The sequence below is a fragment of the Propionibacterium australiense genome (genome assembly GCF_003666605.1).
GTDB classification, from domain to species: domain Bacteria; phylum Actinomycetota; class Actinomycetes; order Propionibacteriales; family Propionibacteriaceae; genus Propionibacterium; species Propionibacterium australiense.
Genome location: NZ_RCIV01000007.1, coordinates 1 through 57,138, shown reverse-complemented (window position 1 = coordinate 57,138; position 57,138 = coordinate 1). Strand labels below are relative to the sequence as shown.

The following is a 57,138-nucleotide window of genomic DNA, read 5'->3' as shown; positions in this document are numbered from 1 at the left end:
TTTGCTGGCCGCCGCCCTGTGCCCCCTGCCCCTGGCCGCTCGACGGCCTGACGAGCATCGGCTGGGCCATGAAGTCGATGTCGCTCTGGCTCGTGTACAGGTCCTCACCGAAGGAGCTGCCCACGGCGCTGCCCACGGCGAAGGCGAGACCGTCCCCGGCACCTGGCAGGTGACCCTCGGAGAACTGCAGATTTCGGCGCGCCAGGTCATCGGCTGCCATGGCCGAGACGGTGACACTGCCGGTCCTGTTGCCGACCCTGGCCATCATGGGTACGTCGTAGACGGGCGTGACATGGGTGACGCCGTCCCTGGCGGACAGATCGTTGATCGTCTCGGCGTCGAGCTTGTACTTCTTCGTCGATCCCTGGTTGGGGAGCACGCTCACACGGGTGTAACTGGAGTTCTCACCAGCGGATTCCAGCACCGACCGCGACATGCCCAGGCCGAGCGAGACCATGACGACGACGGACATCGTGCCGATGACCACGCCGAGCGCGGTCAGTGCCGTGCGGAACCTGCGCTGGCGCAGGCTCGCCAGGCTCATCTCGATCAGATCTCGCCAGCGCATGGTTCACTCCTGGTCCTCGGGCATGAGCGGCGGTTCGGCGTCGAGGGCGGCCAGGGACTCCTGGGCCGCCGCGGCCCGCTTGCGGCGCCTGCGCACGATCACGATGATGACGACCAGGGCCGCCACGAGAAGAAGCGGCAGGCCGAGCGTCAAGGGGGTTATCGCCATGCCAACGGACTCCGCCTGGTTCTCCGGCGTGGGTTGGGGCGATGCCGATGGGGCATCGATGTTCAACTCGACCTGGCGCTCGAAGCTCGTGACGGCACCGCCCGCGTCCTCGTAGCTGATCACGAGGGTCACTGGCGCGTTCGACGCGGCCTCGGCATGCAGCACCATGTCCACCGCTCCGGCGGCACCGGCCTCGATGGTGCCGATGAACTGCTCGGGAGCCGTGACGGCCTGGTCCGGTTTGACCGCGACCGAGGTGTTGTAGAGCTTGTTCTTGCCCTTGTTCAGGACGCTGAAGGTGAGGCTGGTGTCCTGCCCGGCGGTGAGATTGGACGGTTGCAACTCCAGCTCCGAGGTCTCGACTCGGGCGTGCTGCCGGACGTTCACGGTCATCGTCTCATCGGAGGCCAGCGCGGTGCCGCCGGCTGCCTCCTCGTAGTCGACGTGCAGGGCGAGCTGGTGGGGGCCCTCATCGGCGGTGGGCAGGGGCCGGAAGCGGAGCTCGTAGCCGACGGCCGCTCCCGCGCCGATCCACCGGGTGTACACCGAGGCGGTACCGCCGACCGGCAGTAGGGAGTTGTCGGGGGCGCTGATGGTCGTCTTGAGGTTCTGCACGCCGGTGGTGGACGACGCGTTCTTCAACGTGAACTTGATGGTGAACTCCTCGCCGGCAGCCGGGGTTTCAGGAATCGTCGAGAAGGCCGACAGGAGCACCCGGGGCGCCATCCCCTCGGCGAGCGCGGGCCTGGCCAGGTTCGGCGCGAGAAACGCAAGGATTACTGCGAGAACGCCGACGAGACCGATGCGTCGCGTCTGCCGTATCAGATGTCTCATGGGTCTCATGCCCCTTCCTGCCCGGTGGCGGGCCCGGTGCGGTCGATGTCGGTGATGCATCCGTCGCCGATCCGGATGATCATGTCGGCGAAGGAGGCGAGGTGCTGGTCGTGGGTGACCATTACCCAGGTCTGGTGGTAGCGCTCGATGAAGCGCCTGAAGAGTTCGAGGGTCCGCTCGGCGGTGTGGGAGTCGAGGTTGCCGGTGGGCTCGTCGGCGAAGACGATGCGGGGGTTCACGACGAGGGCTCGGGCGATGCCGACGCGCTGCTGCTGCCCCCCGGACATCTGAGTGGGCCTGTGATCGAGGTGCTTGCCGAGGCCGACGGTGCGCAGCGAGGCGGCGGCCCGGGCGAGCCGTTCGGCCTTGGCCACACCTTGGAAGGCGAGTGGCCAGGCGACGTTCTCGACGGCCGTCATCGTCGGGATGAGGTTGAACGACTGGAAGACGAAGCCGACCTGTTCGCGACGGAAGGAGACCAGTTCCTCCTCGTTGAACTCGTGCAACGGGTGACCCGCCACCCAGACCTCGCCGGCAGTGGGTTTCTCGAGCCCGCCGATCATGTTGAGCAGTGTGGACTTGCCCGAGCCCGAGGTGCCGACGACGGCGGCGAAGGTGCCCTCGGGGATGGACAGGTCGACGCGGTTGAGGGCCACGACCGGCTGGCTGCCCACCTGGTACACCTTGCTGAGCTCCCGGGTCTCGACCAGTGCCCGCGCCGGCTCGTCCATGCCCGTGTCCACCTCTCGTTCACGGCTTCAGAAATCAACGGCACCGAGAATACGAGGGGCTCATGTCAGCAGACATCATCCACCTGGTCGATACTGCCCCCGAGGGATACCCTGAGTTGGATTCAGGGTATGAGCTACCACGGTCGGAGGAACCGCGCCTCACGGCAACGGCAGGAACGGCAGGAGAGAGCGGCCGAACCACCAGGAGGCGCCCGCCAGGACGAGGGCGAAGGCGAGGTTCCAGACCGCCGCCGGCACGTGCGTCCGGGCGGCCAGGACGCCGGGGTCCTGGGTCCGGTCGCCATGGCGGGCGACGTTGACGAGCTGGCGCCAGGCCCCGGCGACGAGGAAGACCCCCAGGCCGAGGACCGTGGCGGAGGCCGGCGTGGAGTCGGCGTACCACCACAGGGCGATGTCGGCGGCGAGGGTACCGAGCAGGGCCGCGACGGTGTGCACCGAACGGGCCCTGGGCAGGACGAGCAGCAGGACGACGGCGATCCCGGTCAGCACCGCCCGCGCGTAGCCGCCCAGCGCGGCCTGCCCGATGAGGACGCCGACGACGGCGGGCATCGGGTAGCCGGCCAGTGTCGTGAGGACGAGGCCCGGGCCGCTGGTGGCGCCGCTCGTCGTGGTGGCGCCCGACATGTCGGGGTTGACGGTGAAGCCGGCGAGCCGGCGCCCGGCGGCCAGGCCGACGAGGGCGTGCCCGAGTTCGTGGACGAGTGTCACGACGACCCGCAGGATCCGCCAAGCCGGGCCGAGCAGGACGGCCGCCAGGGCCGCTACGACGGCGACGAGCACGGCTGCCTCGGCGGGCGCCGGGCCCGGGTGCAGGCTCGCACCGAGCCGCTCCCAGATCTGTGCCAGGACGCCGTTCACGCACCGATTATGCCCGCGCGAGGAAAGCACGGCTGTTCCTGGCGCCGGCCGGCGGCTTGCCCGCGCATGCGCCGCATCCTGGGCTGATCCGCCCCACGACACCACGGACGACTCCGTGGCCGAACCGGCCAGGCCACTCCATCAGTCCTCGGTGTAGACGAGGCGCCCGTCCTGGAAGCTCACCGTCCCGGAGCGGTCGACGGGGTTGGCTCCTGCGCTCTCGCTCGCCACCCATGTGACGTGCACCGAGTCCCCGGTGACCTCCAGCGAACGCACGTCGCCGTGGGCCGTGTCCGTGTAGTCGGACAGTGCGACGGACCCGAGGAGTTCACCCCCGGAGCCGGTCAGCATCAGGTAGTTCGGGATGAAGTTGGCTCCGCCACAGGCGAACACCGCCAGCGCCTGCCGGTAGCCCAGGCCGGCCATGTCCAGGTAGACCGGCGACCACGGGTGACCCGGCTCGTACTCGACGTGGTCGATGGTCGTCAGGGGGACCGTCCCGTCGATCATCCTCGTGCTCGGCCGGCAGGCATCGGGGGACACCGCCGTGAGCAGGTCATCGACCGTGACGTCGGCGGCGTCCTGCCTGGTGGGATCCGTCTGCTGGGACGGCTCCGTCGTTGTCACCGAGGGGGTCGGCCATGCCGTCGACTGGGGCGTGTCGGTCGTCCCGCCGGTGGACTGCTCGGGCGAACCGGTCTGATCGGGTTGTCCGCCCTGCGCCCCGCACCCGCCGACCAGGAGTGCGGCCAGCACTGCTCCGGCGACCACCGTGATGCTCTTGCCCATGACCGTATTCTTCACCCTCCTTGCCCACCCCTCCACTCGGAGTCCTCGGATGGCCGGCCCCAGGCGGGGCCGGCAGGGGCTCGCCGGGAAGGGCACGCCCGACCACTGCGAGGGGCGCCGGGGCCGAGGCGGCCAGGCCACTGCATCAGTCCTCGGTGTCGACGAGGCCCCGTCCTGGAAGCCCGCCGTCCCGGAATGCTCGACCGGAACCGTGACATCGGCGATGTCGGCCCCGCCGTTCTCGACTGCCGGGACGGCCCCGTCGTGGTGGCCGTGGACTGCTGCGTGCCGGCCGTCCCGCCGGTGGGCCGCTCGGGCGAACCGGTCCGTCTGTCCTGCATCCCGCGCCCGCGGACCAGCAGGGCGGCCGTCACCAGCCCGGCAATCACCGTGGTGTTCTTGGTCATACGGCATTGTCACCCGCCCCAGCAGCCCGTCCGCCCTTAGCCTTGGGGCGTGGATCTGCTCAACTTCGTCGGTGTCTTCGCCTTCGCCGTCTCAGGCGGGCTCGTCGGGGTCCGCCGTCGCTTCGACATATTCGGCATCCTCGTCCTGGCGCTCGTCACGGCTCTTGGGGGTGGCGTGGTCCGCGATCTGCTGCTCGGCATCACTCCCCCGTCGAACCTCACGAACATTCCGTTCCTCGCCACGGCCGTCCTGGCGGGCCTCATCACGTTCCGGTTCTCGGGCAGCCTCGACCGGGTCCGCAAGCTCATCCTGCTGGCCGACGCCGCGGGGCTGGGCGCCTTCGCCGTGGCCGCCACACTGGTGTCCATCAGGACCGGGCACCCAGGGGTCGAGGCGATCCTCGTCGGCACGATCACCGCCATCGGCGGCGGCATCATCCGCGACATGCTCGCCGGCACGGTGCCGAGCGTCCTGACCCAGGAGATCTACGCCGCACCGGCCATCCTCGGCTCCCTCGGCACCGACCTGTGTGTGCGGTTCGGCGTCTTCAACACGCTCACGCAGTGGCTGCTCGTGGCCTTCGTCTTCGGCATGCGCGTGCTCGCCCTCCGATTCCACTGGCAGGCACCGAAACCACGACGTCTCACCCGGGACGAGCCCGGCCAGCCCGACCCCGGGAAGCCATGATGAGCGCACTTCCGGCTGTCCTCGCCCGCGCATCGACCGCATTGTCTCGGTCTGCCCACGCATCGCGGGCGTGAGATCGGTGACGTCCGTGGCCGGGGCCTCGTGAACACCGCCGCGCTCATGGCGCGGGTTGATCCCGGTGCCCCGCTCATCTGCAACTCCCGTCTCGGGGACAGGCTGGCAACCGGATCACCCGGCGAGGTCCCACACACCTGCGACTCTCGTGCCGGATCGAGGCACGCCCGTCACAGGGCTGAGTGTTCACCTCACGTACAGCCCCTGGTGCAGCGCGCACCTCGGGTTGAACGGGTGCCCGCAGCCGACGCAGGCGCCCGCGGCCGAGTAGTCGGCGTACGAGCTGAGCCGTCCGCACACCCCGCACAGCACGGTGCCGGGGGCATCCGGGTCGACCCGTCCGAACCGGTGATCGGCCAGCGCCGCGTGGCACTCGTGGCAGGCCCAGAACTGCCCGCAGGCCCCGCACAGATTCGCCACGACGTCGCGCTCTGTGTGCCAGTGGGCGCACCGGCCCTGCTCGTCCACGTCGATGCCCCGGATCACCGTCACGGGCCGCATTCTGCCACCACCGGGCTGCCGCTACGGTCGGCGCCGCGGCCCGTGGTGTGCGCATGCGTCCCGCTGCGAGCCCCGTGAATCCGCGGCTCAAGGCTGGTACCGGCCGACCACCGGCAGTTTCTCCAGGATCTGCCGGCCGTGTCCCGATCCGACGAAGGCCTCGGTGGCGTCGGTGCCGGCGCTCACCCCGTGATGGCTGCCGCCCTGCCACGCCGAGGTCGTAGACGACCCCGTTGACGGCGATCCAGCACTGGGCCCCGTCGACACAGGTGGCCTCGGCGAGTTCGTCCGAGGTGATGGTCACGGTGTCGATCGTCTGCTGCTCGGCGCTCGAGAACTCCCGGTCCAATTTGGTGCGGTCCCCGGCGTTCGAATTGTGCAGCAGCGCCCAGGTGACCGCGAGGGCAATGAGCACGAGGACGACGATGATGATCCAGCGCACGAGACGACTCCTCTCCCCTTTTGATACATGATGTCTCATGATGGTGAAGATACACTATGTCTCATGGCTGTCAATCCTCCGCCCCGCCGCCGGATCAGCGAGCAGGAGACGCGCAGGCGCGTCCTCGACCAGGCCGGCGACCGCCTCGTCGAGCAGGGGCTGTCCGTCGGGCTGGACGCGATCCGCATGGAGCAGGTCATCGCGGATGCGGGCGTCTCACGGGCGAGCGCTTATCGCTGCTGGCCGCACCGCACCGACTTCCTCGCCGACGTCCTCGTCCATGCCATCAGCCGTACCAGTCTCATCCCCGAGGACGACGAAACCATCGCGCGCCTGCTGGGTGCCCTCGAGGCGCGCCGTGAGGTGCTGGACACCGAGCAGGGCCGCCGCGACGTGGTCGTCGAGGCGCTGCGGGTCTCGCTGGACGCCGACATCCGCCGCATGCTGGCCTCGCCGAAGTGGCGGCTGTTCATGGCCCTGTCCGTCACGCACCAGACGCTGCCCGACGAGGGGCTCCGCGCCACCGTGGCCGGCTCCCTGGACGAGATGGAACACGCCCTGGCGCAGCGGCGCGCCGGCGTCTACGAGGCGATGGCGGCCATGATCGGCTACCGCCAGCGCCCGCCCTGGATCGGCGCGGAGGGCTTCATGGCGCTGTCGCAGTTGTCCGGGCTGGCCATGCGCGGGGTGCTCTCACGCGCACTGGGCGACCCGAGCTGGCTCGATGAACGCACCGAACTGACCCTCTTCGGCGCCAGCGAGCCGGCCCCGTGGTCGCAGCCGGAGATCGCCATGACGACGGTGCTGCTCGGCCACCTCGAACCAGATCCGTCGATCGACTGGACCCCGGAACGCATCGCGGCGTCCGAGGAGCGGTTCGCCGAGATCGCCGCCTCGCTCGGCGGGGCCACGACCGAGGACGATGACGGCGCCCCGCCGGCGAAGGGCCCCGACGATCCGGGCGGCCGACACCTCGGCCACGACCGCGGGGAGCCGCCAGATCGCCGACCGAGTTCGGCCCGCGAAAATGATTGACCGGGGCGAGGATCGAGATCACATTGATCCCATGAGCACCCACGTGGAGCCGCCCCGGGCCGAGCACGTGGTGCGGTGTGCAGGCACGCCGGTGCACGCCTGGACGACGGGGCCGGCCGATGGCCGGGTGGTCGTCCTCGGCCATGGCGCGTCGATGGATCATCGCATGTTCGACGACCAGGTCGGACCACTCGCCGAGGCCGGCTACCGGACGCTCACCTGGGACACTCGCGGGCACGGCCTGTCCCGGCCGATCGGCCGGGTTCCGATCAGTGTCGCCGACATGGCCGACGACCTGCTCGCCATCCTGGACCACCTCGGCATTCGTGAGCCGGTCTGTGTCGGCGGGCAGTCGCTGGGCGGACTCGTCGCACAGGAACTGGCCTATCGCGCGCCCGAGCGGGTGGCGGCCCTGGTGATCATCGGGTCGACGTGCATCACGATGCCGATCGCCAGGTGGGAGCGGTGGGCGCTGCGATCCTCGCTGTGCTGGTTCACGTTCTGGCCCTGGGGGCACCTGAAGCGCGTGGTCGCCGTGACGACGGCCCGCCGACCGCAGGTCCGCGCCTATGCCGAGGAAGCGATCGGGATGATGACCAAGGCCGACTTCCTCCACATCTGGCGTGGCGTGACCCGCTCGATGCGGCCCGAGGCGGGCTACCGGATCGAGGCGCCGTTGCTGCTGACCCATGGCGAGCTGGACCGTACGGGCAACATCGCGCGCACCGCCCCCGCCTGGGCGGCGCGGGACCCGCACTGCCGGTGTGCGGTGATCCCGCGGGCCGGCCACAACGCGAACCAGGACAATCCGGGGTTCTTCAACCGGGTGCTGCTGGACTTCCTGTCCGAGCACTACCCCGCCATCACCCGAGGCCAGCAGCCCCGGGCCCGCCGTTGGCGCGAGCCGATCCCCGCACGGCCGGTACGCGGCGCCTGCCCGGCAGATCTCAGAGCACCTCCTGGCCGCCCGCTCCAGCAGACCTGACCGATTCCTGCCACTGTCCTTCGCCGGGTGGGAGCCCGACCGCTTCCAGGAGCCCCGGAAAGAGCGTCTCGATCACGGCGTCCCGGCGAGTGATGCGACGATGCCTGCCGAGCGCCTCGGTGTGCATGAGCCCTGATTCCCTGAGCACCTTGAAGTGGTACGACATGGTCGACCTGGCGACGTCGTAGTCGAGATCGCCACAGAACTGCGGGCCGTCCGAGGCGATCCGGCCGAGGATGTCGCGCCGGATCGGATCGGACAAGGCGCCGAGCACACGATCGAGGTCGATGTCGCCCGGGCCGGGATGGTGCAACCGCTCTCTACCCAACTGTCCACCCTTCCGCCGGTCAGGCCTCATGCTATCGCCCGGGCGACGATCACCACTCCAACCGATCGACTTGACAAGCGAGTTCGACAGATTATTCTTATTTCGTCAAACTTCTAAATGAAGACCAGATCTGTCCCTTCCCCACACGCTGACCCGTCGCGGCCGAGGGGACCGGAAGGACGCCCCATGACCTCACCCTCGGACACCTCACTCAGGTCGGCCTCCGAACCGACGATGCGGCTGATCTCCTTCGCCACGCTCTTCGTGATCGGCACCGACACATTCCTCACCGCGCCACTGCTGCCGCTCCTGCAGCGCGAGCTGGATGTGAGCGTGTCGCGCTCCGGCTGGCTCGTCTCGGCCTATGCGCTCGGTTACGCGGTGTTCGCCCTCATCGCAGGCCCCCTCTCGGATCGCTTCGACCGGCGGACCGTTCTCCTGTCGGGGCTGGCCGGGTTCGCCGTGTTCACCGCTGCCTGCGGCGGCACCTGGGACTTCTGGTCCCTCTTCAGCACGCGGTTGCTCGCCGGCGTGGCCGCCGCGTTCGTGACACCCCAGATCTGGGCGGCGATCCCGGTGACGGTGCCCGCATCGTCGGTCGTCCGGACGATGGGCTACGCGACAGCGGGGCTCGCCATCGCCCAAGTCGCGGGGATCCCGATCGGCTCGTTCCTGTCATCCGTGAGCTGGCGCGTCCCATTCCTGGCGATCGCAGCGGCCAGTGTGCTGCTGTGGATCCTCCTGTATGCGCGGTTCCCGAACGTGCGCCCTGTCGGCGTGGCGTCGCGGAGTCGGCTCCTCACCCCCTATGCGCACGTGGTGAGGTCTCGCCCCCTGGTGCTGTCGTTGACGGCCTATCTGGTGTTCCAGACCGGGAACTTCGCCGCACTGTCCTTCATCGGGTCGTGGTTCGCCCAGGACTTCGGGGCCTCCCAGACCACCATCGGCTCGGCGATGATCGCCATCGGACTCGGCAACGCCATCGGGTCGTTGACCGGCTCGCGGCTGGTCGCCCGGATCGGACCGCAGCGCTCGCTCCTGTTCGGGATTCTCGCCCTTGGCGCGATCTATCTCGTGACGGCCTTCATCGGCACGTTGTGGCTCGCCGTGCCGGTGCTCGCTCTGGCGATGCTGGTCGCCGGATTCCTCTTCCCCGTCCTCATGAGCGAGCTGCAGAGCCACACCGATCTCGCCCGCGGCACGGTGTCCTCGCTGTCGAACGCGGCCATGTACGCCGGGACGACGATCAGCGGGGCCGTCGGCGGGCACCTGCTGACCCGTTTCACCGGGTACAGCGGCATCGCGGTCTTCACCGTCATCGCCTACCTCGCCGCCCTCGGCACGTACACTTTGGGCGGCGCCTTCACGCGGCGCACCGGATCACCGTCCTGATGCCAGGATGGTGGTGATCTCGTGGACCCGACGGATCTACGAGACGGTCTCCTGCGCCACCGGCGTATTGCACGGAAGGCGCGAGAGGGCGGCTCTACCGACGAGAAGAAGGAGCATGGCCCCCGCCGTCATCGCGGCGGTGAAACCCGCCCGCTGCACGCCGAGCCCGGCGAGCAGGGGGTCCGAGCGCGAGTCCTGTCGCGTAGGCGAGGTTGTAGAGCGCGTACGAGCCGCCGAGCGTCGGCGGGTCGGCCCGGAATCCCTGCTCGGCGATGAGGGTGGTCGCCGGGGCGAGCAGCAGCGCCGACGAGACGCCGAGCAGCGCCATGGCCACGCAGGTCTGCCACAGCCGGTCAGCCAAGCCGATGAGGGCCAGCGATGCCGAGGCCGTGGCCACGCCCGCGCCGATGAGCAGTCGCGGTGAGGCCGTCGCGACGCGGCGGCCCACCACGGGGTTGGCGACGATCGCGGCGAGCGAGGCCAGGGCGAACAGCAGGCCGATGGTGAGCGAGCCGGCCCCCAGGTGCGCCGGGAGCACCGGTTCGACACCGGAGAGCACGCCCGCGCCGATCGCGATGGCGGTCACGATGGCGGCCGAGCCGGGGACCCGCAGCACCGTGAGTGGACCCGCGACGTCGTCGGTGACTCGTGGCGAATCCTTGACGAGGAGGATGCGCAGCATCCCGTCGGCGAGGGCGACGGCGGCGGCGAGCAGGAATGGGGCGGCCGTACCGAGGCGTTCGACCATGAACCCGGACAGCGGCGGGCCGATGAGCACGCCGAGGGTGATGGTGGACATGGCGATCCCCATCGCCTGGCCGCGCCGTTCGAGTCTCGTCGTCGCGGCGATCAGCGAGAGGGCCGCAACCCAGGACATGCCGCCGGCGAGCCCTTGGGCGAGCCGGGCGACGAGGAGCAGCCAGTAGGGGCCGCCGGTGGCGAACAGCAGCGTGGCCGCGGCCAGGCCCACCAGGCCGATGAGCAGCGGCATCCGCGGCCCGCGGCGGTCGACGACACGGCCGGCGAACAGCGTCGAGACGATCATCGCTGCCGCGTACGCCGAGAACAGGACGCCCGTGGCGGCCGGGCCACGGGCGACCACTGACGGGAGTAGCGGGAGCACGGGGACAGCCAGGCCGTGCACGAGCATGTCGGTGAACAGTGCCACCGAGCCGACGACGAGGGCATGGCTTGGAGTGGTGGCGAGGGTGGTGTCGGGTGTCGCCATGAGGTGACGACTCCTTTCTGGCTATGTCGGGCGCAGCCCCCTTGCCAGCGCCGAGATCGTGGCGCTCAGCTCGTCGGGCCGGGGAAGATCGTCGGGGCGCATCACGGCTGTCACGGTGAGCCCCTGCATGAGCACCAGCGTCAGGTTCGCGACCGCCCCTGGGGCGGCCTCGGCCGTGGCGGGGAGGCCGGCGGCGATGCGGTCGCGCCAGGCGTCGAGAGCGGTGTTCTTCTCCGTGGCGTCGCCGAGCGCCTGCGGGGCGACGAGCACCGTGCAGGCCGCCAGGGCGCGGAACCGGGCGTCCTCGCGTAGGAGGTGCACGAACTCGGGCAGCAGAGCCGCCAGGTCCGCGGGTTCGGCATCGAAAAGCCGGGCCTCGTACTCGGCCCAGCCCCATGCGAGCGCGTCCTCGAGCAGCACGACCTTGGAACTGAAGTGATGGTGCAACGCGCCGCGCGTGACACCTGCGCGAGCGGCGACGACCTCGAAGGTCGCCCCGCGCCAGCCCTTCTCCTCGAAGGTCAACAGCGCCGCCTCCAGCAGCGCGCGCCGCGTCTGTTCCGCCGCCTCAGCCGTCCGCCTCATACATACAATCTAACATGTATATGTCACAGGACATGGGCATTCCGCGAGACGAGTAGTCACAGGCCTTTCCTGACGCACCGATGGAAGGAGCGCTACAAGACCCGCACCGGAACGAGAACCATCCGAACGCAGAACGAAACGATCTCAGCCCGAAGCATCACCCGACCGACCACCATCCCAAGGTTGTATCACTGACGCTTCCACGATTACATCCGTGCTGGGTACACGATTTGACGTGAGGACGACATTAAGCCTGGATCCTGAGATCAAGGCAGCCGCTGAGCGACTACACCAAACCCACACAGCGGTCTTGGCAAAGCAGTCAATGAACTCGCCCGCGCGGGGACTATGCGTGAGTCTCGTCAGTACCCGGGTTCGGGTCAGTCGCGTGATAGCATTAAATCCGCAGCCTGTCACTTGATTATTTTCACACATAACCATCTCAAGGCGGACCCCCTTTCGCCTTCAGCAACACACCCCATACAGGATTACTCAAAGCAACCGAACAAGCCCTAGAGATAGGCGTCAAGCAAGAATGGTAATTATGAATTTGACTAGTTGGACAAAAGAAATCTTGACTGGCGGCAAACTCACTTTGATGTTATGGATATGGTGCGGAGGTATTATCGCCCCCTTCTTTTGGGCTGGATTCTTTACGAAGACCACCGGACTGCACAATTTTATAGAAGTATCTAGTTTTCTAGGCCTACCTGACGGGTTTATGACAGGAGTAGGCACCGTAGAGAACTGGATAATTAGTCATTCCATCCTAGTGCATCCTGTTTGCATAGGAGCAGCCGCGTTTGCTCTTGCAATGCTCTTTTGTGGTTCGCAACCACGATATACCCAACCAAGTGGCCCTGCTGCCGCTACCTTCTATATCGCACTGACTGGCGGCCAGATTGCCGGCGGAATATCCGCCTTGCAAATTATCCCCTCCGCGGTCTGCCTTGGAGCTTTATGGTGGTTACTTAGAGGCAGGTACACCGAAAATGAGAGTTTTTGGGAACGTATTCTCTTAGTACTCATTGAGCTTTTTGCACAGGCTGTCTATATTCCGTGGAGAATTGTTTCAGCTGCATTTTTCTCCAGTGTTAACGAAGGTCCAATTCAGCTGGAATCGAATTGATTTGAAATCTTTAGCATGGGATCTGAATAACAATTCATATGGCTCTCAGGATAGCCACCAGAATCGGCAACCTTTAGGCTCAAGTAACTGAGGGCACGTAGCTGACATTACTTCGTGACGCTCGATCTTAACTGTGACACGTACGCTTCAATTTCCGAAATAGATGAGAAATCGGTCTTTAATTCAGACCACCAACGACTTGCTTTCGCTTCAAATAGCCCGTAGCTACCACTGTTCATTTGCACTCTCGTCACAACAAGGCCATGACGAGCACGGGAAAGCATCACTAACAGAACTCGACGTTCTTCAGAGAGCGCTTCGCCTTGACTGTTACGCCTACCCGGCAGATGCCCTTCTTCTAAGCCAATAACGAAAACCCAGTCAAATTGCTGACCTTTACCCGTATGCGCGTTGAGTAGGTGCACCCCCGGACCGATGCTACGTTTGGGATCTGATACCCTGACGGATCTTATCGCTGCCCTCGCAGTAGTGGCGCCGCTCTGCTCCAATGCATCAAAAGCATCATCTATGTTCTCCCGCGCTTCTACATCTGCGGGATCCACTTTGTTGAGCACTGCGAGTCGAGCATCCTCGATGCCAACACCATGGGGCAACGTGGCAATAGTAGACTGAATCAGTGTAACAATCTTTGGGTCGTCGATAGCAAGATCCCAGCGACGCACCGGGAAGCCACTTTCAACAGCGAACGCACGATCAAGATCCTCTCTCCGCCACCCCGCTCGGCAGATGATTCCAATCGATGCATCTGGATCGCTACCGATTATCTGAGTTGCCAAGCGAGACAAGGTTTTCGCTTCTTGTACTCGGTCTTTCAAGACGAGTGTAGCCGAGCAACCTCCCCCCAGCCAGCGCACTGGCTGCGCGGAAATCAACCCTGATTCCGGATCAACTTGCTCACCAATGGAGTTGACGGTTTCCAAGACTTTGGGAGATGACCGGTATGACTCGCGCAGCCGTATCATCTTGTCACAGTCCTTAAGAATCTCCGCTTTAACCTTAGCGGGGGCCGCTCCAGCCCACGAGTAAATACCTTGGATAGGATCACCAGCAAAGGTTTGTTGAGATGTGCAGCTCAGCCGCGCGAGATCGAGTTGTTGCAACGAAAGGTCGTGAAATTCATCAACCAAAACTGCCCCGAAGTGAGTTTGATATAGCCGCGCTACTGCTGGGATGTGCAGCAGACACTGTGCATGCCGGAGAAGGTCATCATAATGAAGTTGGTTAGCCCTCTGGCGAGCACGCTCAACCGTCTCAGCTAATCGACGCACTACCCCTGAAGGTTGCCGTCGAAGCGCATCAAGCACTTCTTCATCTGAAAATGGGTGACGTTTAATCTCGCTCAGCATACGCTCAGCTTCATAAATCTCAGTTCCATTGCCGCCAGCCTCAACCAGCGCTCTGCGTACGGTGCTTGTCTTCGGCTGCTGAAGACTATCCATCTCTAAGCCGATAGTTCTCCCATGTGCAAGAACAACATGAGCAGCAAACCCATGAAAGTTGCGCACTACGACATGTCGTTGAGTTCGCACCTGCCCCAACACCGTTAGCAAACGTTCTTCTAAGTTTGACCGCGCCCTGTTAGTGAAAGTCAGCACGAGTACGCGCTGGTTCTTTTCTAGCGAGTCAATGAGATGGGCGGCACGATGCGCCAAGACCTCTGTTTTACCACATCCCGGTGGTGCGATGATCATCAGATGGCTTGCGTCCGAGGTTACAGCTTCTAACTGTTCTTGACTGAGGACATATTCACTCATTGAATGCTCAATTCTTCGAGTGAACGCAATAGTCTTGACACGCTGCCGATCCTCCCTGCCGTCTCTCGAGAAAGCGAGTCCGCAATGCATGTTGCAGCGTCAACTTTACCTTTGTCTCGGCAAAATTTCGCCACTGCCTCAGGCGTCACATCATGAAGGTTTACGAAACTGGTGGACTGTAAGAGCCCTTCCTCACGGCAGAACCCACCCTTGATGAGGGCCTGTGCCGCCCCCGCTCCACCAAGCGCACGGGTGTACTCATCTTCAAGATCCGCCTTAGAAATGAATACTTTTTTGTCTACGACAGTCCTCGGTTTTCCACCAAAGGAGTTGACCCAAGAGCCGCTCTCATTTTCATCTACGAGCCCAAGGATCGTTGGACCAAAGCCATCTGGACCGAGAAGGGGGAACACGTTTCGGAACTTGTCAGCACCATCAAGTTCGACCACTACAGCACCGAGGCGGTCGAGATCAACTTCTAGAGTCTTAGCTACCGCTTCTACGATCACACGATCCGCGTCGCCTTCTACCAGGATGACGAATCTCGCTGTCAGCGCCTCAAGAAGCCGCGGTGACCACCAATGCGCTCGAGCCTTCTCGACCTTTGATAATTTTTCATCCCCAACTTGGTGGCACTTCCCGTGACGATCAACAGCAATAACTTCGGAAGGCTCAAAGCGGTGAAGTACATATGGAGAATGGGTAACGATGATCTTCTGATTACCTCCCTCGCTAAGTAGATCGGCAGCCGTCCGTTGGCTAGTAGGATGCAAATGGAGTTCTGGCTCATCAATCGCGAGAACATTGGCCGCACCCTCCGCAAGGTCGAAGAGTGTCATAGACATCAGCTGGCGAGCGCCATCTGACTGCTCCAATAGAGAGACTTGTTCGTCACCGTGATTTAAGAAGATCGATACATCTTGGAGCACATCACTAGATGGATCAGTCACGCTCCGTACTGAGATATCTTTACGGCTGACACTTCGAGGCATCGCACGGCTCAAATGCTGAGCTACACGTTCGAGGAGCTGATCCATCGACTCATTCCCTGACAATTCCTCATTGAACTGGTTCAGAAGACTCTTCAAACTTTCCTCGTTCGCGCCGAGGTCAGCTGCTGCCAGAAGCGTCCGTATCGGGCTGTGTGCGCCTTCCATCATGGAGGCTCCCCGTGTCGCGCGAAGGTAGCGCCAACCGAACTCCTCCAATTGCTCGCGATTAGGCCCACGTCCATGGTCGCTTTCCGGAAACCAGCGACGAATGGCGACTGTTTCTTCGTCTTCAGAGTGAGCCTCGACAACCATCTGTAACCAGAGGTACTCGGTCTCTCGGTCTTCAGCGATTGTAATCTCCGAAGGAAAAGGGCGACGGTTCTCGTCAGTGAAATCAGTCCACCAGATATTAACGATGAGAGGTTCATCTTGGTCGCGGAGGTCGGACGGCTTTAACGTTTGATAAAGACCTGCGGTACTCACTCCCAACGCGAGGTTCAGCATGCGCAGGATTGATGACTTTCCCACGTCATTCGCTCCAACAATGACAGCGTTCCTTCGAATCTGGACGTCAAGATCCTGTACTCGGCTATGATTGGTGATCGCCACCCTCGATATACGCATCGCCGATCCGCTCCTTCACTCTACCCTTGAACCCTTATGGGTAGATCTTCTTACACAATATGATTTAACCTAGCCACCGCTCATCGTGAAATATAATTTAGGTATTTGATATCTGCCTGAAAAATTCAAACCACGACATCATTGAACTTAATTCATTTCAAACCCCGAATGAGAGTCAAACTTCAGCACCCGCGCATTCTCGCTGATGGTGCGCACCTCGGACTCGGTGAATCCTTCTTTCTTGATGGCCTGGATGTCGATGGTGATTTCCAGCTGGGCGCCGGAGCCGGCCAGCCGGTCGATGACCTCGCGGGTGATGTTGCCGATGTCGCGGTTGTAGCGGTCGGAGTTGATCCTGACCGATCCGAAGAAACGACCGAGCACGGCCTCCAGCTCTGATTCGGCACCGGGCTGTTCGCTCCCCGTTGCCGCGGGTATGCCGCCGGCCCACACGTAGTCGGCTGAACCAGCCGCAGCCGTCTGACCGGCATCCGTTGCCACACTGGTTCCGGCGGCCGGGGCGGCATCGGCCTGTTCCGCATCGGCCTGCTGCTGGGCGCGTTCGATTGCGACGAGCAGCGTGCCGTCGGTGACCTGAAGCGTGGCGTTGGGGTCGGGCGGGATGAGCAGGCCGCGGTAGCGGCCCGTTTCCTCGTCCTTGCCGGTGGCGATCGCGAAGCGTTCGTTCTCGACGAGCACGGCGGTCAGTGACTGCTTGATGGCGTTGTCGAGCACGTCCCGGCTGGCCAGCCGCGGCATGTAGGTGTACCGGGTGAAGTAGCCCCACAGTTCCTCGGCCGTGATCTCGCCCCTGTCCTGCCACAGCGCACCAAGTTCCCGGTGCAGCGCGTCCCCCAGGCTGGCCGCGCCCAGCTGGGTGATCAGTTGTTCCTCGCGTACGAGTTTCGTGCTCACCCGTTCGGCGAGGGAGCGTGTGCCGGAGTCGAGGATTCTGCTCGACACCACGTCGAAGGGTTTGGTCGGGTCGAATTGCTCGGGGTACAGCGCCCACACGAAGGTGTCGCGGATCCGGTCGGTGACGGTCTGGTCCAGACGACTCACCCACTCGTCGGCCTGTTTGTGCTGCTGGGCCGTGAGGTTCAGGGTCTCGCTGGTAGCCTGCACCTGCTTCCAGCCCAGGTAGGTGCGCGTCGCGGATTCCAGGCTCTCCAGCTGGCCCGAATCGGCCAGCAGGAAGATGAGTGTGTTGCGGTGGATGCGCTGCCCGGTCCCCTTCGTCTCGATCGCCTCGTGCACCCACTGGAAGGCCTCCGAGTCGGGTCCGTCCTGCCTGCGGACGCTGTGCCTGGGGTGCGCGATCACCAGCCGGGTGTCCTCCAGGTCGGGGACATCGGCGCTGGATTCGGGGGCCACGTGCACCCGGTCGAACTCGGCGCGGCTGCGTTCCTCGCCGCGGAGCCGCCTGGTGATCTCGTTCCACACCGTCTCGACGTCCTCGCGCAGCCTCTCGGCGTAGTCGCTGGCGGTCTTGGTGACGGACGGTTGGGTGTCGAACCAGTAGTGGCCCTGCTCCTCGTAGAAGTACGTGGAGCGCTGGGCCAGCTGCTCGATGGCGCTACCAAAGTTGCCCAGCACGTCGCCGGGCACGGCGGTGCCGAGCCACACGTACTGCTTGTCCAGCCCCTTGCGGGCACTCCGGCTGCGGGGCGCCGCCCCCATGAAGATGGTGCGGGCGATGCGCTGCGTCACGAACCGCTGCCCCAGGCTGGGACGGTCCAGGTCGATCCGCTGGGCCGTCGAGCTGGCGCCGTCGATGTCGGAGTCGATGATCGGCTTCCACTGGTCCTCCAGGTACTGGGTCAGGTCGGTGTTCACCGTCGTAGCGTCCAGCGGCACATTACCGGGCAGGATCAGCGGGGACGTGTCGTTCGACGCCCACAGCTCGTGGACGATGGACGACACCAGTTTCAGCACCCCGCGGGTGCGCTGGAACCGTTCCAGCGCGGACCAGTCCTCGTACAGCCGGTCCAGCAGTTCGGGATGCAGGGGGTACGAGGCGCGGATGCGTTTCTCGTAGTCGTCGTTCGGGGTCGCCGCATCGCGGGGGAACAGCGCCGAGTTGTTCCGGTACATGGTGGCGAAGCTGCGCGCCACCGCCGAGATGTAGGTGAGCCCCGCGGCGTCGGGGGCCTGGAACAGGCGGCGGCGGACGATCTCGAAGGACTCGTCCCTGCTGGAGGGCCGCCACTGGTCGGCCACCCTGCGGATGACGTTCTGGAGACGGTCGAGGGCCAGCTGCCCGTTGACCCCGCCGATCTCGATGTCACTTCCCCGGTCGCCGCTGTCGGAGGCGGGGATGGAGACCACGAGCATGGCCCCGGGAACCGAACGCACCACCTCGGTCAGGGACTGGGCGAAGGTGAACTGGGTGTCGAACGAGCCTGCGGGGAGTTCCTTGTCGGTGACCAGCTGGCGCGCGTAGGCCACCCATTCGTCGATGAGGATGAGCGCCGGGGCGTAGCTCTGGATCAGTTTCCGCAGCGCCTCGCCGGGACTGGTGCCCGCCCGGTCGTCGTCGGCGACGATGTCATAGGCCTCGCGCCCGCCGAGCTGCCAGGCCAGCTCCCCCCACAGGGTGTGCACCTGGGTGCCGTCCGGTTTGATCTGCGGCGATCCCGCCTTCAGGTAGGTGCCGACCAGGGCGACCCGCCTGACGTTCAGCGCCGCCAGGCCGGGGTTGCCGACCTCGGCGACGAGTTCCTGCACGTCCTGTGGGAGGCGCTGCGCCGGGGTGCCGGAGAACAGGTGGTAGAGGGCGAGCATGGAGTGGGTCTTGCCGCCACCGAAGTTGGTCTGAAGGTTCACCACCGGGCTGGCGTTACCGTCGCCATCCAGGCGGCGCAGGGCCCGGGACAGCAGATCGCGCAGACCCTCGGTGAGGTAGGTGCGGGAGAAGAACTCCACCGGGTCGCCGTACTCCGGGCTGGTGGCCTGCCCGGTGTGCACCAAGTGCAGGTCGGCGGCGAACTCGGAGGCGGTGAACTCGCCCCTGGCCACGTCGTCGTGGGGCCTTATCACCTCGCGCCAGGGTTTCAGCCCGGCCCCAGGTTCGAGGGACACCGTGGTGGCCTTCTTGGCCTGCTTGCGGGTCTGTTCCTCGTAGACGGTGCGTTGTAGGTCGGTGCGCAGTTTGCGCACGTCGGCGGCCGAGTCGGTGGATCCCGCTGCTTCGAGGAGCCGTTCGATGGTGTCGAGGGCGCGGACGGTGTCGTCGGAGCTGAACGGCTCGTTGTGCGCCCACTTGTTGCGGGTCTCGCGCAGTTCGGAGGCGAAGCTCTGCTGAGCCCGGGACAGCACGTCCTTGAACTCGTAGCCGCGTTCGGTGATGGCGCGAAGCTGCACTTGGACGTCCTGCTTGGTCATGGTCCTCACGGGGCCACCCCGACGCCGGGCATCCTCCTCGGCCCACGCGTCAGGCCACTGCGATGAGTTGTAGGTCTTGGTCATCACCTCGTCCACCAGGTCGTGGAGACCCTCGGAGAGCAGGTCGAAGGCCCTGCCCACTCGATCTCGGTTGTTCATCGCCATCGTTGTCTCCTAGAACGTGATGCTTCAGTCCCGGTGACGACGTCCCGGGTGATGCTTGTATAGGGCCAGCAAACCGACCTCAAGGAGGTTCATCCCCCGAGCAGCCGAACGATGACGCGCCGCACCTCGGCGGTGTCGAGGCCGCGGGCCTCCACCCTGGTGATCCGCTCCAGCGAGAACGTCGTGGGTTGTTCCGCGATGGCGTACGACCCCTCGCCGACGGCGACGCGCGTGGGGATCGGACTGTTGCGCGTCGTGAGCGGCACCCCGATCACCAGCTGTCGCGCCCGGTGGAGCCGGGCATCGGAGAGCACGAGATAGGGGCGGTGGCCCCGCTGCTCCCGCCCGATGGTCGGGGACATGTCGAGCCACGCCACGTCGCCCGGATGGGGCAGAGGCGTCACCGCTCCTCATCCTCCAACAGGCGCGCCGCATCCGCCAACGAGGCCGCTTCGCCACGACGGAACTCCTCCCGCTCCTCGTCGGTGTACGGGGGCGCGGCCTCGAGGGCCTCCCAGAAGGCGGCCTCCTCGCGCGCGTCGAGCATCTGCTCGATGAGCGCAGCCTGGGAGATGCCCGCGGCGCGGGAGGCCTCGCGCAGCCGGTCCCGGGTGCCCGTGGACACCTTGATGGTGGTCAACGAAGTCATACCTTGAGTGTATCCCTGTCGGTTTACCGATCCCCACCCCACCCGGGCCGACGCGGTTTACTGGCCCTATAGCATTGCCGACGTGAGCCCCGGACGAGGCCGCTCCAGCGGTCGCCGCGCCGGGGCAATCGTTGTATGTGGGGTTACTCATCGCTGGCCTCCGGCGCCGTGAGCTGCCGCCGGGCGATCCGCTCCTGGGCCTCCCGGTAGATCTGGGCGATCCGGGCCTGGAGCTCGGCCTTGGGCGGCAGCGTCGTCCAGTACTCGGCGACGACAATCCCGTCCTTGTGCAACTCAAGCAACTCGATCTGGTCCCGGCTCGCCTCGGTGCACAGGATCAGGCCAATGGGCGGGTTCTCGTCAGCCTGCCGTTCGTACCTGTCGAGCCACTTCAGATAGAAGTTCATCTGCCCTTGATAACTGGGCTTGAATTTTCCGACCTTCAGCTCAACCGCAATCAACCGATGCAGTGGCCTTGAGTAGAACAGCAGGTCGAGGAAGTAGTCATCGCCGTCGAAGGTCATGCGCTTCTGCCGTTCAACGAACGCCCACCCGCGGCCGGCTTCCAGCAGGAACGCCTCCATGTCATGACGCAGGGCGGCTTCGAGGTCGCGCTCCAAGAAGGTGTCGTCCAGTCCCAGCATGTCCAGCAACATCGGGTCACGGAAGGCATCGAGCGGAACCGCCGAGCCCTCAGGGATCTGGGAGTCAGCGATCTCGCGGCGCTCGAACGCCTTGCGTTCGATGGCGTACCGCAGCTCACGAACGCTGAGACTGCGGTCGATGATCTCCTTCACGTAGAACGCTCGGGCCTCAGCGCTGGGCACCGGAAGCAGCGCCTTGAAGTGTGTCCAGCTAACTTGTTGCCCCAGTGAGGCGACAAGTTCGACATCAGGGAACGTCTGGGAGAATTGCACCATGCGGTAGAGGTTCGCCCTCTCGAAACCTCGTCCGTACCGGGCGGTCAGTTGTCGCCCCAGTGAGGCGACAAGTTCCTGATCGTGCCCCGCGCGGCCCTCTCGAAGCACGGCCACATCGATCAGGCGCCCGATGTACCAGTTCCGCAGGGTCAAGGTCGCGTTCGCCTGCGCTGCAGCGAACGCCTGCGCCTGGTCGATCAGAGCCGAAACCTGCTCCACAAGTTCGCCACCCCCAGCGCTGACCGACTCCGCTATGGCCCGGAACGGAGTCAGGTCCGCGCCAGCAGGGCAGGCACCTGCGCTGCTGCCCCGGGCGTGATCTCGGCTACCCGGCATGACCTAATCTTCTTCCTCGTTGAAGTCGAACGCCGCCTGTGCCGCTCGGGCGCTCGGGTCGATACGGCGGGCCTGCTCCGCCACGTCGCCCCAGGCGCTGACAAGGCCGTTGAACAGCAGCGCGTCCTTGGCCTGGTTCTTCTTCTCGGCCTCGTGGAACAGCAGGAAGCCCAGTTCCTTGACGGCGTCGAGGTTCACGTGGTCCCGCGCCTCGGCCAGTAGTTGAGCCACCGCGTCAGCCCCCTGGGCGTCCATGACCGCGGCCAGGCGCACCGTGGCCTCCCAGACGCTCAGGCGCTCGTCCGACGCGGGGTTCCAGGCGTCTTGCAGCTCGGCCGGCGGCAGCAGCCGGGCCTTGCCGCCCTTGGCCTCGAAGATTCCGCCGCGTTCCAGCGCCCCGACGGAGGTGTCCGAGGCGCGGGCGAGCTGGTCGGCCATGCCCGAGCTCTCGGTGGCCCAGCCGTAGCTGCGGTACCACCTGACGGCGAAACGGGTGTCGGGATCGAAGTCGGACTCCTGCTCCCCCAGCACCTCGTCGAGGGTTGCGTTGATCAGCAGCAGCGCGTCCTTCACACTCATGTCGGAGCCGTCCGCCTCGCGCACCCGCGCATACCGGGAGAACACCGAGATACCGGGGCCGATGGCCGCCTGCGCCAAGTCCACCGGCGCGATGGCGCCCTGCATGAGCGTGCGCAGCGCCCCCGGCAGCTCAGACTTGAGGCGAGCCACGAACGCCCGGCGGGTGGTGGACTCCGCATCGACGGGGCGGGGACGGCAGGCCAGAACAATCGAGGACGCAAGAGCATTACTTCCAATATCACGCACCCGCCCAGCTCTTTCACTACGAACAGGCCATGTGGCGGTGATCTCCCAGCCGGCCTTGATGAGCCCGTCAAGAAGGGTGTGCCAGCCGGTGGACGAGGAACCATCGGCCTCCGCGTCCTGCTGTTTGTAGGCGTAGTACACCGTCATGGGCACCGCTTGATTGTCGCCTTGGCGGACGCGAGCAAAGACGGAGTTGAAACCGTCAATGAAGAACCGTTCCGCACCTTTCTTGCCGTCATGACGGTACGGATTGGCCACGAGCTCGTCGGCCTTGGGCGTGAGCATCGTGCCGACAATTTGTGGGTTAATATCCTTGAGCGAACGACGCAGCCACACATAAAAATAGTCAGACAAATCTGAGTAACCAATATTGTCATAATACGGCGGATCGGTCGATACGACGAAGCCCTTATAATTCCGCGAAGATGCATCTACCTGAATTGTATTTCCAATCGCAGAACCAGGGGTTAACTCGATCACCCTAGCCACCCATTCAACTTGGCCTAGGAAGTTACCAGAGGAGCCAGAAAATGGGTTTGCTTCAGCAAAATCCCATATCATGGAAATAGCTTGACGAGTGAAGACTTGTGCAATTTTGTCGCCAACGCTTTGCCAAGTATTAAGAGAAGAAAGTCGGTTGGCTTGCCGACTTACCGAAAGAGCAAGATAGACCGCCACCGCGTCGGCGTAAGCTTGGGCGCCAGCACCACCAGCCTCAAGACGGTCTCCTGCTGGCAACCCCTTAGCCAAGGCATCATCCACTACTCGCTCCCGCGCCTCAGTGATGAGGTCACTGAGGGCCGTCATGGCCACTAGCTGCCGGTTCGTGAAAAGGTCAGCCCATCGCTTGAGTCCATAATTCTGGACACGGAATCCCAAAGCCTGCTCTGGTAGCTCAGCTTCAGAAAGCCCCGCAGGCCGAATGACATCGGCAGTTTCTACATGCTCTGCAGTAGGTGAGATGTACAGCCTGCCGCTAGGACCTTCCGCAACAATAGCAATGAGAGTAGCACCCATACGCCCATTGCGAGCCTCAGCCCGAATGTGATCAAAACTGATCGGGGTTCCATCAGTTACGGAAACTGCACCTTTTCGGTTGATGGTCCCATCATTCTTTGGACCGGTGCTGTCATGCATTACCTCGTAGTGCACCTGTCCGCCCCGCACCGTGGCGCGCACCCAGGCTTCCTTGCCCTTCTTCTTGCTGAGCCACCACGAGTTCACCAGGGGCACCTCGATGGGGTTGGCGGGGTTGGGGCTGCGCACGGTGCGCGCCCACTTCCATGCGATGACGGTGTGCTCGGTGCTGTCGGGGGCCGTCACCTTCGGGTAGAGGTGGCCGATGCGGCGCTCTGCCTCGTCGCGCATCCACTGCCCGTAGTAGCGCACGTCCTCGGCCAGTCCCTCCGCACGCTGGTAGAGGCTCTGGTCGCGGGCATCCGGGTTGACCGGCGCCATCCCTGCGAACTTGGGCGGGATCTCGATGAGTGCCTTGTTGATGAGCACGGCGAGCGGGTTGAGATCGCTGGCGTGGGCCTCCAGGCCAAGGCGCTGTGCCTCCAGCGGAATGGAACCGCCACCGGCGAATGGGTCGAGCACCGGTGGGAGCCGGCCGTCATTGCTCTTGCGGATCTCCTCGCGGGCCTGCCGCAGCAGGTTCTCGTCCCAGCTGTTCTCCCAGACCACCAGCTTCTCCATGAGCGCGTGCAGGCGCGCCCGCTCGGCGTCCTGTTCTGCGGTGGTGGGGAATTCCTCTGGCCGGGAGGCAGGATCGTCGACGAGCTGGGCGAACAGCACCGCGCGGGCGGTGGCCAGGGGTTTGCGTGACCAGTACAGGTGCAGGGTGGACGGGTGCCCGTGGCGAATCGACTTCTCGCGGGCTGAAGCGGCGTTGATGGCCTCCAGCGGCAGGGAGGTCTCGATGAGTTTCTTCTTGGTCACGGGACTGCTTTCGTCGATGGTGAGGTTGGTTGCGGTGCTGGATCATCGGGGCGGGTCGCCCCTGGTCCAGTAGCCGCGCCACTCCTCGTTGTAGGAGCGGGTGGTGGCGGAGGGTTCGATGTGTGAGAAGGCCTGCGTCACGTAGCGGAGCCGGTCATGGCCGGGGCCGTCAGGTGAGACCTCGACCAGCGCCAGCCGGTGGCGGTCGCCCTGGGTCTGGGCGAAGGTGACCTCGTTGGTGGTGATCGTGAAGGTCTCGGCGCCGTGGATGCGGCCCTTCACCTCGATGTAGTGGGTGCGCCCGGCCTGGTCGATGGAGCGGATGTCGTAGCCGGGATTGTTGCGGGGCATCTCCACCGGCGTACGCCCCAGGGCGAGTTCCGCGGCGAGCACCGCCTCGACGGCCCGGCGCTCCACCTGCTCGGTCTCGTGGGCGAACACGCCGGGGCTGGGTGCGAGCATGCGGGAGGGGACGATGAGTGCCGTGCCGCGGATCACCGAGGGCACGGCGACGAGGTTCGTCACCTGGTCGAGTTCGTGAAGGCGCCGGTCGAGCCGGTCGTCGAGCTGGCGGGCCCTCGCCAGCGCGGTCTCGGCCCGCAGCCGGCCGATGACCCCGGAGCGCTCCAGCGCGTCGAGGCGGTTGTACTCGGCGTCCCAGTGGTTGACCTCGGCCAGTAGCCGGTCCTTGACCTGCACCCGGGTGCGGGCCGCCTCGGCCTCCAGCCGGGCCCTGACCTCTTCCATCCTGGGCAGGAGCCCCTCGCGGTAGGCGTGTGCCCGCACCGCCTTGTCATGGCTCTGACGCACCCACTCGCCGCGAATCACCGCTGCGATGGCCTCACGTTCGCCCGCGCGCGGGGACTCGTAGTCGAGGTAGGGCGGGGCCGGTGAGACGGTGACCGTGCCATCGCGGGCCAGGAGCGGGTAGTCGAAGTGGTGTGAGACGGTGTCGGCCTTCGATGTGGCGTTGTGGATGCGCTGCTCGACGGTGTACATGAGCATGGGCGTCTCGGCCTGGGTGCTGCTGCGGTCCACCAGGACGGTGCCGGCGGCCAGGGCTTCGCCGAGGTCGGCGATGGTGGCCTCGATGACGGCGCCCAGCAGCGGATGCCCGGGGGCGATGAGGGAGGCGGTGGCGCGCCCGTCGACCCTGACCCGCTCGAGTTCGAAGGTGACGCGTTCGTAGGAGTCCGCGACGGGCGCCCACCGGTTGGCGCGCCGCGCGATGCCCACGAGGCGCTCGGGGACGCGGGTGATCTGGTAGCGGCCGCTCTCGCGCCGCCGGATGCGGCCGCCGAGCCGCTCGAAGGCGGGCAGGAAGAAGGCGGCGATGTAGCCGGGTTGCAGGCGCCGTTCCCTGGCCAGCTCCATGCGGGCCCGGACCTCGTCCAGGTCGAGGGCGCTGAACATCTGAGGGTGCAGGGCCCGTTCGCGCATCATCTCGCCCAGGCCGGCCGAGACCCCGGCGTCGATGATCTTGTTCAGCCTGGCCTTGACCTCCGGCTGGTCGCCGTAGCGGATGGCCTCGATGAGCAGGTCGCGCAGTGAACGTTCCTGGAAGGCGTCGCGCTCCCCCAGCACGTTGAACAGATTGCCGTTGTAGGCCTTGCCCATCTGGTCGATCTTGCTGAGCAGGCGGTTGAACACGTCACCCTCGCGGGTGTCGGAGGCCACCAGGTTCCACAGGTGACAGACCTCGCGCTGGCCGATGCGGTGGATGCGTCCGAAACGCTGCTCGATGCGGTTGGGGTTCCACGGCAGGTCGTAGTTCACCATGAGGTGGGCGCGTTGCAGGTTGAGGCCCTCGCCTGCGGCGTCGGTGGCCAGCAGCACCACGGTCTCGGGATTGTGGGTGAACTGCTCCTGGGCGGCCTTGCGGTCCTCGCGGCTGGTGCCGCCGTGGATGGTGATGACGGCGTCGGCGCGGCCGAGCTGGGCGGTGATCCTGCCGTGCAGGTAGTCGAGGGTGTCGCGGTGCTCGGTGAAGATGATGATCTTGCGGGCCGGGCCCGATCCGTCGTGGGCCAGCAGCTGCTTGTCGAGGATGGTGCGCAGCTGCGCCCACTTCTTGTCGACGTCCTGGAGCCGGACGCGGCGGGCCACCCGGATGAGGTCCTCCAGGATGGTGATCTCGGCGCGGAGTTCGTCGATGGTCTGGGCCGCGGTCGCGCGGTCGACGACCTCGTTCATGCCGGCCTCGAACTCTGCACGCTCCTCCCAGGTGGTCTCCTCGTCGACGTCATCGAAGTCCTCGACCGACAGGACGGGCAGGGACGCGTCGAGCACGTCGTCGACGGCGCGTCTGGTCTCGCGGAGCCGGGCCTCCAGCCTTGCCTGGCGGCGTTCCAGTGAACGCAGGATGGCCTCGGGGCTGGACGCCAGGCGGCGTTGCAGCACGGTGAGGGCGAAACCGACGTTGTTGCCGCGTTTGCGGTCGCCCGCCTGCGCGATCCGTTCGGCGCGGCCCATCTCGGTGCGGACGTAGTCGGTGACCTGCTCGTAGAGGTCTCGTTCGGCCGGGCTCAGCTCGAAGGCGACGGTGTAGGCGCGGCGCTCGGGGAACAGGGGTTTGCCGTCGAAGGTCAGCAGGTCCTCCTTGACCATGCGGCGCATCAGACCCTGGGTGTCGGTGCGGTGGATGCCCTCACGGAACTTGCCCTCGAAACGGTCCCGGTCGAGCAGGGACATGAACAGCTGGAAGTCCTCCTCCTTGCCGGCGTGCGGGGTGGCGGTCATGAGCAGGTAGTTGTTGGCGGTCTCCGACAGGAGCCGGCCCAGCTTAAAACGCTTCGTCTCGTCCAGCTCGCCGGCCCATGACGAGTAGTGGGCGCTCATCCGGTGCGCCTCGTCCACCACGGCGACGTCCCATGCGACGTCGGTGAGCTGCTCCATGAGTTCGGGGCTGCGTGAGATCTGGTCCATCCGCACGATGAGCAGATCGTGTTCGACGAAGACGTTGTGGCCCTGGGCGTCGTCGACCATGTGGTGGTTGAACACCTCGAACCGCAGGTCAAACTTCGTGGCGAGTTCTTCCCGCCACTGCTCCACCAGGCCGCCGGGGGCGACGACGATGGCCCGCTCGCAGTCCGAGCGCAGGATCAGTTCCTTGATGTACAGGCCGGCCATGATGGTCTTGCCCGCGCCCGGGTCGTCGGCCAGCAGGAAGCGGAGCGGGACACGCGGCAGCAGTTCCTCGTAGACGGCCCTGATCTGGTGCGGGAGCGGATCGACGTTCGAGCTGTTGACAGCGGCCATCGGATCGTAGAGCGCGGCGTACTTGATGCGCTGGGCCTCGGCGGCCAGACGGAACTCGTCGGGGTCGGCGTCGAAGGCCGGGGCCGAGTCCTCGGTGAGGGCAGCGGCGTCGGCGCTCGTCACCATGTGGGCGCCGCTCTGGCCGCTCTCGTCGCGGTAGAAGACCTCCACCAGCCCATCGTCGATGGGGTCGACCGCGACCACGGTGACGACCTGGCCCGGCACCAGACCACGAAGCCGCTGGCCGGCGTGCAGCGCCGCCAGACCCAGGATCGCGTCTGTCATGGGGGCACCTCCTTCCGGGCTCAAGTCGATAGATCATGATATGACCGGGCACTGACATTCGGTTCAGTGTCTGTGCCGCCCATACTGGTTGGCATGAGGACGATGGTGCGGCTGGGCCCCGAGGTCGCTGCGGCAACCGCGCGGCTGAGGCGGGAACGCCACATCAGTCTTGGCGAGGCTGTCAATGAGTTCGCCCGTGCGGGCATGGCCCGTGGGGCGAGGGCGACCAAGCGATTCCAGCAGCGGACGGTGCGTGTCGGGCTGAAGCTTGATGCCACGAACGTCGCTGACGCCCTTGAGCTACTCGATACCGACCAGGCGTAGGCGGCTGCAGTCATCTGGACTGCCCTGGTTTCCGTGAACCGCCGCCGGTAGCAGCACCGACCTTGCGCGTGAGAGTCGGTTCAAGCAAGACCCATGCGCTTGCGCTGTCACCGGCACGACGCCGGGACCTGCTCACCAAACACCGCTGAGCACCTATTCCCGACCGGCTCCAACGCCGGTAGCGTTGAGGCATGGCTCTTCCCGACATCGACCTCGTACGCATCCGTCGCTGGTGCGATGCCCGCGTGCCCGAACAGCTGTGGGAGCAAGTCAAGATCGAAGCCGACGTCGAAGCCCGCCACGTCACGATCGTCGAAGTCCGCCCACCCTGGGACGGCCAAGGCGACCACACTCGATTCCCCATCGCCAGGCTCCGATACACCCAGACCACCGGCCTGTGGAGCCTGTACTGGCGCGACCGGAACCTCAAATTCCACGCCTACGACATCCCGCCAACGCCCACCGTCCAAGTGCTCCTCGACTACATCGACGACAGCGGCGACCCCATCTTCTTCGGCTGAACGCAGCTACGTGGTAACCCCCACCGCTCCGGGGCAAACGCAGACAGCCAGCCTGATCATCAACTTCGAGGACCACGAGCCACCACAAGCGACGAGCGGTGGACTCGAGCTCGAACAATCCTCAAGCCTTGCCACCGTCGAATTGAAGTGCTTCGGGCCCAGCCACAGGGCTATCGACGCTGCACTTCAGGAGATTCTTCCGTTCGTTCAGAGCGAGACGTGTCCTCCCGACGCTCACTACGACCTCGACGGGAACATGGTCGTGTGGCTGACCGTCAACCACACGAAACTTGCCCAGATCATGGCAGCCTCGGAGCTGGCCGATCCGCAGACCGGGCTTCCTGCCGTAGAGCCTCCGCCGTTGACACATCTGCACTACGTCTCGCGCACTGGCCTGACTGAGGCCATCATCAAGGGGCTACCGCAACGAGGGATGTGTGGACTGTGGTTCGTCCCCACCCAAGATGAGGGGTGCAATCTTCCCGTGTGCCCGGACTGCGAGCGCCAACTGCCAACAGCACAACGAGTCGCCGACCTCATCCGGCGGCACCTGTCAGTCCAGTGAGGCCAGCTCTGCCAGATCCTCATCGGTGAGTACGGCAGCCTCGTCCATTGCTTCAGAGATCGCGGCTTCACGGTTGGCAAGCACGGAACTGATGTGGGCGTTGGCACGCTCGTGACGGGTGATGTAGTCGACCAGGTCAGCCATCGCGACACGACGGTGACTACCCACCATGCGGAACGCGAGGATGCCACGATCCATCAACTTGACCGCGTAGGGACGGGAGACCTTCAAGATGTCGGCCACCTCGTTGGGCGTGAGTTCCTTGTCAGCATCAAGCAGCGCAACGTCAACGCCACGCTCAACAGCACTCACCAGCTGCGTCAACACAGCAGACAGGGCGGTGTCGCCAAGCCGATCAGCCAGCGAGCGCACCATCTCGACATCACCGCGATCGACCGCTGTTGCGTGCAGCACCGTGGGCATCCTCAACCCCTCCACCCATCTGAAACAACTGAATCAGGTGCAATAACTGTACAGGCTGAAGAGGGGTGATCTCAACCCGTTTCGCCTCCTCGGACCTAAGCTCCTGGTCTTGTTCGGAGTTGCTATTTTTCCTTGTCAAAGCATGTATGGACACATGAGTGACGCACCCGCACCCACCGTTACCAGAACCGCATGGCCGGTCACGGTGGTGTGTGGGGTCTGTGGACGCATCTACTTGCCCCAGAGTGATCGCTTGTCGTGCCACTCATGATTGGGAGTGCTATCGGAGGCGGAGAGAACCTGCTCTTCGGGTCCTTCGTTGTCAAGGCTGGCAAGACGATCCTGGTCTTCACACCAGCCACATGACCGAAGCCCGATTCATCCGACATCCTCGAAATTGGACCCTTGGACGAGACCGATCCCTGATCACGAGCGCACCACCCAACAGCGTGATGCGCACGCCAGCACATGATCACCCCACAGCGAGGGTAACTCTCGCGCGCAACAAACCGATCTGACTAGGTGTTTTGCACCAAAATCAAGACCTCTCACGCGCAGAACTCAAATGGCACACGCACACGAGAAATTCCTGCTGCCGCGTCAATATATCAACACCAGCAGGTACTCAGTGGAGCTAGGGGGATTCGAACCCCCGACCTTCTCATTGCGAACGAGACGCGCTACCAACTGCGCTATAGCCCCTCGCACCGGACTCCCTGCGGAGCGCCGGAGCACGTCAGAGCCTAGCACCAGCAGGGGCCCTGACCCAAGGTGAGGACCCCATCGGCCGGTCTCGGTCGCGCGGAGGCTCGCGCCAGAAAAACGCCCGCGGCTGCCGTTCACGCCGCCGGAACGGCACCGCCGGGACGTCTCAACCGCGACGGCCCGCGGCTGACAGGCGCTCAGAGGGGAACTTCGCCAAACCCGGCGGCTCACTCGCCGACGGCGCGCGGGCGATCGCCCTGCTCCTCGTCCCCGCGCCCCTCGACCTGCGGGGCTTCGGCGACGACGGGCATCTGCGGGGCGGCGACCGGCGGCACGGGGGCCGACAGGTCGATGGTGCGCACCGAGCGAGGCACGAGCGGCTTCGACACGTAGGTGGGCGGGGTGATCGCGATCGGCTCCCACAGCGAGCCGATGGACGAGGCCACCGGCAGTTCCAGCGAGATCGAGATCTCGGTGTCCTCGTTGTGCACATCGGTCAGGTCGACCGTGTTCACCGCGACCGTGTCCTCGGACCAGTCCTGGTCCTGGTACACCGAGTCGAGCTTCTCGTCGATCATGGCGTCGACGGTGCGCACGCTGATGCGGCTGACCACGACGAAGACACCCAGCAGGGCGACGCCGACGAGGGAGAGCCACCACGGCGCCGAGGTCGCCGCCGCGATGACGACGGAGGCGACCATGAGGACGAGCGAGCCGGCGAACCCGAGGCGCCGCCGCCGCGCCGCGATCTGCGCCGCGCGCCGCACCTCGAACATGACGGCATTGCGCTGGAGCGGCGTCGAGATCTGCAGCGCGGGATCGTTGAGCTCGCTGAAGTCGGGCTTGGCCGGACCCTTGCCGTGCCGCACGATGCGCATCGACTCGGTGAAGTCGCTCATCCTGGTGTCCCGCACCGTCAGGCGCGGGTCCTTGTGCAGCACGAATCGTGGAACAAGGTACGCCAGCCAGCCGGCGACGATCGCCAGCCAGATCAATCCCGTTATGCCCACGAGGAACAAACTATGGGCTCGGTTCGGCGGGCCCGGGGCTTACACGCCGCCGGCCGGTTCATCGTGTCCCTGTGAAAACCCCCACAGGTTCACCCTAGGGTCCGATTGACACTCCTAGTCAGAGCAGTGGCCGGGCACGGGCTTGCGGGACAGCAGCCGGTGCAGCTCCCCCAGCGGGGGGCGTTCTTCGGCGGTCCTGACGTAGACGTCGTGGTCCCGCCAGTCCCCGTTGATGTGCAGATAGCGCTGCCGCTGCCCCTCGTAGCGCCAGCCGAGCTTGGCGACGACGCGGTGGCTCGGCCCGTTCTCGGGGCGGATGCAGATCTCGAGGCGGTGCAGGCCGACGACGTCGAAACAGAAGTCGGCGGCCATGGCCACGCCCCGCGGCGTGTAGCCGCGCCCGGCGTGGCCCTTGTCGATCCAGTAGCCGATCGAGGCCAGCTGGGCGGCGCCGTAGGTGACGCCGGCGACGGTGACCTGCCCGATGATGGGGGCGTTCATGAGGACGCGCGCACTGGTGCCGCCGCTCTCGTCAAGGGCCAGGGCCCAGCCGAAGGCCGAACCCTCGCGCCCCATGCGCCGGTAGCTGCGGACGAGCCGGCCGAAGTCGAGCGGCGCCTCGTGCGAGCCGGCCGGCAGGGTCGAGTCCCAGGGCCCGGTCCAGGCGCGGTTGACCGCACGAAGCCTGGCCCACTGGCCGGCGTCGCGGGCGCGCAGCGGACGCAGCACGAGGCCGTCGTGGTGCAGCACGACCGGCCAGGCGGGCCCGGCGGCCATGGCGGCACCCGCCCGGGCGGCGCCGGAGGAACCGCTCATCTGCCACCGAGCGCCACGTAGTCGACCAGGTCGCCGGCCTGCGCCGACAGGCTGCCCTCGCCGAGCACCAGGAAGCCGTCGCATCGGGCGATCTGCCCGAGGCTGCCGGGCCGGTCCGTCAGCGGCAGCGCGTGCACCCCGTCCGGGGTGCTCATGACCTGTGCCGGGACGTACTCGCAGACGCTGCGGTCCCCGTCGACCGGCGCGTCGAGTCGCACCTGCGTGGTCGCCCGCTCGGGTTCGGCGCCCATGAGCGAGGCGATGGCGGGGCGCCCGAACACCTCGTAGCCGGTGTAGGCGCTCGCCGGGTCGGAGCTGAGCATGAGCACCGGCACCCGGTCGGCTCCGACGAGACCGAAACCCTGGACGGGGCCGGGGCGCAGGGCGATCGTCGAGAAGTCGATCGGGCCGAGCCCCGTGAGGGCCTCGGCGAGCAGGCCGTCGGCGCCCCGTTCGATGCCGCCGACGGTGATGAGCAGGTCGGCTCGGATGAGCTGGTCGGTGACGACCTCGGCGACCGCGGCCGCGTCCTGCGCGGCGGACTCCTCGCGCCACACCTGGGCGCCGGCGTCGCGGGCCGCGGAGGCCACCATGAACGAGGCCGCGTCACGGTGCTGCCGCGCGGTCACCTCGAATGCCTGGCTCAGCTGGCCCTTCTCGCGCAGCGCCAGGACGACGACCCGCGGACGGGGCCGGCACAGCACCTTGTCGAAGCCGGCACCGCCGATGAGGCCGAGCAGCCGAGCGTCGAGCTTCGTCCCGGCCTTGGCGATGACCGTTCCGTCGGCGGCATCGGAGCCGACCTGGCGGACATTGGCGCCCGCCTCGACCGAGCACCTGACGAGCAGGTTCTCGCCGTCGATGACGTCGGCGGCGTCGAGCGGCACGACGGCGTCGGCGCCGGGCGGCATCGGGTGGCCGACGAGCACCGGCACGGCCGAGGCCTCCGCGTGCACATCGGAGGTGATCGTCAGGACGGCACCGGTCCGCGGATCGACGTCGCGCACGTCGACCGAGATGACCGCGTAGCCGTCGCAGGCGGCCTCGGGCAGGGCCGGCAGGTCGCCGTCGGCGAGCAGGTCCTCGCACAGGTTCAGGCCGGAGGCGTCGATGAGGTTCATGCCGAAGGGCATGAGCGGCTCGATCATCGAGCAGATCCAGTCGCGCTGGTCCTCGACCGTGCGGGCCCCGTGCGGGCCGGGAGCGGGTGCGGGAGCCAGCTGCTTCGCCTCGGGTTCTGCCGGCTTCACCGCAACTGGCTTCTTGCTACGACCGAAAAGTGCCATGGTCCATACGATATGTGCATGCCTCAGCTCAGCCCGGACGGACGCACCGCGCGGCGGCTTCCCCTCGACGAAGGCACGGCGCCCGGGAACGATCCGGCCGGACGGAAGAGGGCGATCCGCGAAGCAACCCGGCGGGCGCGCAGCACCGTCACCGATGCGCAGCGCCGGGCCGACGACCGGTCCCGCGCCCGGCTGGCCCTCGAACTCGTCGCCCATGACCTCGCCCCCGGCTCCGTGATCGCCTGCTATCTGTCGGTGCCGGGCGAGCCGGACACCCTGGAACTGGTCGAGGCCCTGCGCGCCGCGGGCCATCGGGTGCTCGTGCCCGTGCTCGGCAGGCTGCCCGACGGCACCCCCCGCCACGACGTCGCCTGGGCCTGGTACGAGGGCCCGCAGGCGCTCGGACCCGGACTGTGGTCGATCCCCGAGCCGACCGGCGAGGCGCTGCCGGCGGACGCGCTCGCCCTGGCCGACCTGGTGTTCGTCTCGGCGCTCGGGGTGGGACTGGACGGCAGCCGGCTCGGCACCGGCGGCGGCTGGTACGACAGGGCCCTGGAACACGCCAGGGGCGGGGTCCCCTGCTGGGCGCTGGTCAACGACGCCGAGGTGGTCGATCGGCTGCCCAGCGAGCCGCACGACCACCCGATGAGTGGTTTCGTCACGAGCAGCCGCACCAAGCCGACACCGGCCTGAGGACCCGCAGCCGTCCCGGCCGGGTCGGGAGCGGACGAGCACAGCGGCACCGCACCTACGTGGACCGGCGTCCCCACCGGGACCGCACCGGGATGGTGCGGCTGTGGTGGGCCCGAGGCATCGCCGTCAGCGGCCTGCCGGCCCCCGGGGCGGCACGCGTGCCGGTTCGTTCTGCGACTGCCGGTTTCCGCCTCAGCGCCCGTGCACGTAGAATTGCCCCGGCCCGCGCACCCTGCCGGGCGCGTGAGGACGAGAAGAGCACATGCCCACCTACCAGTACCACTGCAACGACTGCAACAACGATCTCGAGGTCGTTCAGAAGTTCACCGATGACGCCCTCACCGTCTGCCCGAACTGCGAGGGGCATCTGCGCAAGGTCTTCAGCGCCGTCGGCGTCGTCTTCAAGGGGTCCGGCTTCTACGCCACCGACAACCGCTCGAAGGGCGCTACCTCTGCCGCTCTACCCGCCTCCGACCAGCACGATTCCGACTCGGGCAGCACCCCTGCCGACTCGTCGTCATCAGCCGACTCGTCGTCCGCGAAAGACACCGGCGGCGGCTCCGCCGTCGCGGCGGGCAGTTCCGCCCCGAGCGACTCCGCCGCCTGACCCGGCCCTCCCGCCAGCTCTCGGCGCGTCCCCGAGGCCCCTCCCGAATGGGGCGCCGACAACACCTGTGGACAACTGCCGGGTTCAAGCCCCGCCGGACACACTGCGGGCATGAACCCTGGCAGATGGATCTCCTCGCTCCTGCGAACAGTGCGCTGGCATCGGCGCGGCCTGGCCATTGTCGCTGCGGCCTGCGCCCTGGTCTTCGCCTTGGCGGCCCTGTCCCCCTCCTCGGGGCCGACCCGGACGGTGGTCGTCAGTGCCCGCCCCCTGACAGCTGGTGTCGTGATCGGCGCCGACGACGTCACGACCGCCGAGCTGCCGGCCCAGTCGGCGCCGTCCTCCGCGCTGACCGATCCGGCCCAGGTCATCGGGCAGATCCTCGTCGCCCCGCGCCCCAGTGGTGCGACGCTGCTCGGTGAGGACATCGTCAACTCCTCGCTCGTCACCACGTCCGATGGACTGTCGCTGGTGCCCTTCCGCATCTCCGACGAGGGCATCGCGTCGGTCCTCGAGGTCGGCGACCTCATCTCGGTCGTGGCCCTGGGCTCTGAGGGTCAGCCGGTCCCGATCGTCGATCGTGTGCGCATCGCCGCACTGCCCGCTCCCGAGGCATCGGGCTCGCTCAGCGGCTCGGGTTCCGGCGGTGCGCTCGTCATCGTCGCCGCAAAGGCCGATCAGGCCGGCATGCTGGCTGCGGCCTCGGCCTCGTACGAACTGAGCATCATCCTGGAAGCACCCTGAGTTCTTGGCCGTCAGAACCCTGAGAAGAACACAAATCACCTTGTCCCATGACAATCATGTCAGTAAGCGGTACATGTGTAATTGCATGTTCATCTTCCCTAAACTTGTGGGCTTGGGTACGTTCGGCCCCTGCTGGGGGCTGATACCCCGGTTGGGCACAGCCCACCCCCGGCGCACCATGCGCCATGCCCATTCCAGTCCACGTCAAGAGGAGAAACATGCAGGGCTTCAAAGAGTTCATCATGCGCGGCAACCTGGTTCAGACCGCTGTCGCCTTCATCATCGGCACCGCGTTCGCGACGGTCGTGTCCACCTTCACCAACGTCCTTCTGAGCGTCATCGCACTCGTCCTGGGCGGCAGGGAACCCAACTTCGACAACTGGGCTCCCGGCGGCATCCCGGTCGGCACCTTCCTGACCGCCCTCATCTCGTTCCTCATGGTGGCCGCGGTGATCTACTTCGCCGTCGTCAAGCCGATGAACGCCCTGATGGATCGTCTGAAGAAGGGTGAGGAGGAGGACGTCCCGCCGAGCGAGACCGAGCTCCTCACCGAGATCCGCGATCTGCTCGCCAGCAACGGCGGCGCCAAGCCTTCCGCAGACGCCTCCCAGGCCTGACCCCACACGATATGAGAGGTCCCCGGACAGCGGTGCCGCCGGGGACCTCTCGTGTTCTCACATGTCATGAAGGTTTGCGCCGGCCCGGGGTCAGCCGACCTCACCGTGGTGGGGAGGACGCTCACCCATGAGACGCAGATCGTCACGATCGGGTGGACGCAGGTGATCCCTCACCCCGGCGTCCACCGCATCGAGGTCGAGCAGCGACACGCACTGCCGGACCCAGGCGTGCAGCTGGGCGAATCCGGCTCCCGCCCTGATCTCGGCCGGGACAGTCAGCGGCCACTTCCGGGCCGCGGCGCGGCACTCGTCCCGGAACGCGCGGAGCCTCGCCGCGCTCCACCCGGCCTCGCCCAGACGAGCGACGAGAGCGTCAGGGGAGGCGACACCGGTCGCGTCGACGCCGGCGGCTGCCGCACCGCCCAGGGCGTAGGCGGTGGCCGCCATGAACTGCGGTTCGGCACTCACCTGCCCTGCAGCACCTCTGTATCGGCAACCACGCCGCCCTCGTCGCCGAGGAGGACGTCACCGATCACCTGGACCCCCGAACCGAAGCTCCAGTCACCGGTGACGGTCAGTGAACTCGCCTGGCGCAGCCCCAGCGGATGGGGTATGCGCTTGTCGAACTCGCGAACGAACTTGTAGGCCGGGCCGAGGTCGATACCGGGGATGCGCTCCACCTGGGCCTTGAGGACGCCGTCGTCGCCGATCTCGTAGACGTCCGAGCGCAGCAGGAGCAGTTCATTGGTCTTCTTGACCGGCGCGAAGCGATCGCGGGCGACCTTGAGCACCCTGGCGTCGTCGAACAGCTCGATGGCCGCGCCCATGGCGCTCTCGATCTGGATGACCTCGGGGCTCGAGGGGTCCTTGGGATCGACGGTCTTGACGTTGCGGATGAGCGGCAGGTCGAGGACACCACCGGACTCGTCGAGCCTGGCCTTGAGGGCCTCGAGATTCCACCACAGGTTGTTGGTGTTGAAGTAGCGGTGCACCGTCTCATCGGTGAAGTACGCCATGTCCTCGTCGGCGGTCTGTGCGGTGTCGCGCAGGACCAGCCGGCCGTCGGCCTTGCGGACGGCGAGGTGCCCGCCCTTGCGGTCGTTGGGGGTGCGCTCGCACACCTCCGAGCACCAGGCGGCACCGGTGGCGGCGAACCAGCCGGCGATCGTCGCATCGGGGACCGCCCCGAGATTGTCGGAGTTGGCGACCGCGGCGTACCGGTAGCCGGCGGCGAGCAACCGGTCGAGCAGACCGCTGTCGTAGAGCGACGCGTAGATGTCGCCGTGCCCGGGCGGGCACCACTCGAGTGCGGGATCTGCCGGCCATTCGGCGGGCGTGAGATCGCCGGCCCAGAGCTTGGGTTCCTTGCTCTGCAGGAAGTCGAGCGGCAGATCGTCGACGGGCAGCTCCGGGTACTTCGCCAAGGCGGCGATCGTGTCGTCGTGGGTGCTGAAGGAGTCCATGAGCAGCAGGGGCAGGCGCACACCGTACGTCCTGCGCGCGGCCAGTACCTGGGCGACGATGATGTCGAGGAAGTTACGGCCGTCCCGCACCTCGAGAAGCGTTTTGGCCCGAGACAGCCCCATCGAGGTGCCGAGCCCGCCGTTGAGCTTGATGAAAACAGTCCGGTCGAGCGCCTGCCTGGCCTGCTCATCGCTGACCTGGATGTCCTCAAGACCCGGCACGTCCTCCACCGGGCGGATCGAGTCCTCGCTGATCAGACCGGTGGCGCCCGAGGCGATCCGCTCGTAATGGTGGCTGAACACGTCGATGGCCGTGCGACCGACTCCTGCGTCGATCATCTTCTGCTTGGCTTGCTGGAGTCCTTGCTCACTCATGCCCACAGCCTAGCCAGCGGCGGCACCCCGGTCGTGCGCACTCGCCGCGCCGACGGCCGACAGCGGCAAGACCGGCGGTGGAAGATTCCGGGCGAGGGGGTGAGGGATCCGGGCATGAAAGAAGACGACGCCCGCTGAGGAGCCGAAGCCGTCTGCCCACCCCCAGGAGACCTACAACAGCAAGGCGTCGTCTCCGGTAACGATCATAGGGCCAGTCGAGCGCCAGACAAGGATCTGAGAGAAATCCTCAGGAATTGTTTATGAAACAACGACCCGCGGTTCTCGGGATCTTCCCGCGAGCAGGCCGACCCGATGCCCGGAGCCCTGTCTTAGGCGGCGCAAACGCTCTTCCTGCGAGTACCCGGGCACGTCTTCCGCCAGCCCGCCGCGGGAACGTTTTGTCCCGCCCTTGCTCGGACGACTAGGCTGAGCGGCGAGGCCCCGTAGCTCAGGGGATAGAGCAGCGGTTTCCTAAACCGCGTGTCGAAGGTTCGAATCCTTTCGGGGCCGCCGAGACGGGCCTGGCACCCGGATCATTCGGTCAAGTCGTCCGGGCGATGCGGGTGGCCACAGCCCGGGCCCATGCGAGAACCCTGGAGTCGGGCCGGTTCGGAGCGTGCGCCCGGCCCCGACGAATGCGCCGCCCTTGCGGGTTGTGCGGGCTAGGGTCATCTCACCGAGACTGGAGCGCCCCCTGGTCATGCCCGCCGGTGAGCCGACTGGTCCCACCACAGAACGCCATGCGCGTCCTGCCCCTGGCCGCTGTGGCCGGTGCAGGACGCGCATGCCTCTGGCGATGGCGCCTCTCAGTCCGGGCCTCAGTCGTTCTCATCCTTGCCGGGCTCGTACTCGCGAACCTGCGAGATGAGGCTGTCGAGCTGTGCGGCGTTGAGAGCGCCGGAGTTTCGGAACAGCAGCTTGCCGTCCTTGAAGGCCATCAGCGTGGGGATGGCCTGGATCTGCAATTGTGTTGCCAGGTCCAGGGCGCTCTCGGTGTCGACCTTACCGAAGACGATGTCCTCGTTCTTCCCGCTGGCGTCCTCGAAGATCGGGCCGAAGCGCTTGCAGGGGCCACACCATTCGGCCCAGAAGTCAACGAGCACGATGCCCCCGGATGTCACCGTGCTCTCGAAATTGGCCTCGTCCAGTGTGATGCTAGCCATGGTCGTCCTTTCGAAGAATAAAACCCCCAGCTCCTGCCGGGCGCTGACGCCTGTTAGAACACATCACGGCAGCCGGGATATTCCCCGCGGCTAACGGTCCAGGCTGCTGCGTGTTCAGGTGGTCAGCGGTGAGCAGCCTTGACCCGCACCGAACTCGCGTACTCCTGCGGGACGATCACCGTGCGCTGGCCGTCCTCGCTGACCAGGGCGAAGTCGCCGCCCCGTTCGCCGAGGGTCACGATGTCGCCGGGCCTGATCTGGGACTCGTCGAGCCGGGTCATGAAGTCCGGATCGGTCTGCGGGTGCTCGTCGACCAGGACGAAGACCGCCTTGGCCAACCCGTCCACGATCGCCGACCGCAGACCCTGACCGTAGTCGGCGAGGCGACGCACCTTGCGTGCGGTCGCGGTGGGGATCGGGGCGCCATACGGGCTGGTCGTGGGGTTGCCCAGCCGCTCAGCCATGCGCTCGGCGACATCCTCACTCATCACGTGCTCCCAGCGGCAGGCCTCGTCGTGGGCCCTGGCGTAGTCGATTCCGAGCACGTTGATGAGGAAGCACTCGGCCAGACGGTGATGCCGCATGACATCACGCGCCTGCTCGAAACCCAGCCGGGTGAGTTCGATGGTGCGCTCCTCGGTCAGCCTCAGGAGACCATCACGCTCCATGCGGGCAACCGTCTGGGACACGGTGGGACCCGCCTGGTGCAGTCTGTCGACGATGCGGGCCCGCTTGGGTTCGATGTCCGCCTCCTCCAACTCGAAAACCGTTCGCAGATACATTTGCGAGGTGTCGATCAGATCGCCGCTCATACCATGCCCCTCACTTCGTCTTGATCCTGAAAAGACTAGCCGTGGAGTCTTCCCGAATATTCCCCAAGGCTAGTGTTCCCTCATCAGCCTCTTGAATGCCAGTCGCCACGACCGAATGAGCGTTTCTCACCGCATCGGCCCGATCCGAGGGCCACTCGCCTCGTGCTCGCATGGCCCTGCCCGGGATCATTCTCCCATCCCGAGCGCGGGGTGGGAGAATCGAGGGGTGAGTGATCTTGTGATTCCCGTTGAGCTCCTGCCCGAGAACGGGCGCTTCGGTTCCGGCCCGGCCAAGGTGCGCCCCGAGGCGCTCGCCGCACTGGCCTCCAGCCCGGTGATGGGCACGTCCCACCGCAAGCCCGCGGTACGCACCCTCGTGGCCCAGATCAGGGAACGCCTGGCCGAGCTCTACTCGATGCCCGACGGCTACCAGGTGGCCCTGGGCAATGGTGGTGCGACGAGTTTCTGGGACCTGGCCTGCGTGAGTCTCATCGAGCGGCGTTCCTCGCATGCCTCCTACGGTTCCTTCACCAAGAAGTTCGCCTCCGCCGCCTCCCGAGTGCCGTGGCTGGAGTCCCCTGTCGTCACTGAGGCGCCCTTCGGTTCCGGCTGTCTGCCGGCCGTCGCGAGCGATGCCGACACCTACGCATGGGCGCAGAACGAGACCTCCACCGGCGTGGTCATGCCGGTGCAACGCCTCGAGGGTGCCGCTGATGACGCCCTCGTGCTCATCGATGCGACGAGTGCCGCCGGGGGCATCGACGCCGACCTCACCCAGGCCGATGCCCTGTACTTCTCCCCGCAGAAGAACTTCAGCTCCGACGGCGGCCTGTGGCTGTCCTTCTGCTCCCCGGCAGCGCTGGACCGCGCCGCCCGCCTCACGAGCGGCCCTGACGGCCGCTGGGTGCCCGACACCCTCAACCTGACTCTGGCCGCCAGCAACTCGGCGAAGGACCAGACGCTCAACACGCCGGCCCTGGCCACACTGATCCTGCTCAACGAGCAGCTCGGCTGGATGCTGGACAACGGCGGCATGGACTTCGTCACCGCACGTACCCGGGAGTCCACCCGCCGCATCCACGAATGGATCGAGACCAGCCGGCTCGCCCGCCCGTTCGTCACGGACCCGGCGCTGCGCTCCCCCGTCGTGACGACCATCGTCCTCGACGAGGCGGTCGACGCCCCGCTGCTGTGCAGCACGCTGCGCGCCAACGGGATCCTCGACATCGAGCCCTACCGGGCGCTGGGACCCAACCAGCTGCGCATCGGTGCTTTCGCCTCCGTCGACCCCGATGACGTGAGCCGGCTCCTCGGCTGCATCGACTGGGTGATCGAGCGCATCACGGCCTGAGCCGCGGCGGACCGAGAATCAGCCCAGCCGGTTGTCCCGCGCCGAACGACGCAGGGCGAACACCGCCGCGGCGGCCGCGACGACGAAACCGAGGACCAGCGCGGCGATCGTCTTCTTGCGGCTGAGCGAGCCGCTCGCCACCGGGGTTTCGAGCGTGGTTCCCGACCTGGCTGACTGCGTCTCGGTCGTGTCCCCGTCCGCCGTGGCCGTCGCCGTGGTCTGGGGCGCCGGCTGGGCCGGCACAGTCTCGGCCAGCACGGGAGCCGGCGTCAGCAACCCGAGCATGAGTGCGATGCCGGCGAGGGCCGCCCTCACACGGCGATGCATTGGCGTCCTGGTGCTGTCCTGGTGGTTGTCCACGGCGGCCACTCTATGCGCTGACCGTGTCGCATGGCCCGCAGGCCCCTCCGGAGTGGCCGAAGAAGAACCGGGTACGGTGGCCCCGCGGCATCCCATGACTGCCTCTGGGCCTCACCGGCATCCCTGGGCGGCCAGCCACAGCCGGGCAGCAGCGGCCTCGCCGAGGCCGACGGGTTCGTCGGGCTCGATGGGGGCCTCACCGAATCGCACGCTCTGGCGGTCCACGGTCTCGCCGATGGTGAGGAACATGGTGAGTCCACCGTGGAGCGGGAAACCCTGGTTCACCGAGGCATGGCCGCGCGTCGGCTGCCCGAATTCGCGGGTACCGGCGAGTTCATCGGCGTACTACTGCCCCTGGCCCGCTGTGCCCATGAACGCGGGGAGACCGACGGTCACGACGCCGCCGTCCATCCGATGCGTCGGGGCCTGGTAGTCCTGCTCGATCTGCTGCTGTTCGGCGCCGGTGAGGAGGAAGGAGTGCGGGCCGCCGGCCACCGTGAGCGCATCGGCGATGATCTCGTTGACCTCGCCGCGGCTCCGTGCGGCGGTGATCGCCTCGAGGGCCTCGGCCCGCTTCTGGCCCCATACGGCGCCGTGGGCGTGCAGGCTCTGGCCCATCAGCGCGATGGCGCGTTCGCCGTGGGCGCGCGGTGACGGAGGCACCAGCCAGATGCCGAACGACGGGCCGACGACGTGGACGGCCACCAGGGCCAGTGCGAGGAACACGGTGCGGACGACGGAGACGACGAGCAGCCGTCTGCTGCGGTGTCCGGGCTTGTCCACTGGCCTCCTCTGTCGTGCCGGTGCGGCTATGCGCTGGCGATCACGCCGTTGATGACGTCCGAGGCGAAGTAGATGACGAACAGCGCGCCGACCACCCACATGAGCGGATGGATGTGGCGTGCCTTGCCCTGGAAGACCTTGAGCACGATGAAGATGACGAAGCCCGCGCCGATGCCCACCGAGATCGAGTAGCTGAAGGGCATGAGCACGATCGTGATGAAGGCCGGGATGGCATCGACCAGGTGGTGCCAGTCGATCTCCCCGACCTGCTGCATCATGAGGAAACCGACGAGCACGAGCACCGGGGCGACGGCCTCCGAGGGCACCATGTTCGTCAGTGGCGACAGGAAGGTCGCCAGCAGGAAGCAGATGCCGGTGAAGACCGAGGCGATGCCGGTGCGGGCGCCCTCGGCGACGCCCGCGGTCGACTCGATGTACGAGGTGTTGGACGAGGTGGAGCCCAGGCCACCGAGCACCGCCGCGAGGGAATCCGCGAGCAGGACGCCGCGCAGGTGCGGCGGCTCTCCGTTCTCGTCGAGGATGTCTCCCTCGGCGCCCACCGCCACGACCGTGCCGACCGTGTCGAAGAAGTCGGCCAGCAGCAGCGAGAAGATGAGCATGACGGCGCCGAGCACACTGGCGAGGGTGAACTGTCCGTCGGCGTTGGCGAAGGCACCCACCAGGTCGACACGGCCGAAGAGCCCCAGGTCGGGGGCGACGAAGGCGGAGAGGCCGGGCCACGCCGGCACGTTGAGCGCCCAGCCCTCCGGGTTGGTGCTCCCGTCGGACAGCGTCTCGGGGATCCTGGTGAGGGCCTGGACGACGATGGCGATCACGGTCGTCGCGATGATGGCGATGAGCATCGCCCCCCGCCTGGCGCGCACGTACAGGAACAACAGGATCAGCAGGCCGATGACGAAGAGGAGCTGCGGCAGCGTGCCGAGCGAACCGTTCAGCCCCAGCTGCACCGGGGTGCCCGAACCCGGGGTGACGATGTTGGCGTCGACAAGGCCGACGAAGGCGACGAACAGGCCGATGCCGACCGAGATCGCCACGCGCAGTTCACGGGGCACGGCGCGGAAGACGGCCTCGCGGAACCCGGTCAGCACGAGCAGGGTGATGATGATGCCCTCGATGAGGATCATGCCCATCGTCCGCGGCCAGGTGGAGTTCGGCGCGATGACGTAGGCGCACATGGCGTTCAGGCCCAGGCCCGCGGCGAGACCGATCGGGAATCGTCCGATGACGCCCATGAGGATCGTGCTGATGCCGGCGATGAGTGCCGTCGCGGCGGCGACCATGGCGATCGAATGGCTGACCGCCGCCTGGTCGACGATGCCAGCCGCTGCATCGGTGAACTTGGGGGCGCCCGAGATCAGGTTGCCCTGCGAGTCGGCAGCGGTTCCGATGACCAGCGGGTTGAGCGCGAGGATGTAGGCCATGGTGAAGAAGGTCACCAGGCCGCCGCGCAGCTCCTGACCGATCGACGAGCCGCGTTCGGCGACACGGAACCAGCGCTCGACGAAGGACGGAGCTTCCAGGGTTTTTTCAGGGGACACAGACGCCATGGCCGATATGGTAACCGCCTCACTAGGCGGCGTCGGACAATGACCACGGAACGCTCATACCAGCCCGTCACGCCACCTGGAGCAGCAGCCAGCGATGGAAATGGTCCCGCCGGGGCGCGCCGTGGCGGGCAAGCCACTTCGCTTGCCGCGAAAGGCTTCGAAAGAGGAGCCTGGGGCTATAGCATGCACTTTACTTCAAAAATCAACAATAAGCTTATGCTGGAAGGAGCTATGGAATCCCATGTCTACAGAACGCTGACGAGGATCGTCGGCGTTGTTCTCATTCTCGTCGGCGGAGCAGCAATCTTCGGTGGCAGGTTCACAGCAAACTTCATCGACTCTCAGCTCAGCGACCAAGCCATCACCGTACCTACGAGTGAAGTCATCACTGGTCAGTTGAGCGCGGGAGCCATAACCGAAGAGACTGCTGATGCGCTGACGCCCTACGCCGGGCAACCCCTGACGACCGGAGCCCAGGCCAAGGCCTACTCGATGATGATTCAGGACCACATGGCCAATGCCGTGAAGAAGGCGGGCCTCGATCCTCAGACAGCGACCTTCGCCACTCTCGGCGAGCTCATCGAGGAGCAGGAGGAGGCTCTGACGAAGGAGATCGCGGCAGCAAACCCCAACGCCTCCGAGAAGGAGGTTGCCGCCCTGGTCAAGGCCGAAATCGCCGATCCGACCACCGACAACACCATCGCCGCCAGGGCTGCTGAGCTCACCGAGCTGCGCTACAACGTGCTGCTCAACGGCAACAACCTGCGAGGGCTACTGCTCAGCGCCTACGGCTGGGGCCTGCTCGGCACCATTGCCAATGCCGCCGGGATCGCCTTGGTCGTCATCGGTGTGCTCATGACAGGTGCGAGCTTCCTCATCAGGAATGGCAAAAAGAATGTCTCTTCAATGACCGCTGCCGACTGACCGGACGAACACGACCGACCAAGAGATGGAGGTGCTCGCCCGCTGCAACAGCGGGCGAGCACCTCTGTATCGAGGCTTATCCACAGAGGCTCAGAGCGAACTGAAATCCCTAGTCATGACCTGATTCATTGAGGCTGTGAATAAGTCTCATTAGATGAGTGCGTCCGAATTGGTTGAGTTGGTGTGGCGGTGCCGGGGCAGTCATCAAACACTCACTGACCACCTGCGACCACTAAACCCGAGCGGACTCACTCATCTAGTCGAAGATCGCCGTGTCCTCGGCGCCGATCGTGTCGTAGACGGGCGAGGGCAGGTCGACGCCACGCTGGTCAGCGACGACGTTCGAGTGGCCGCCGCACCCATGGTCGACGCTGACGACCTTGGCGTCGCGCGGGGAGTACTCGTTGGCGCACACCCCGAAGAGCGCGCCGAGCGACCCGGTGATGCGCTGGAAGTAGGCGCACTCGACGCACAGGCCCGGGGCCTGCCTGGTCGAGGCGTTGTCGGGGCCGCCCTCCCCGCCGAGCCAGCGTTCGGCGGCGCGCGAACGACCCTCGTGGGAGAGCACGCGCTCGCGCCCCAGCCCGAGTTCGGAGACGACGTCTCGGGTGGCGCTCCACTCCGCCGGGTCCTCGTCCGCGGCCATCTCACCGCCGGTGAAACCGGGCTCCACCCGGGGATCGTTGTCGGCGGTGGGCAGCAGCGTGCCGGGGGTGACGTCGCCGGGACGGACCCGGTCGGCCCACGGCACCCATGCGGCGGCGAGCAGCGCGTCGTCGCCGGGGATCAGGACGACCTCGTCGACGGTGGCCGTGCGGGCCCTCGGGGGTCGCGTCAGCGTGACGGCCCAGCGCCAGCCCCGGTAGCCGCTGTGGGGGCACGCGAAGTAGTGGGTGAGCAGGCGTTCGCCCTCGAGCTCGCAGCCGAGGTACTCCCCCACCCCGAAGTCACCGGCCTGGTGGGTGGCCGCGCTGCACGCGAGGTCGACGGCCGCGGCCAGCACCGTGTCGGTCTTGGTGGCGGTTCGCGCAGATGGCATTACTTCTCCAGCTCGTCGGCCACGCCACGCAACATGGTCGCGATCTTGGTGGCCTGACTCTGATTGGGATGACGGCCGCGGCGGTATCCGTTCGACAGGCCGTCGAGCAGTTTGATGAGGTCCTCCATCATCACGGCCAGGTCCTCGGGCTTGCGGCGGGAGGCCTTGGACAGTGACGGCGGCGGGTCGATCAAGGTGATCGACAGCGCCTGCTCGCCACGCCGGCCCTCGATGACGCCGAACTCGACGCGCTGGCCCCGCTTGACGCTGGTCACGTCAGCGGGCAGCGCGGTGGAGCGGAAGTACACCTCTCCCTCGCCATCATCCTTCGTGATGAATCCGAAACCCTTCTCGGAGTCGAAGAAACGCACCCTGCCGCTCGGCATCTCGTCACCTCATTCTTCCGGACTGCCGTGGCCGCTCCTCCTCACGCGGAGACAGAAGACCACTTCAAGGTTATCGAGACGGGCAACCCTGCGTCTCGGGTGGTGGTGACGAGGCGCAGGGCGTGGGCCTGCACGTGGCCGCCAATAGAATTGACGCCATGGCAGGGCCACGCATCTTCGACACCCTCACGCTGGACGGCGCTCCTCGTGAGGCGCCGTCTGCGTTCGCGCAGCCGAAGGCCGAGCCCCTGAGCTCGCCGGCCAGGCAGCCGGCTGTCGAGGTCAGCGGCGCCATGGCTCGCCCCGACGCGATCCAGTCGCCGGCCGAGCCCGGGCCGGCCCTGGAGTCACTCGCCCCGGCGAGCCATGCCCCGCGGGACCCGCACGAGCCATTCGAGAGCATGTCGCTGCTGGCCAGTTCCCGGCCTGAGGAGCACGATCCGCGTGAGCCATTCGAGCTCTCCGGCGGCCCCACACCGTCGTCGGGCGCGCTGTTCGCCCCGCCGGACGCCTCCTCACTCGTCGTGCCGGCCGCCCCGGGTCAGCAGCCCCCGGCAGCCGGTCAGGGCCGGCAGACCGTGAACAACTATCCGATGGAGGGTTCGTGGTCCGGTGCTGGGGCGGCGGGACCGCAGGAGACCCCCGATTGGCTGACCGGCCCCCTGGTCATCCTCACCGACACCGGGCCCCGGCCCTATGGGGTCGGGAACCTGCTGCGCGCCACCGGCGTCGGAATGTTGTGGGTCCTTGCCATCGGCTTCATCGTCCGGCCCCTCGCCCTCACCGCGCTCATCGTGGCGTGGATCCTGTCGATGACCCAGTCACGCTCGAGACGTTTCCTGCGCGCCGCCTTCCTCGTCGCGCTCGGGATCATGACGCTCGTCATCCTGCTGACCCTGCTCGCGGGCCGCGCCGAGCCGCTCTCCGTGGGCAACTCGGTGGCGCGATGGGTCTGTCTGGCGATGCTCCTCGCGAGCCCACGGCTCACCCGCTCCGACCTGGCCCGGACCGGCCGTCTCGTCACGGCCGCGCAGGCCCGGACCATGACCTGGGCCGTACCACGGCCGCCGGTTGACAACACGGGACACAGCTTCCCGAACGGTGCAGCCGGGTGGACCCAGCCCTCCCGGGGCGGCGCCCCGCCCCATCCCGTTCCCGGCCCGCCCATGCACACCGCGCCCGCCCCTGCCCAGCGGCCCGGGCAGCCCGGCGGGCCCCAGCCGCCGTACCCGGGCTACCCCGGCAGGCCGAGGCCGAACGGATGAACGCTCCCCGCTCGCTGGCAGCAAGCCTCCAGCAGTGGACACCGCAGGCCCTCGAGCACCTGCTGAGATCGCGCCCCGACCTGACCAGCCCGCCCCCACGCGACATCACCGAACTGGCCGAGCGGGCATCGTCCCGTTCCTCGGCGGCACGCGCGCTCGAAGGCCTCGACGCATGGGTGCTGTGCATCGCCCACGTCATGGCGGCGTGGGAGGCCGGTGGTGGTGCGGTCACGGTCGAGAACCTGGCCGGGGCGCTCGCTCTGAGCGGGCACGACGACGAGATAGCCGCGGCGCTCACGCGGCTGACCGACCTGGCCCTCGCCTGGGGCGAGCCGGTCACCCTGACCCAGGGGGCCCGGGCGGTCTTCGGCCCCCACCCGTGCGGGCTGGCAGCGCCCTCGGCCAGGCCCCTGCCGGAGGAAGCCATCCTGGCCGGGCTGGACGCGGTCGGGGAGGAGGGGGCACGAGTCCTGAGCCGCCTGCAGTGGGGACCGCCGAACGGCACCGTGCGCAGGGCGGACCGCCCGGTGAGCATCGCCGATGCCGAATCGACGATGGATCTGCTGCTCGCCCACGGGCTACTGGCCCCGACCGGCCCCGACCAGGTCGTCCTCCCCCGCGAGCTCGCCCTGCACCTGCGCAAGGGCCTTTTCGTCCAGGCCGTACCGCCCGCCCACGTACCCGACTGGCCCGCATCATCCAGCGCGCTCGGCGCCAGTCTCGGCCCGGAACTGCTCGACAGGGCAGCCATCGGATCGGCCCAGGAGTTCATCAGCCACGTCGAGGTGGTGCTCGACGACCTAGGCACCCGGACCCCGAGGCCGCTGACCAGCGGAGAGATGTCCAAACGCGACCTGACGGCCGTCGCCCGCGTTCTCGGTGAGAGCACCGAGGACGAACCGAGCGAGAGCCGCTTCCTGCTGGCGCTCGTGCGGCACGCCGGCCTGCTCGTGGCCCACTCTCGCAACTGGCTGGCAACGACCGCGTACGACAGTTTCCTGGACCATCCCGGGTACGGGCGCTGGCGCGCGCTGGCCACGGCCTGGACCGGGCTGGGCTGGTGGCCCGGGGCCGCACAGCCCCGGGCGGCGGCGCTGCGGACCGCCGCCCTCGACGAACTGGCCACCGCCGCGCCGGGCACCGCCGTGGACGAGGACTCCCTCGCCGAACGACTCGCCTGGCGCAGGCCGGGACTGGTCGGCGCCGAACACCAGGAGCTGTGGCGGCAGTACGCCGCCGAGCTCGTCGCCGAGGCCCGCTGGCTCGGCCTGCTCGCCTTCGACCGAACGACCGTGCTCGTCCGGGCCGTGGCCGAGCCCGCGTTGCCCGATCCTGGTTTCGCCGACTTCGGCGACACACTGCTGATGCAGTCGGACCTGACGGCAGTCGCCCCGGCCCCACTCGATCACGAGACGGCCCGCGTGATCGGCGAACTGGCCGACCGCGAGTCGCACGGCGCGGCGGCGACCTTCCGTTTCACCCGGGCCTCGATCAACCGTGCCCTGGACGCCGGCTGGTCGGCCGAGGCGATCACCGGCTGGCTGCGCGAGCACGGCGCCGGGGGCCCCGAGGCCCCGCTGCCGGATCCCCTGTCGACGCTCATCACCGACACGGCACGAGCCCACGGCGCGGTGCGGGTCATCCCGGTCGGTGCGGTCGTCCAGGTGGCGGACCCGAGCGGGGCCGCGGCGATCCTGGCTGACGCGAACGCCGCGGAGCTCGGGCTGCGCGAGCTCGCGCCCGGCGTCATCGCGTCGAGCGCCGAACCCGCCGAACTCGTCGCAATGCTCCGGGGCATGGGCCTCGCCCCGGTCGCCGAACGTTCCAGCGGCGAGGCCTATACGACGCCCGCGCCCCGCAGGGCACCCGCCCCCGCCACGCCCGCCGGCAGGTCCGTCGACGTGGCGCGCCTGGCCCGGACCCTGGCGCAGAAGACATCGGGCGGCATGGGCGCCGAGCAGATCCTCTCCGCCCTGACCGGTGCACACGGCACCGACTCGTGGGTGGAGGTCGGCTGGGTGGACGGTGACGGCGCCCCGCAGCGTCACCTCATGCGGGTGCTGTCGCTGTCCGCAGGAGTGGCGCACCTGGTGCGCCGCGCAGCCGGACGGATCGACCTGCCGCTGGCCCGGATCACCTGGGTCGGGCCGGGCGTGGCGGAGCAGGGCTGAAGCCGGTCAGACCGATGACCGCTGCCGCGTGAGGCGCACGAGGGTCAGCACGCCGGCGACGACACTGATCGTGACCAGGCCGATGAGCCCGTGCAGCCACACGCCGAGGGCGTGTTCCCACAGCGGGTCATCGGCGACCTGCGGATTGAGCCGGCGCAGATCCATCGTCGCCGCGGCCTGCCCGTAACCCCATCGGCTCGGCGCGATGGCCGCGACGATCTCCATCACCGAACGCCCGGTGACCTCGATGAGGCCGCCGCACAGCACGAGCTGGGCCATCACCGCGATGACCAGGGCCGGCATCGTCTGCTCGGAGCTGGTGACGACTGCTGACAGGAGCAGGCCGATCATGCCCGACGCGAAGGCCGTGCCGAATGCGGCAATGGCCAGTTCGATGGTGCCGTCCGCCCAGATCCCGTCCCCCGGGCCGCTCTTGCCGAGCCGCACGACGGACACCAGCAGCGTGCTCTGGATGAGTGTCAGCATGAACAGCACGAAGATCTTCGCGCCCGTGTAGATCACCGGTGACAGGCCCACGGCGCGTTCTCGCAGGAAGATGGCCCGTTCGCCGATCAGTTCGCGAATGGTGGCCGCCATGCCCATGAACCCGGCGCCGACGGTGATGATGACGAGCAGCTGATTGGGCTCCCCGGGGTTGTCGGGGCCGGGGCGGCCGAACCCGCCCTCACCGGGAATGGCCAGTGCCATCAGCCCGACGATGATCGGCAGGAGGAGCGTCGAGACCGCGTACGAGCGGTCCGAGACGATGACGGCGAGCTGACGCGAGATGAGCGTGCGCCACTGGCGGCCCCGCCGCAGCCGCGGGGGGCTGGTCATCTCCGGTGTGGAGGTGGGTGCCGGGGCCGGCGTGCTCGGATGCAACTGACGGTACCGGCCGATGTGCCGGGCCGGGTCGTCCGACAGCGACTGGAAGACCTCCGCGTAGCGCGCAGCACCGAAGTAGCCGAGTACCTCCGACGGCGGGCCGAAGTAGGCGACTCCTCCGCCGGGGGCCAGGATGAGTACCTGGTCGCACAGTGCGAGGTTGTCGGTGCTGTGGGTCACGACGAGCACCGCCCGGCCGCCATCGGCCTGGGCGCGCAGCAGTTCCATGACGGACTTGTCCATTCCCGGGTCGAGCCCCGATGTGGGTTCGTCGAGGAGCAGCAGTTCGGGTTGGGTGAGCAGTTCGAGGGCCACCGAGACGCGCTTGCGCTGGCCGCCGGAGATACGGCTGATGAGGGTGTCGGCGTGCTCGGTCAGGCCGAGATCGCCGATGACGCGGTCGACCTCGTGCTCACGGGCCTGTGCGTCGTAGTCGGCGGGCAGGCGCAGCTGGGCCGCGTACCGCAGTGCCTTGCGAACGGTGAGCCTGCGATGGACGACGTCATCCTGCGGGACGACGCCGATGCGCTGGCGCAGATTGGCGAAGTTCTCGTACAGGTCGGCGCCGCGGTAGATGACGCTGCCGCTGGTGGCCGGCTGCGAACCGGTGATGGCGCGCAGCAGCGTCGACTTGCCGGCCCCGGACGGGCCGATGACCGCCACCAGTGCCCCCACCTGCACCTGGAAGCTCACCTTGTCGAGCAGGACCTTGCGCTCGCCATGGCTCTTGATGTCGAATCCCAGCTCGTCGGCGATGAGCGCCGTCTGGGCGGGCTCGGGCGTGACGATGCGCCCGTCGCTGATGAGCAGCGTGGTGCGACCGACACCGAGCAGGTCGCCGGCCCGGAAGATGCTGCCGCTCGGCGCGGGACGGCCGTTGATCTGGACGCCGTTGAGGCTGGAGCGGTCCTCGACGCGGTAGCCCTCCTGGGGGCTGCCGGTCAGGCGCGCGTGGTGGCGGGAGACGAGTGGATCGTCCAGCACGATGGTGTTCGAGGGCGCCCTGCCGATGGTGATCGTCTCACCGCGGGCCACCCGGTCCGCGGTGACGAGCACGGTCTCGCCCGGCCCGGCACCGGCGGCCGGGTCGCGAACGGCCCCGATCGCCCCCGTCCCCACCGCTGTGACCGGGTTCAGCGGCCCGTGTCGCATGGTTCGCCGGTCCGGTCCGTCAGCCCCGGCCGGGACGGTCGTCAGCGGAATGAGCGAGTCGGGACGGGCCCCGCCCGGGGGCTGCTTCTCCATCGCGGACGGCACCGGGCTGCGCGTGATGGTGACGGCCGGGCCGTCGACCGCACCGAGGTTGAGCACGCTGCCCTCGGCGACGGCGAACTCCGAGACGCGCCGACCGGCCACGAAACTGCCGTTGGCGCTGCCCAGGTCGCGGACCAGGACAACGCCCGAGTGGTCGGCACTGATCTGGGCGTGGCGGCGCGAGGCGAGCGGATGGTTCACGACGATGTCGCAAACCGGATCACGGCCGATCCTGATGGTCGCTCCCGCGACGAGCGGGTACCGGACCGGACCTGCCGCGACGACAGCGACCGTCTCATCGTCCCGCCACGCGGGTCCGTTCATTCCTGTCACTTCCTGCCGGTGGGACGCTGCGGTCTCCACCCCTGTCGTCCCTGAGTTGCTCTACCGTACTATGTCAGGGGGCGCCTGACAGCGCTCGTCTGTGCGACCTCGGTGGCACAGACACACCCATCAGTATCCCACCCCACGGAGAGGCACCGTGACGACGCACAGCCCCGACGAGCCCCTGGGAAGCCGCTACAGGCTGGTGTCCCACATCAACGATGGTGCAATGGGCGAGGTCTGGCGCGCCAAGGACGCCGAGGGACATCTCTTCGCGGCGAAGATCCTCCGCCCTGACATCAGCGGGAACAGCGAGATGGTGAAGCGCTTCGTCGCCGAGCGCAATCTGCTGCTGAGCGTGGATCATCCCAATGTCGTCGGCGTGCACGACCTCGTCGTCGAGGGGGAGACCCTGGCGATCATCATGGACATCGTCGAGGGCCCCGATCTGCGTCAGATGCTCAAGGCAGCGGGAACCTTCACCCAGTCCGACGCCGCCCTGGTGTGCGCAGAACTGGCCGAGGGGCTGCAGGCGATCCACGAGCAGCACATCGTCCACCGTGACATGAAACCCGCCAATGTCCTCGTCGACGAGACCGGCACCGAACTCGTCCCCCGCATCACCGACTTCGGGGTCTCCCGCCTGACCGAGACCGGTCTCGGCGCCGCCAACCCGACGATGGTCGCCGGTACCCCGCACTACATGGCGCCCGAGCTCCTCATGAACCAGACACCGACGCCGGCCAGCGATCTCTACTCGCTCGGCATCATGCTCTACGAACTGGCCACCGGCGTCACCCCCTTCGCAGACCGGAACCCGGCGGCGGCGATGCAGGCGCAGCTGAGTTTCGACCCGGGCCGGCCGGACGGCCTGGACGACCGGATCTGGGACATCCTGGTCTGGCTGACCCGCAAGGATCCCTCCCGCCGCCCCGAGTCGGCCGCCCAGGCTGCGCATGCCCTCCGCGAGGCGAGCGACCAGACGCTGGAGCTGCCAGCTCTGACGCCCCTGCGCACTCCTCCGCCTCCCGTCCCGGTCGATGCCCCCAGCAACACCGTGCTGGCCCCCGGGCTGGCCGCGACGATGCTCGGCAGCGGGACCGGTCAGAGCACCGGCGCCTCGGGCTGGGCCAGCGGCGCGGCGACGACCGGTACGCCGGCATGGCCGGTCACGAACGCGAACGGGCTGAGCGCGATCGGTTTCCCGCACGTGCAGCCCGGCTATCCCCCGAACGGCGTCTCCCAGTCCGTCCCCGGCCAGAAACCAGGCAGGGGCGGCGGCGTCAAGACGGCGATCATCATCGCCCTGGCCACGTTGCTCGTGGCCGCGATCGTCATCGGCATCGTCCTGTTCAAGGACCGCGACAATGCGGAGGAACCGGCTTCCCCCGAGCCCTCCACCTCGGCCACCAGCGAGACACCGACCCCGACCCCCACCCCGACACCCAGTGTCGACGAACGCACCCACGCCCTCAACGAGCTGAACGACGCGCGCAGCCGCAGCATGCAGAACCTGGTGCTCGACGGCCGCTGGGTGCTGCAGATCGACAGCAAGTACGAGGGCATCTACGACCCGCAGCAGACCACGGCCGACGGTTCGCACACCTTCACGCTTCCCGACATCTACGACAGGTACCAGGAGAACGTCCAGTACGCGGCGGCCCACGGCATCCACTCCATGCTCCTGCTCAAGGGCGGTGACTTCGGCAAGCAGATCTTCTCGCTGCCCGAGGACACCTGGGTGACCATCGCCGACCCCGGGGGCATCGACAGCTATGACGCCGGGCTGGCGGTCTGCTCCAGCCTCTACCCGAACCTGTCAGGCGATGCGCTGCTCAACAGCTGCCTGCCCAGGCAGCTGACGGTGCCGCACGGCTGACCCCTGGGCACGGCGCTACCCCATGGTCGGCTGGCGGCCCGACCCGCGTCCTCCGCGCGGCGCCCGCACGAGCATCCTGCCCGTGCCGGCAGGAGGTCCCCGCCGAGGGCGCCCCGGCCCGGCGCCGCCGGCAGGAGACGTGGGCCGTGGCACTGCACGGCGAGCACCCCGACGGGGCGTTCCCGGCTTGCGGCGGGGACGCATACTGAACAGTGATGAACAATGACGGCCCCTTGATCGTCCAGTCCGATCGCACCGTGCTGCTCGAGCTCGCGCATCCGCTGGCCGACGACGCCCGCGCCGCGATCGCTCCCTTCGCCGAACTGGAGCGCGCCCCAGAGCACGTCCACACCTACCGCCTGACCCCGCTGGGGCTGTGGAATGCCCGGGCGGCCGGCCACGACGCCGAGCAGATCGTTCATGCGCTGCTCACCTACTCCAGGTACCCGGTGCCATCGGCCCTGCTCATCGAGATCGCCGAGACGATGGGCCGCTACGGGGTGCTGCGCATCGACAAGGACCCCGCGCACGGGCTGGTCCTCACCTCGACCGACGAGGCCGTCCTGACGCAGGTACGCCGCAGCGCACGGACCAGGGGCCTGCTGGGGCAGGCCATCGACACGACGACGGTGCTCGTCCACCCGTCCGAACGGGGCCGGCTCAAGCAGGCGCTGCTCAAACTGGGCTGGCCGGCCGAGGACGTCGCCGGCTACGTGGACGGCGAGGCCCATCCGATCTCGCTCGCCGAGGACGGCTGGAAGCTGCGGGCCTACCAGGACGAGGCGGCGAAGGCCTTCTGGGAGGGCGGCTCCGGCGTCGTCGTCCTGCCCTGCGGGGCCGGCAAGACGATCGTCGGCGCGGCCGCGATGGCGCTGGCGGGCGCGACGACGCTCATCCTGGTGACGAACACCGTCTCGGCTCGCCAGTGGCGGGCCGAACTCCTCGCTCGGACGAGCCTCACGGCGGACGAGATCGGCGAGTACTCGGGCGCGAAGAAGCAGATCCGTCCGGTGACGATAGCCACCTACCAGGTCATCACGACCAAGCGGAACGGAATCCACCCGAATCTCGAGCTCTTCAGCGCCCGCGACTGGGGGCTGGTCGTCTACGACGAGGTCCATCTGCTGCCGGCACCGGTCTTCCGGATGACAGCGGATCTGCAGGCCCGCCGCCGTCTGGGCCTCACCGCCACCCTCGTCCGCGAGGACGGCCATGAGGCCGACGTCTTCAGCCTCATCGGGCCCAAACGTTACGACGCCCCGTGGCGTCAGATCGAGGCCCAGGGCTACATCGCGCCCGCCGATTGCATCGAGGTGCGGGTCGACCTACCGGGGGACATGCGGATGGCCTATGCGCTGGCGGACGCCGACGTGCGGTACCGGCTGGCGTCCACGGCGAGCGCCAAGCTCGATGTCGTACGCGCTCTCGTCGAGGTGCACCGGGGCGTGCCCACTCTCGTCATCGGCCAGTACGTCGACCAGCTCACCGAACTCGCCGACGCCCTGGGCTGCCCGATCATCACGGGCGGGACGAGCACGAGGAGCCGCGAACGGATCTACGACGAGTTCCGTGCCGGCGCCATCGACCTGCTCGTGGTGAGCAAGGTGGCGAACTTCTCCATCGACCTGCCTGCGGCCCAAGTGGCGATCCAGGTCTCGGGCACCTTCGGCTCGCGCCAGGAGGAGGCGCAGCGGCTCGGCCGGTTGCTGCGACCCAAACAGCAGCTGCCCGGTCGCCTCGACGCACGGGACAACGCGGCACACTTCTACACGGTGGTGGCCCGTGACACCGTGGACGCCGACTACGCCCAGCACCGGCAACGATTCCTCACCGAGCAGGGCTACGCCTACCGGATCATCGACGCCGACGAGGTGGCGCTGGAGGGCCGGGGCTGAGAACCGCCGCAGGCGCTGCCGCTCAGGCCAGGTTCAGGAAGACCCGCTGCTCATCGGTGAGCGGTATCGTCGACTCCTCAACCGCGCCCAGGTCCACGAAGTCGCCCTGGCCGAGATCCCACAGTTCGAGGATCCGGCTGGGCCAGACGGTGGCGGCCGCGACCTCGTCCCGGGTCATCCAGGCGGTGTGCAGCAGGGTTCTCCTCTCCTCTGCCGTGTAGCCAGAGGTGTCCACCTCGAAGTGCTCGGTGCGGACGACGAAGAACTCCTCTGCCTGTACGAGAACCTGATCGGTGTAGCCGTGGTGGGTCAGGCGCCGGGCGATGGGTCCGATGAGCTCCTCCTCGCCGACGATCAGACCGGTCTCCTCACGCAGCTCGCGTACAGCTGCACGCGCGAAGGTCTCCCCCTTGTCGACTCCCCCACCGGGGGTGACCCACCAGGTCAGTTCGGGAAGCCCGGGGTCGGTGTCCTGTTCGAGGAGCACCCGGTCGCCTGCCAGGACCAGCACCCTGGCGCCCCTGCGGCGACGAATCACGCGGTCGGCGGGCTCGACTGTGACGAAGGGGCGGTGCTCGAGATCATCGTCGACGTTCATGACACCATACGCTAGCGGCCGGTATCTGATGGCCCAGCGCATGGTCCCCTCCACGATGAGTCGAACCCATGACGCCATCGCCCTCGTCGGGCCCGCATTCCTCAGAACCGTGCACAGCCTCATGGCAACGGCCAAGCCCTTGGGGCATCGGGTCTGTTGAGTGGTGCGTCCCCCTGGGGTGCCTTGGGCTCATCCCCTCGTCAGGGTCGTGTGAGGTTGGCCCCCGGACACGAAGGCTGTGCCACTTTTCGCAGGCCCCATCAAAAGTGTCCCGTGGTCAAACAGTGCCCCGTGTTAAGTGGTGGTGCCCCCGCCACGATCACTGGCGGGGGCACCATTGAAGGGTTGTGTGCGGCGGTTTCCTACTCTCCCACACGCTGGCGCGTGCAGTACCATCGGCGCTGGAAGGCTTAA

The 57,138-nt window shown here is 67.0% G+C and carries 52 protein-coding genes and 2 tRNA genes (1 of these 54 only partly in view); 19 read left to right on the top strand and 35 right to left on the bottom strand.

Annotation, left to right across the window (positions count from 1 at the left end; translation table 11 throughout):
- The 5 genes from D9T14_RS14365 to D9T14_RS07050 form a co-directional block, all read right to left on the bottom strand.
- On the bottom strand, positions 1-568 hold the start of the coding sequence (locus tag D9T14_RS14365) for an ABC transporter permease (protein WP_119162153.1). The gene continues 773 nt to the left of window position 1, outside the view; 568 of the gene's 1,341 nt are visible here — the first part of the coding sequence; it begins with the start codon at positions 566-568; its stop codon lies off the left edge, out of view.
- Positions 569-571: 3 nt separating this feature from the next.
- Entirely contained in the window at positions 572-1,570 is a 999-nt protein-coding gene (locus D9T14_RS07065; protein ID WP_119162154.1) for a COG1361 family protein, read from the bottom strand.
- 5 nt (positions 1,571-1,575) lie between these two features.
- Positions 1,576-2,301 (bottom strand): ABC transporter ATP-binding protein, encoded by a 726-nt coding sequence (locus tag D9T14_RS07060; protein WP_119162200.1) that lies wholly within the window; start codon positions 2,299-2,301, stop codon positions 1,576-1,578.
- A 159-nt stretch (positions 2,302-2,460) separates the two neighbouring features.
- A complete protein-coding gene (locus D9T14_RS07055) occupies positions 2,461-3,180 on the bottom strand; it encodes a M50 family metallopeptidase (protein ID WP_197720581.1) in 720 nt (239 codons plus the stop codon).
- Between the two features lie 141 nt (positions 3,181-3,321).
- On the bottom strand, positions 3,322-3,969 hold the full coding sequence (locus tag D9T14_RS07050; protein WP_119162155.1) for a hypothetical protein: 648 nt from the start codon (positions 3,967-3,969) through the stop codon (positions 3,322-3,324).
- A gap of 456 nt (positions 3,970-4,425) precedes the next feature.
- Here D9T14_RS07050 and D9T14_RS07040 point away from each other — a divergent pair, with 456 nt between their 5' ends.
- The gene (locus D9T14_RS07040) at positions 4,426-5,064 is read left to right on the top strand and encodes a trimeric intracellular cation channel family protein (RefSeq protein ID WP_119162157.1); all 639 of its coding nucleotides are present in this window, start codon (positions 4,426-4,428) and stop codon (positions 5,062-5,064) included.
- A gap of 261 nt (positions 5,065-5,325) precedes the next feature.
- Here D9T14_RS07040 and D9T14_RS07035 read toward each other — a convergent pair whose 3' ends face one another.
- Positions 5,326-5,631: a CHY zinc finger protein gene (locus tag D9T14_RS07035; protein WP_232012341.1), complete on the bottom strand. Its 306-nt coding sequence runs from the start codon at positions 5,629-5,631 to the stop codon at positions 5,326-5,328.
- 96 nt (positions 5,632-5,727) lie between these two features.
- Complete coding sequence (locus D9T14_RS14570) at positions 5,728-5,826, bottom strand: cytochrome b5-like heme/steroid binding domain-containing protein (RefSeq protein WP_220451986.1); 99 nt, start codon at positions 5,824-5,826, stop codon at positions 5,728-5,730.
- A 319-nt stretch (positions 5,827-6,145) separates the two neighbouring features.
- Here D9T14_RS14570 and D9T14_RS07025 point away from each other — a divergent pair, with 319 nt between their 5' ends.
- Together D9T14_RS07025 and D9T14_RS07020 are read left to right on the top strand one after the other, a co-directional pair.
- Complete coding sequence (locus D9T14_RS07025; protein ID WP_119162159.1) at positions 6,146-7,117, top strand: TetR/AcrR family transcriptional regulator; 972 nt, start codon at positions 6,146-6,148, stop codon at positions 7,115-7,117.
- 31 nt (positions 7,118-7,148) lie between these two features.
- A complete protein-coding gene (locus D9T14_RS07020) occupies positions 7,149-8,102 on the top strand; it encodes an alpha/beta fold hydrolase (protein WP_119162160.1) in 954 nt (317 codons plus the stop codon).
- Here D9T14_RS07020 and D9T14_RS07015 read toward each other — a convergent pair.
- Positions 8,065-8,430 (bottom strand): ArsR/SmtB family transcription factor, encoded by a 366-nt coding sequence (locus D9T14_RS07015; RefSeq protein ID WP_197720582.1) that lies wholly within the window; start codon positions 8,428-8,430, stop codon positions 8,065-8,067. The two genes, D9T14_RS07020 and D9T14_RS07015, sit on opposite strands and share 38 nt — an antisense overlap.
- A 186-nt stretch (positions 8,431-8,616) precedes the next feature.
- Here D9T14_RS07015 and D9T14_RS07010 point away from each other — a divergent pair, with 186 nt between their 5' ends.
- Positions 8,617-9,822 carry an MFS transporter gene (locus D9T14_RS07010; RefSeq protein WP_197720583.1) on the top strand — a complete coding sequence of 402 codons (1,206 nt, stop codon included), beginning with the start codon at positions 8,617-8,619 and terminating at the stop codon, positions 9,820-9,822.
- Between the two features lie 94 nt (positions 9,823-9,916).
- Here the strand turns inward: D9T14_RS07010 and D9T14_RS07005 are convergent, their stop codons facing one another.
- Together D9T14_RS07005 and D9T14_RS07000 are read right to left on the bottom strand one after the other, a co-directional pair.
- Positions 9,917-11,050, bottom strand: coding sequence for an MFS transporter (locus D9T14_RS07005; RefSeq protein WP_232012342.1), 1,134 nt, complete (start codon positions 11,048-11,050; stop codon positions 9,917-9,919).
- Between the two features lie 21 nt (positions 11,051-11,071).
- Entirely contained in the window at positions 11,072-11,635 is a 564-nt protein-coding gene (locus tag D9T14_RS07000) for a TetR/AcrR family transcriptional regulator (protein ID WP_119162162.1), read from the bottom strand.
- 544 nt (positions 11,636-12,179) lie between these two features.
- On the opposite strand from D9T14_RS07000, the gene D9T14_RS13315 reads away from it, so the two are divergent.
- Positions 12,180-12,764 carry a hypothetical protein gene (locus D9T14_RS13315; RefSeq protein WP_126464271.1) on the top strand — a complete coding sequence of 195 codons (585 nt, stop codon included), beginning with the start codon at positions 12,180-12,182 and terminating at the stop codon, positions 12,762-12,764.
- Between the two features lie 107 nt (positions 12,765-12,871).
- Here the strand turns inward: D9T14_RS13315 and D9T14_RS06995 are convergent, their stop codons facing one another.
- The 8 genes from D9T14_RS06995 to D9T14_RS06960 all read right to left on the bottom strand — a co-directional run bounded on the left by D9T14_RS06995 (position 12,872) and on the right by D9T14_RS06960 (position 27,918).
- On the bottom strand, positions 12,872-14,539 hold the full coding sequence (locus tag D9T14_RS06995) for a UvrD-helicase domain-containing protein (protein WP_119162163.1): 1,668 nt from the start codon (positions 14,537-14,539) through the stop codon (positions 12,872-12,874).
- The gene (locus tag D9T14_RS06990) at positions 14,536-16,155 is read right to left on the bottom strand and encodes an ATP-dependent nuclease (RefSeq protein ID WP_119162164.1); all 1,620 of its coding nucleotides are present in this window, start codon (positions 16,153-16,155) and stop codon (positions 14,536-14,538) included. Before D9T14_RS06990 ends, D9T14_RS06995 begins: the two co-directional genes overlap by 4 nt.
- 147 nt (positions 16,156-16,302) lie before the next feature.
- On the bottom strand, positions 16,303-19,704 hold the full coding sequence (locus D9T14_RS06985) for a DUF499 family protein (RefSeq protein WP_119162165.1): 3,402 nt from the start codon (positions 19,702-19,704) through the stop codon (positions 16,303-16,305).
- An 89-nt stretch (positions 19,705-19,793) separates the two neighbouring features.
- The gene (locus D9T14_RS06980; RefSeq protein ID WP_119162166.1) at positions 19,794-20,108 is read right to left on the bottom strand and encodes a type II toxin-antitoxin system PemK/MazF family toxin; all 315 of its coding nucleotides are present in this window, start codon (positions 20,106-20,108) and stop codon (positions 19,794-19,796) included.
- On the bottom strand, positions 20,105-20,353 hold the full coding sequence (locus D9T14_RS06975) for a hypothetical protein (RefSeq protein ID WP_119162167.1): 249 nt from the start codon (positions 20,351-20,353) through the stop codon (positions 20,105-20,107). Before D9T14_RS06975 ends, D9T14_RS06980 begins: the two co-directional genes overlap by 4 nt.
- 143 nt (positions 20,354-20,496) lie before the next feature.
- Positions 20,497-21,492, bottom strand: coding sequence for a PDDEXK nuclease domain-containing protein (locus tag D9T14_RS06970; protein WP_232012343.1), 996 nt, complete (start codon positions 21,490-21,492; stop codon positions 20,497-20,499).
- Positions 21,493-21,612: 120 nt separating this feature from the next.
- On the bottom strand, positions 21,613-24,375 hold the full coding sequence (locus tag D9T14_RS06965; protein ID WP_119162169.1) for a DUF1156 domain-containing protein: 2,763 nt from the start codon (positions 24,373-24,375) through the stop codon (positions 21,613-21,615).
- Between the two features lie 42 nt (positions 24,376-24,417).
- Positions 24,418-27,918 (bottom strand): helicase-related protein, encoded by a 3,501-nt coding sequence (locus D9T14_RS06960; protein ID WP_119162170.1) that lies wholly within the window; start codon positions 27,916-27,918, stop codon positions 24,418-24,420.
- 93 nt (positions 27,919-28,011) lie between these two features.
- Here D9T14_RS06960 and D9T14_RS06955 point away from each other — a divergent pair, with 93 nt between their 5' ends.
- The 3 genes from D9T14_RS06955 (at position 28,012) to D9T14_RS06945 (ending at position 29,328) form a co-directional block, all read left to right on the top strand.
- On the top strand, positions 28,012-28,242 hold the full coding sequence (locus D9T14_RS06955; protein WP_119162203.1) for a CopG family transcriptional regulator: 231 nt from the start codon (positions 28,012-28,014) through the stop codon (positions 28,240-28,242).
- Positions 28,243-28,433: 191 nt separating this feature from the next.
- The gene (locus D9T14_RS06950) at positions 28,434-28,763 is read left to right on the top strand and encodes a DUF3024 domain-containing protein (protein ID WP_119162171.1); all 330 of its coding nucleotides are present in this window, start codon (positions 28,434-28,436) and stop codon (positions 28,761-28,763) included.
- 10 nt (positions 28,764-28,773) lie between these two features.
- The gene (locus D9T14_RS06945) at positions 28,774-29,328 is read left to right on the top strand and encodes a DUF3039 domain-containing protein (protein WP_119162172.1); all 555 of its coding nucleotides are present in this window, start codon (positions 28,774-28,776) and stop codon (positions 29,326-29,328) included.
- On the opposite strand, the gene D9T14_RS06940 is transcribed toward D9T14_RS06945, so the two are convergent.
- The 5 genes from D9T14_RS06940 to D9T14_RS06920 form a co-directional block, all read right to left on the bottom strand.
- Positions 29,317-29,751: a helix-turn-helix domain-containing protein gene (locus D9T14_RS06940; protein ID WP_119162173.1), complete on the bottom strand. Its 435-nt coding sequence runs from the start codon at positions 29,749-29,751 to the stop codon at positions 29,317-29,319. The genes D9T14_RS06945 and D9T14_RS06940 overlap by 12 nt on opposite strands.
- 629 nt (positions 29,752-30,380) lie before the next feature.
- Positions 30,381-30,453, bottom strand: a tRNA-Ala gene (locus D9T14_RS06935).
- Between the two features lie 230 nt (positions 30,454-30,683).
- The gene (locus D9T14_RS06930) at positions 30,684-31,466 is read right to left on the bottom strand and encodes a hypothetical protein (protein ID WP_126464272.1); all 783 of its coding nucleotides are present in this window, start codon (positions 31,464-31,466) and stop codon (positions 30,684-30,686) included.
- 114 nt (positions 31,467-31,580) lie between these two features.
- Positions 31,581-32,282, bottom strand: a complete 702-nt coding sequence (locus D9T14_RS06925; RefSeq protein ID WP_197720585.1) for a GNAT family N-acetyltransferase — start codon at positions 32,280-32,282, stop codon at positions 31,581-31,583.
- Positions 32,279-33,568 (bottom strand): molybdopterin molybdotransferase MoeA, encoded by a 1,290-nt coding sequence (locus D9T14_RS06920; RefSeq protein WP_170175753.1) that lies wholly within the window; start codon positions 33,566-33,568, stop codon positions 32,279-32,281. The genes D9T14_RS06925 and D9T14_RS06920 overlap by 4 nt, the downstream gene beginning before the upstream one ends.
- Positions 33,569-33,586: 18 nt before the next feature.
- On the opposite strand from D9T14_RS06920, the gene D9T14_RS13310 reads away from it, so the two are divergent.
- From D9T14_RS13310 to mscL, 4 genes are all read left to right on the top strand, one after another.
- Positions 33,587-34,261 (top strand): 5-formyltetrahydrofolate cyclo-ligase, encoded by a 675-nt coding sequence (locus tag D9T14_RS13310; RefSeq protein ID WP_170175754.1) that lies wholly within the window; start codon positions 33,587-33,589, stop codon positions 34,259-34,261.
- 262 nt (positions 34,262-34,523) lie between these two features.
- Positions 34,524-34,868, top strand: a complete 345-nt coding sequence (locus D9T14_RS06915) for an FmdB family zinc ribbon protein (RefSeq protein WP_119162178.1) — start codon at positions 34,524-34,526, stop codon at positions 34,866-34,868.
- A gap of 111 nt (positions 34,869-34,979) precedes the next feature.
- A complete protein-coding gene (locus D9T14_RS06910) occupies positions 34,980-35,612 on the top strand; it encodes an SAF domain-containing protein (RefSeq protein ID WP_119162179.1) in 633 nt (210 codons plus the stop codon).
- 218 nt (positions 35,613-35,830) lie between these two features.
- A complete protein-coding gene (gene mscL, locus D9T14_RS06905) occupies positions 35,831-36,229 on the top strand; it encodes a large conductance mechanosensitive channel protein MscL (RefSeq protein WP_119162180.1) in 399 nt (132 codons plus the stop codon).
- Positions 36,230-36,319: 90 nt separating this feature from the next.
- Here mscL and D9T14_RS06900 read toward each other — a convergent pair whose 3' ends face one another.
- Complete coding sequence (locus D9T14_RS06900; RefSeq protein ID WP_119162181.1) at positions 36,320-36,697, bottom strand: hypothetical protein; 378 nt, start codon at positions 36,695-36,697, stop codon at positions 36,320-36,322.
- Positions 36,694-38,067 carry a UTP--glucose-1-phosphate uridylyltransferase gene (locus tag D9T14_RS06895; protein ID WP_119162182.1) on the bottom strand — a complete coding sequence of 458 codons (1,374 nt, stop codon included), beginning with the start codon at positions 38,065-38,067 and terminating at the stop codon, positions 36,694-36,696. The genes D9T14_RS06900 and D9T14_RS06895 overlap by 4 nt, the downstream gene beginning before the upstream one ends.
- Positions 38,068-38,504: 437 nt before the next feature.
- On the opposite strand from D9T14_RS06895, the gene D9T14_RS06890 reads away from it, so the two are divergent.
- Positions 38,505-38,577: transfer RNA gene (locus tag D9T14_RS06890), tRNA-Arg, on the top strand.
- A gap of 308 nt (positions 38,578-38,885) precedes the next feature.
- On the opposite strand, the gene trxA is transcribed toward D9T14_RS06890, so the two are convergent.
- Complete coding sequence (gene trxA / locus D9T14_RS06885) at positions 38,886-39,230, bottom strand: thioredoxin (RefSeq protein WP_119162183.1); 345 nt, start codon at positions 39,228-39,230, stop codon at positions 38,886-38,888.
- A gap of 122 nt (positions 39,231-39,352) precedes the next feature.
- The gene (locus tag D9T14_RS06880; protein WP_119162184.1) at positions 39,353-40,042 is read right to left on the bottom strand and encodes a metal-dependent transcriptional regulator; all 690 of its coding nucleotides are present in this window, start codon (positions 40,040-40,042) and stop codon (positions 39,353-39,355) included.
- A 226-nt stretch (positions 40,043-40,268) separates the two neighbouring features.
- Here D9T14_RS06880 and serC point away from each other — a divergent pair, with 226 nt between their 5' ends.
- On the top strand, positions 40,269-41,393 hold the full coding sequence (gene serC, locus D9T14_RS06875; RefSeq protein WP_119162185.1) for a phosphoserine transaminase: 1,125 nt from the start codon (positions 40,269-40,271) through the stop codon (positions 41,391-41,393).
- A gap of 18 nt (positions 41,394-41,411) precedes the next feature.
- Here serC and D9T14_RS13645 read toward each other — a convergent pair whose 3' ends face one another.
- The 4 genes from D9T14_RS13645 to D9T14_RS06860 form a co-directional block, all read right to left on the bottom strand.
- Positions 41,412-41,753, bottom strand: a complete 342-nt coding sequence (locus tag D9T14_RS13645; RefSeq protein WP_170175755.1) for a hypothetical protein — start codon at positions 41,751-41,753, stop codon at positions 41,412-41,414.
- 111 nt (positions 41,754-41,864) lie between these two features.
- Complete coding sequence (locus tag D9T14_RS13640) at positions 41,865-42,002, bottom strand: hypothetical protein (protein WP_170175756.1); 138 nt, start codon at positions 42,000-42,002, stop codon at positions 41,865-41,867.
- A 96-nt stretch (positions 42,003-42,098) separates the two neighbouring features.
- Positions 42,099-42,536, bottom strand: coding sequence for a hypothetical protein (locus D9T14_RS06865; protein ID WP_119162186.1), 438 nt, complete (start codon positions 42,534-42,536; stop codon positions 42,099-42,101).
- 26 nt (positions 42,537-42,562) lie between these two features.
- The gene (locus tag D9T14_RS06860) at positions 42,563-44,104 is read right to left on the bottom strand and encodes an NCS2 family permease (protein ID WP_119162187.1); all 1,542 of its coding nucleotides are present in this window, start codon (positions 44,102-44,104) and stop codon (positions 42,563-42,565) included.
- A 39-nt stretch (positions 44,105-44,143) separates the two neighbouring features.
- Here D9T14_RS06860 and D9T14_RS06855 point away from each other — a divergent pair, with 39 nt between their 5' ends.
- The gene (locus D9T14_RS06855) at positions 44,144-45,028 is read left to right on the top strand and encodes a hypothetical protein (RefSeq protein WP_126464274.1); all 885 of its coding nucleotides are present in this window, start codon (positions 44,144-44,146) and stop codon (positions 45,026-45,028) included.
- Between the two features lie 256 nt (positions 45,029-45,284).
- Here D9T14_RS06855 and D9T14_RS06850 read toward each other — a convergent pair whose 3' ends face one another.
- Positions 45,285-46,067, bottom strand: coding sequence for a DUF3027 domain-containing protein (locus D9T14_RS06850; RefSeq protein ID WP_119162189.1), 783 nt, complete (start codon positions 46,065-46,067; stop codon positions 45,285-45,287).
- Complete coding sequence (locus tag D9T14_RS06845) at positions 46,067-46,453, bottom strand: cold-shock protein (protein WP_119162190.1); 387 nt, start codon at positions 46,451-46,453, stop codon at positions 46,067-46,069. The genes D9T14_RS06850 and D9T14_RS06845 overlap by 1 nt, the downstream gene beginning before the upstream one ends.
- Before the next feature lie 158 nt (positions 46,454-46,611).
- On the opposite strand from D9T14_RS06845, the gene D9T14_RS06840 reads away from it, so the two are divergent.
- Positions 46,612-47,718: a hypothetical protein gene (locus D9T14_RS06840; protein WP_119162191.1), complete on the top strand. Its 1,107-nt coding sequence runs from the start codon at positions 46,612-46,614 to the stop codon at positions 47,716-47,718.
- Positions 47,715-49,889, top strand: coding sequence for a helicase-associated domain-containing protein (locus D9T14_RS06835; protein ID WP_119162192.1), 2,175 nt, complete (start codon positions 47,715-47,717; stop codon positions 49,887-49,889). Before D9T14_RS06840 ends, D9T14_RS06835 begins: the two co-directional genes overlap by 4 nt.
- Positions 49,890-49,895: 6 nt before the next feature.
- Here D9T14_RS06835 and D9T14_RS06830 read toward each other — a convergent pair whose 3' ends face one another.
- On the bottom strand, positions 49,896-52,352 hold the full coding sequence (locus D9T14_RS06830; protein ID WP_119162193.1) for an ATP-binding cassette domain-containing protein: 2,457 nt from the start codon (positions 52,350-52,352) through the stop codon (positions 49,896-49,898).
- A gap of 157 nt (positions 52,353-52,509) precedes the next feature.
- On the opposite strand from D9T14_RS06830, the gene D9T14_RS06825 reads away from it, so the two are divergent.
- Positions 52,510-54,231: a serine/threonine-protein kinase gene (locus tag D9T14_RS06825; protein WP_126464275.1), complete on the top strand. Its 1,722-nt coding sequence runs from the start codon at positions 52,510-52,512 to the stop codon at positions 54,229-54,231.
- Between the two features lie 212 nt (positions 54,232-54,443).
- Entirely contained in the window at positions 54,444-56,126 is a 1,683-nt protein-coding gene (locus tag D9T14_RS06820; RefSeq protein WP_170175757.1) for a DNA repair helicase XPB, read from the top strand.
- Positions 56,127-56,148: 22 nt separating this feature from the next.
- Here the strand turns inward: D9T14_RS06820 and D9T14_RS06815 are convergent, their stop codons facing one another.
- A complete protein-coding gene (locus D9T14_RS06815; protein WP_119162196.1) occupies positions 56,149-56,724 on the bottom strand; it encodes an NUDIX hydrolase in 576 nt (191 codons plus the stop codon).
- Positions 56,725-57,138: the final 414 nt, after the last annotated feature.

What these genes read in the sequence shown, in the direction of transcription:
- D9T14_RS06880 (WP_119162184.1), bottom strand. Translation starts at nt 40,042, where the DNA reads ATGAGCGGCGATCTGATCGACACCTCGCAAATGTATCTGCGAACGGTT.
- D9T14_RS06840 (WP_119162191.1), top strand. Translation starts at nt 46,612, where the DNA reads ATGGCAGGGCCACGCATCTTCGACACCCTCACGCTGGACGGCGCTCCT.
- D9T14_RS06975 (WP_119162167.1), bottom strand. Translation starts at nt 20,353, where the DNA reads ATGACTTCGTTGACCACCATCAAGGTGTCCACGGGCACCCGGGACCGG.
- D9T14_RS06860 (WP_119162187.1), bottom strand. Translation starts at nt 44,104, where the DNA reads ATGGCGTCTGTGTCCCCTGAAAAAACCCTGGAAGCTCCGTCCTTCGTC.
- D9T14_RS07010 (WP_197720583.1), top strand. Translation starts at nt 8,617, where the DNA reads ATGACCTCACCCTCGGACACCTCACTCAGGTCGGCCTCCGAACCGACG.
- D9T14_RS06815 (WP_119162196.1), bottom strand. Translation starts at nt 56,724, where the DNA reads ATGAACGTCGACGATGATCTCGAGCACCGCCCCTTCGTCACAGTCGAG.
- D9T14_RS06850 (WP_119162189.1), bottom strand. Translation starts at nt 46,067, where the DNA reads ATGCCATCTGCGCGAACCGCCACCAAGACCGACACGGTGCTGGCCGCG.
- D9T14_RS06990 (WP_119162164.1), bottom strand. Translation starts at nt 16,155, where the DNA reads ATGCGTATATCGAGGGTGGCGATCACCAATCATAGCCGAGTACAGGAT.
- D9T14_RS07065 (WP_119162154.1), bottom strand. Translation starts at nt 1,570, where the DNA reads ATGAGACATCTGATACGGCAGACGCGACGCATCGGTCTCGTCGGCGTT.
- D9T14_RS13310 (WP_170175754.1), top strand. Translation starts at nt 33,587, where the DNA reads ATGCCTCAGCTCAGCCCGGACGGACGCACCGCGCGGCGGCTTCCCCTC.
- D9T14_RS06925 (WP_197720585.1), bottom strand. Translation starts at nt 32,282, where the DNA reads ATGAGCGGTTCCTCCGGCGCCGCCCGGGCGGGTGCCGCCATGGCCGCC.
- D9T14_RS06920 (WP_170175753.1), bottom strand. Translation starts at nt 33,568, where the DNA reads ATGGCACTTTTCGGTCGTAGCAAGAAGCCAGTTGCGGTGAAGCCGGCA.
- D9T14_RS06995 (WP_119162163.1), bottom strand. Translation starts at nt 14,539, where the DNA reads ATGAGTGAATATGTCCTCAGTCAAGAACAGTTAGAAGCTGTAACCTCG.
- D9T14_RS07050 (WP_119162155.1), bottom strand. Translation starts at nt 3,969, where the DNA reads ATGGGCAAGAGCATCACGGTGGTCGCCGGAGCAGTGCTGGCCGCACTC.
- D9T14_RS07060 (WP_119162200.1), bottom strand. Translation starts at nt 2,301, where the DNA reads ATGGACGAGCCGGCGCGGGCACTGGTCGAGACCCGGGAGCTCAGCAAG.
- mscL (WP_119162180.1), top strand. Translation starts at nt 35,831, where the DNA reads ATGCAGGGCTTCAAAGAGTTCATCATGCGCGGCAACCTGGTTCAGACC.
- D9T14_RS06835 (WP_119162192.1), top strand. Translation starts at nt 47,715, where the DNA reads ATGAACGCTCCCCGCTCGCTGGCAGCAAGCCTCCAGCAGTGGACACCG.
- D9T14_RS07020 (WP_119162160.1), top strand. Translation starts at nt 7,149, where the DNA reads ATGAGCACCCACGTGGAGCCGCCCCGGGCCGAGCACGTGGTGCGGTGT.
- D9T14_RS06830 (WP_119162193.1), bottom strand. Translation starts at nt 52,352, where the DNA reads ATGAACGGACCCGCGTGGCGGGACGATGAGACGGTCGCTGTCGTCGCG.
- D9T14_RS06895 (WP_119162182.1), bottom strand. Translation starts at nt 38,067, where the DNA reads ATGAGTGAGCAAGGACTCCAGCAAGCCAAGCAGAAGATGATCGACGCA.
- D9T14_RS06910 (WP_119162179.1), top strand. Translation starts at nt 34,980, where the DNA reads ATGAACCCTGGCAGATGGATCTCCTCGCTCCTGCGAACAGTGCGCTGG.
- D9T14_RS06855 (WP_126464274.1), top strand. Translation starts at nt 44,144, where the DNA reads ATGACCACGGAACGCTCATACCAGCCCGTCACGCCACCTGGAGCAGCA.
- D9T14_RS07000 (WP_119162162.1), bottom strand. Translation starts at nt 11,635, where the DNA reads ATGAGGCGGACGGCTGAGGCGGCGGAACAGACGCGGCGCGCGCTGCTG.
- trxA (WP_119162183.1), bottom strand. Translation starts at nt 39,230, where the DNA reads ATGGCTAGCATCACACTGGACGAGGCCAATTTCGAGAGCACGGTGACA.
- D9T14_RS13315 (WP_126464271.1), top strand. Translation starts at nt 12,180, where the DNA reads ATGAATTTGACTAGTTGGACAAAAGAAATCTTGACTGGCGGCAAACTC.
- D9T14_RS06955 (WP_119162203.1), top strand. Translation starts at nt 28,012, where the DNA reads ATGAGGACGATGGTGCGGCTGGGCCCCGAGGTCGCTGCGGCAACCGCG.
- D9T14_RS06915 (WP_119162178.1), top strand. Translation starts at nt 34,524, where the DNA reads ATGCCCACCTACCAGTACCACTGCAACGACTGCAACAACGATCTCGAG.
- D9T14_RS07025 (WP_119162159.1), top strand. Translation starts at nt 6,146, where the DNA reads ATGGCTGTCAATCCTCCGCCCCGCCGCCGGATCAGCGAGCAGGAGACG.
- D9T14_RS06950 (WP_119162171.1), top strand. Translation starts at nt 28,434, where the DNA reads ATGGCTCTTCCCGACATCGACCTCGTACGCATCCGTCGCTGGTGCGAT.
- D9T14_RS13640 (WP_170175756.1), bottom strand. Translation starts at nt 42,002, where the DNA reads ATGTTCCTCACCATCGGCGAGACCGTGGACCGCCAGAGCGTGCGATTC.
- D9T14_RS06985 (WP_119162165.1), bottom strand. Translation starts at nt 19,704, where the DNA reads ATGGCGATGAACAACCGAGATCGAGTGGGCAGGGCCTTCGACCTGCTC.
- D9T14_RS06845 (WP_119162190.1), bottom strand. Translation starts at nt 46,453, where the DNA reads ATGCCGAGCGGCAGGGTGCGTTTCTTCGACTCCGAGAAGGGTTTCGGA.
- D9T14_RS06940 (WP_119162173.1), bottom strand. Translation starts at nt 29,751, where the DNA reads ATGCCCACGGTGCTGCACGCAACAGCGGTCGATCGCGGTGATGTCGAG.
- D9T14_RS06960 (WP_119162170.1), bottom strand. Translation starts at nt 27,918, where the DNA reads ATGACAGACGCGATCCTGGGTCTGGCGGCGCTGCACGCCGGCCAGCGG.
- D9T14_RS07005 (WP_232012342.1), bottom strand. Translation starts at nt 11,050, where the DNA reads ATGGCGACACCCGACACCACCCTCGCCACCACTCCAAGCCATGCCCTC.